The sequence below is a fragment of the Chryseobacterium sp. RLHN22 genome, from assembly GCF_051011795.1.
Lineage (GTDB): Bacteria > Bacteroidota > Bacteroidia > Flavobacteriales > Weeksellaceae > Chryseobacterium > Chryseobacterium zhengzhouense.
Map to the genome: position 1 here is coordinate 1 of NZ_JBPCHW010000021.1, position 57,671 is coordinate 57,671.

Genomic DNA, 57,671 nt, shown 5'->3' on the forward strand with positions numbered 1-57,671 from the left:
ATGCTTGGTTGGATAGTTTCAAAGCGCTGTTAATAAGGTTTGAAAAATTGAATATCACTTGGATAAATCTACATTATTTAGCTTTCTCTATCTTGTTTCTAAGAAAAATAAAAGTTTAAACAGGTTTTATGATATAAATATTCAAAGAATCTATTTTTTAGATGAAGCGCACCGTTCATATAATCCGAAAGGAAATTATCTTGCAAACCTTATTAATTCTGATAAAAATGCAATCAAAATTGCGCTTACCGGAACACCATTATTGAAGGAAGTTGCAAAAGATTATGATTCAAAACTACTTTTTGGAAATTATATCCATAAGTATTACTACAATATGTCTATTGCTGATGGATATACGCTCCGATTGATAAGGGAGCAAATAGAGGGTAATTTTAAAATGCAAATGCAGAACGTCATTGATGAGATTAAAGTTTTGCGTGGTGATATTTCTGCAAAAGACATTTACAAAAATACAAAATTTGCAGAGCCATTATTAGATTATATCTGCAGTGATTTAATAAAATTCCGTAAAGATCAGCAAGATACTACTCTGGGAGGGATGGTAGTTTGTGATTCTGCAGACCAGGCAAAAGAATTATTTCGTTTATTTCAGGAGAAATATGGCGAACAGGAAACAGATGCAAGCGTATTGATGGTTGCAGAACCAAGAGCAAAATACGGCTTGAAAGAAGAACCAAAATTGACTGCTTCTTTAATTTTACACGATGAAAATGACAAGCAGGTTAGAAAGGAACTTATAAAGGCGTATAAAAAAGGACACGTCGATATTTTGTTTGTTTATAATATGCTGTTAACAGGCTTTGATGCTAAACGATTGAAAAAATTATATTTAGCGCGGGTCATCCAAGATCATAATTTATTACAGACACTTACCAGAGTTAATCGTCCTTACAAAAAGTACCGATACGGATATGTTGTAGATTTTGCTGACATTTCAAAGGCGTTTGATCGTACCAATAAACTCTATTTTGATGAATTACAGGAACAGCTGGGTGATGAAATGGAAATGTACTCTCATCTATTTAAATCTGAAGAAGAGATTAAACAAGAGCTTGAAGAAATAAAAGATACACTATTTCATTATGACACACTTAATAAAGAAGTGTTTTCTCAACAAATTGCGGAATTAAATGATAAGCAAGAACTTCTTAGACTTGTAAAGGCTTTACGAACTGCAAAAGAGTTAAAAAACTTAATTGCTATAAATGGTTATGAAGCTTTAAAAGGCATAACAGATTTTGAACTTCTCAATCGTCTATTAATTGAAACGCAAAATCGACTTGACAATCTAAACCTTGTAGAAAGCATCGGAAACGAAGAAGCTAACCGGAATCTTCTAAATGAAGCTTTAGAGGATATAATTTTTCAATTTGTTAAAGTCGATGAAAGTGAATTGGTACTTGCTGATGAATTTAAAAACATTTTACGAAAAGCCAGAGAGTCTTTACAAACTAATTTTGATCAGCTTGATCCTGAATTTGTAAGTCTTAGAGCTGAATTAGAAAGAATTTTCAAGAAAAAAAATCTTAGTGAGGTGACTCAGGAAGATATGGTAGAAAATATGCATCTTCTTCAGAAAATCTATGACCAAGCCAAAGAATTGAACAGAAAAAATGCCTTGCTAAAAGCTAAATATGACAGTGACGATAAGTACGCCAGAATTCACAAACGTTTGTCAGAAAAAGGAACTTTAAACACAAAAGAATCACAACTTCACCGGGCATTGATGCAGGTAAAATTACAAGTTGATGAAACAATTACCAATCAGGAGGAAATGGTGAAAAATGAAGCGTACTTTAAAAGATATCTTCTAAAACTTGTTGTTGATGAATTTAAAAAGAAAGAAAATATAAATATTGACTTTTCAACGACAGAAAAAATAAATCAATTAATTTCACAGGAATATTTACAACAATATCAATATAGATAATGACTCAAGATATAAACTTTATTACTAAAACAAAATCTTTAATCGATAATCTTAAAAGTGTATGTGCCAATTACGGACTCGGAAATGACGGAAATGAATTCAAGATTATTACGCAAATATTTCTATATAAATTTCTAAATGATAAATTCCGCTTTGCGGTAAAAGAAGAGCAACCTCAACTTACAGATGCTGAGAATTTTTCTAAAGCACTTCGTGAGATGAGTGATGACGAATATCAGTTTCTACTGGCAAGCTTGGATCCTAATATTCCAAGATTGCATCCTGATCATTTGATTTCGCATTTGTTCGCAATTCAAAATGACAGTGATTTTGGAAAAACATTTGATGATACTTTAAGGCAAATATCGATTGAAAACGCTGATGTGTTTTCGGTAAAATCATTTAGTGGTGCAAAAGATACCTTATTTGATGAATTAACACAATTTATCTCTGATGCTTCTCAACGTGATGCTTTTGCAAAAGCATTGATTAATAAATTGTTTGAGTTTTCTTTTGAAGAAATGTTTGTTCAGAAATATGATTTCTTTGCAACTATTTTTGAATATTTAATTAAAGATTACAACACAGATAGCGGTGGTAAGTATGCTGAATATTATACACCACACGCTGTTGCCCGTATTATGGCAAAAATTCTTGTACCGGATGAAGTAAAAGGTGTAAAATGTTATGATCCAAGTGCAGGATCGGGAACTTTGTTGATGAGTTTAGCTCATCAAATTGGTGAAAAGAATTGCACGATCTATTCAGAAGACATTTCACAGAAATCGAGCAATATGTTACGTCTAAATTTGGTTTTGAACAGCCTTACGCATTCAATTCCAAATATTATTAAAACTAACACCATTGCACAGCCTTTTTATTTAGATACAAAGTTTGACTATATCGTTTCTAATCCACCTTTTAAGTTAGACTTTTCTGATTTTAGAGATGATCTTGAGAAAGATGCTTTTAAACAAAGATTCTTTGCCGGAATTCCAAATGTTCCGAAAAGCAAAAAAGAATCGATGGCGATTTATCTTTTGTTTATTCAGCATATTATGCACAGTTTAAGTGAAAAAGGTCAGGCAGCTATTGTTGTTCCAACAGGTTTCATTACTGCTCAAAGTGGCATTGAAAAGAAAATTCGTGAAAGGTTAATTAGTAATGGTTGGCTTCGGGGTGTAGTAAGTATGCCAAGCAACATATTTGCAAGTACAGGAACCAATGTCTCAGTATTATTTTTTGATAAAAGAGCAGATAGCGAGCATATTATTTTAATGGATGCTTCTAAGCTGGGACAAACAGTGAAAGAAGGCAAAAATCAACGTACTGTTTTAACGCCAGATGAAGAAGCAAAAATTGTGGAAACCTTTAATCAAAAGCAGGCTGTTGAAGACCTGTCTGTTGTAGTAACGAAAGAACAAATTGCTGAAAAGAATTATTCTTTTTCTGCAGGGCAATATTTTGAAGTTAAAATAGAATATGTTGATATTACGCCAGAAGAATTTGCAGAAAAGATGCAAAATTTTGAAACAAATTTGCAAAGTCTTTTTGCAGAAGGAAATGCTTTAGATGTAAAAATTCAGGAACAGCTTAAAAGCTTGAAGTATGGATAGGAAGTTAGCAGATTTGATAGATTCAATATCAATTACACACAAATTTGATAAAGAAGAACTTATTTTTCTCAATACATCTGATATTTTAGAAGGAAAGATTCTGAGTAAAAATTATTTTAAGGTTTCTGATTTAAAGGGGCAAGCAAAAAAAACAATAAAGTTTGATGATATTTTATTTAGCGAAATAAGACCAAAGAATAAAAGATATGCCTATGTAAATATACATCTAACCAATGATTATGTTGTATCAACTAAACTAATGGTGTTAAGAAATAAAACTACAGATGTATTGACTAAATATATTTACTATTTCTTAACATACGATGGCACTTTGGACTATTTACAGATGCGAGCTGAAAATAGGATTGGTTCCTTTCCTCAAATTACATTTGATATATTAAAACCAATATCATTAAACATTCCTAGCTTAAAACAGCAACAGGAAATAGTTTCAGTGATTTCTAATATTGATTATAAAATTGACTTGAACAATCAAATAAATGATAATTTAGAGCGTATGGCAAAAACGCTGTACGACTATTGGTTTGTGCAGTTTGATTTTCCAGATGAAAACGGAAAGCCTTATAAATCAAGTGGTGGCAAGATGATTTGGAATGAAGTTTTGAAAAGAGAGATTCCTGTGGGTTGGGAAGCAAAGACGCTCGTGGAAATTGCAAATATTACTATGGGACAATCTCCAAGTGGAGAATCATTTAACGAATCACAAGAAGGTATGATTTTTTTTCAAGGATCTACAGATTTTGGTTGGAGATATCCTGAAAATAGGATTTTTACAAACGCACCTACAAGATATGCCTTTGAAGACGACATATTACTAAGTGTTAGGGCTCCAATCGGAGCAATTAATATAGCTTTATCTAACTGTTGCATAGGAAGGGGGTTAGCAGCTATCAATAGTAAGGAGGGATTTAACTCATTTCTAATCTATCAAATGAATAATTTTAAAAAGAAATTCGATTATTTAAATTCTGTTGGAACTACATTTGGATCGCTAACAAAGGATGAATTACATAATCTGGAATTAGCTTGTCCACAAATAAATATATTGCAAAAATTTGAAGCTAAAGTTCAAATCTTAGATAAAAAGATTAAAAAAAACACACAACAAAACCAACAACTTAGCTCTCTCCGCGACTGGCTTTTACCTATGCTGATGAACGGACAGGTTAAAGTTGAATAAAATAGTAAGATAAATTATCATTTATTGTACGACTATGGCTATTTTTGTTTTTCATTCCTTTGCGACTTCAAAAATTTAAGAAAATTAAGTACAATGAAGGAATTAGTGAAGCAAGAAATAATTAATGCAATGCAAACAGTTTTAAACTTTCAACAGTTAATAATGCTTGAAAAGGTAATATATCAATCTTTTCATTCTGTTGCGGTTACCCCAAAAAAAATAATGAAGATGAGTTGGAAACTGATAATACAAGCGTTTTAAATTTATTCATTTCATCCAAAAAAGTGGAAGGTTGTTCTGAAAAGTCATTAAAATATTATTTTTCGACCATAGACACTCTGTTTCAAAAACTAAAAAAGAAAGTTACAGAAATCTCTACTAATGATTTAAGATTCTATCTGTCAGAATATCAGGAAGCAAAAAAATCGAGTAAAGTCACTATAGATAATATTCGCAGAATATTTTCAAGTTTTTTTTCTTGGTTAGAAGATGAAGATTATATTTTAAAAAGTCCTGTAAGAAGGATTCATAAAGTTAAAACCGCTAGAACTATAAAGGAGGTGCTTAGTGATGAAGACATAGAAATACTTAGAGACAACTGCAAGCAAATAAGAGATTTAACACTCATCGAAATGTTAAGCTCAACTGGTATTAGAGTTGGTGAACTTGTAAAAATAAATATTAAGGACATTGATTTCCACGAGCGTTCTTGTATTGTTACAGGTAAAGGAAACAAACAGCGTGAAGTCTATTTTGATGCAAGAACAAAAATTCATCTCAAAGAATATCTTCAAACAAGAAAAGATGATAATGAAGCTTTATTCGTCTCTTTATCAAAGCCTAATCAGCGACTTTCTATTGGTGGAATTGAAAGTGTATTGCGGAAACTGGGACAAAAAACCAAAATAAATAAAGTGCACCCCCATAAATTCAGAAGAACTCTAGCAACAATGGCAATCGATAAAGGAATGCCTATCGAACAGGTTCAGAAGTTATTAGGTCACGTTAAAATTGATACAACACTACATTATGCAATGGTAAATCAGGCTAATGTGAAAATTGCTCACCGAAAATTTATTAGTTAAAAATGAAGATATACGATTTAAGGCAGTTATTAATAATCAGAAATGGTAAAGATCACAAAAGCATTTTGAATGGTAATATTCCAATTTTTGGAAGTGGTGGTATAATGCGTTTTGGGAATCAATATCTCTATAATAAACCAAGTATTTTACTCCCAAGAAAGGGAAGTTTGCATAACATTCAATTTTCAAAAGTCCCATTTTGGACGGTAGATACATTGTATTATACAGAAATTAATGAACAATTTGCTGAACCTTATTTTCTTTATAACTATCTTAAAATATTAGATTTAGAGAATCTAAATACAGGAACAGGTGTTCAAGTATGACCTTTGATAGTTATTATAATTTAAAAATAACTCTTCCTGAAATAAAGATACAAAAGAAAATTGCCAATATCTTACAGGCTATTGACAATAAAATCGATTTAAACAATCAAATAAATGATAATTTACCAGTTTGCCTTCACTTTGATTATCTTTCTGCCGCCATATTTTTAGATGTAAATCCATAATTTCTGTATTTTGTGTAATCTTTAATGGTGATTAATTTTTATGTCAATGTCTTCTTTCAAGGTCTTTACTTCAACCACGTGGCTCTTTTTACTTCAATATTATTTATAACTTCTTACAGTAGGTTGTATTTCTTCAAAAAATAAAGGTTCTTTGATAAGTTCCGGCTCGCTATTTTCGCCTTTCCAAGCCCAGGCTGAAATGAATTGAAATTCAGAATCATTCCTTAAAGCTTCTCCGTCGGGCGTTTGGTACTCTTCACGAAAATGCGCTCCACAAGATTCGTTTCGGGTTAAAGCATCGTAACACATCAGTTCACCAATTTCAAAATAATCGGCAACGCGACCGGCTTTTTCTAACTCGGTATTCATTTGATTTCCTTGTCCGGAAACTTTGACGTCTTTATAAAATTCCTGTTTCAGTTTTCGGATTTCTTTGATGGCATATTTTAAACCTTCTTCATTTCGGGCTAAACCACAGTAATCGTAAAGGATCTTTCCAAATGTTTTATGAAAATAATCAACCGTTTTTGTTCCATTGATATTGATAAAACTTTCGATTTGCTGTTTCATACGATTTTCAGCTTTTTCAAATTCAATGTCATCCGTTGAAATTTTTCCGGTATGGATTTCATTGGATAAATAATTGGCGATAGTATAAGGTGCAATAAAATAGCCGTCAACAGATGCCTGAAGCAGGGAATTTGCACCCAAGCGGTTCGCTCCGTGGTCTGCGAAATTAGCTTCTCCTAAAGCAACTAATCCTGGAATGGTGGTCATCAATTCATAATCCACCCAAAGTCCGCCCATCGAAAAGTGCGCGGAAGGCGAAATCATCATTGGTTCTTTGTAGGCATCATATCCTGTGATTTTAAGATACATATCAAATAAATTTCCATACTTCTCTTGAATTTTTTCTTTTCCCTGTTCTTTAATGGCTTTAGAAAAATCAAGATAAACTGCATTTTTCAACGGGCCGATTCCGAAACCTGCATCAATTCTTTCTTTCGCAGCTCTCGAAGAAATGTCTCTTGGTGCTAAATTTCCAAAAGCAGGATATCGTCTTTCGAGATAATAATCTCTTTCATTTTCGGGAATATCGTTTGGTTTTCGGGTTTCATTTTCTTTTAGCGGAACCCATATTCTGCCGTCATTTCGCAAAGATTCCGACATCAACGTTAACTTCGACTGATAATCTCCGGACTGCGGAAGTGAAGTAGGGTGTACCTGAATCCAGCTTGGGGAAGCCATCAATGCTCCTTTTTTATGAGCCCGCCAAATCGCAGAACCGTTGCAACCCATCGCCAATGTCGATAAATAATATATTTTTCCATAACCGCCGGTTGCCAAAACAACTGCGTGTGCAGCGTGTCTTTCAATTTTTCCAGTGTCTAAATTTCTGACGATGATACCTCGTGCTTTTCCATCAATCATTACTAAATCCAGCATTTCGTGTCTTGAAAATAGCTGAACAGTTTTCTTTCCGACCTGCCGCATCAAAGCCTGATAAGCTCCTAAAAGCAATTGTTGTCCGGTTTGTCCTCTCGCATAAAAAGTCCGGCTTACCTGAACACCTCCGAAAGAACGGTTATTCAGATAACCACCATATTCTCGTCCGAACGGAACGCCTTGTGCAACGGCTTGGTCGATAAGATTTAATGAGCATTCAGCCATACGATAAACATTGGCTTCACGGGCTCTGAAATCTCCGCCTTTTAAAGTGTCAACGAACATTCTGTAAACACTGTCGCCGTCATTTTTATAATTTTTGGCAGCATTTACTCCGCCTTGTGCAGCTACAGAATGCGCTCTTCTCGGGCTGTCCTGAAAACAGAAGGATTTCACATTATAGCCCATTTCGCCCAAAGATGCAGCGATAGAACTTCCAGCTAAACCCGTTCCGACAACGATAATATCCAATTTTTTTCGGTTGGCAGGATTGACAAGCTTGGCAGCTTTTTTATAATTTTCCCATTTCTGTTCTAAAGAACCTTCCGGTATTTTTGAATCTAAAATCATAAGTTTTCAATTTAACGGTAAGTGAAGAATATATAAATCGGCATCAAGGCAAATCCAACACTGATGATGATTGAATAAGCGATTCCAACAGTTTTGAACCATTTTACAAACTTCGGATGAAATAATCCTAATGTTCTGACAGCGCTGTAAATTCCGTGTATTAAATGATAACATAAAGCAATCATTGATATGACATAAATAATGACATACCACCATTCTTTAAAAACAGTAATCACAAGAATATAAAGGTCTTTATTTCCATTTTCATCCAAAGGCGGTTTTCCGAATTTATAGACATACCAGAAATTCTGAAAATGAATCACTAAGAAAATCAACAATATTGTTCCAAGAATTCCCATATTTCTGGAATACCATTTACTGGCTCTTCCGCGTTGGTCGGATTGATAATTCGCTCCGGATTTTTTATTTTTTAAAGTAATAATTAATCCATCCAAAGCGTGAAGGATAATACTTGCATATAACACATAAGAAACAATTTTAATGAGAATATTTCCTGACAGAAAATGCGAATAAGCATTAAACTGAAGATGTGCCTGTTCTTGAGGTAAAAATAATTGAAAATTTCCCAAGAAATGAATCAATAGAAAAAAAACCAGGAAAAGCCCTGTAAGACACATCAGCATTTTTCTTAATAAGGTTGACAACATACTTGTTGATTTTTTTGAATTAATAATAGCCTAAGATTTTCATCCAGAGTCCACCAATTCCCATATAGATAATTAATAAAACGATTCCGATTTCCAAACCTCGAAGCCACCAAGCTTTCAAATCAACATATCCACTTCCAAAAAATACAGGAGCCGGACCGTGACCATAATGTGTTAACACACCGTAAATCGAACCTAAAAATCCAAGCATCATCGCCAACAACATTGGAGGAATTCCGACTGCAACACCAACTCCTAACAATGCTGCATACATTGCTGCAACGTGAGCTGTCGCACTCGCAAAAATATAATGACTGAAAAAGTATACAAGAATTATTACGGGAAAAGCAACGGTCCAAGTCATTCCACCGATTTTCACTTTAATTAAATCACTGAACCAGCCGATAAATCCCAATTCGTTCAGTGAACTCGCCATCATCACCAATACCGCAAACCAAACAATTGTATCCCAGGCTCCTTTCTCAGATTTTACATCTTCCCAAGTTAAAACTGAGGTTAAAAGAAGTAATGTTAAGCCAATGAAAGCCGTTGTTGTAGCATCAATCGAAAGAGCTCCGCCGAAAATCCAAAGTGCTAATAAAATGAAAAATGCCAATAACATCAGCCATTCGTTTTTGGAAATCGGTCCCATTTCTTTTAATTTTTCAGCCGCCATTTTCGGAGCATCACCGGTTTTCTTCAATTCAGGCGGATATAATTTGTATAAAACTAATGGTACAATAAAAAACGCTACCAATCCCGGAACAAAACCAGCGGCTGCCCAAGACATCCAAGTAATATTGATTCCCAAATTCGCTGCAAACTTCTGACACATTGGATTGCTCGCCGTTCCTGTCAGAAACATAGAAGACGAAATCAGATTCATATAATAACTGTTTAATGTTAAATAAGAACCTAATTTTCTATGTGTCTCAGGTTTCTCAGGAACTGAATCGAAACTAATCGCCATAGATTTCATAATCGGATAGATAATTCCACCACCTCTTGCGGTGTTACTCGGAATTGCGGGAGCTAAGCAAACATCAGCTAAACCTAAACCATAAGCCAAGCCCAATGAACTTCTTCCAAAAATTCGGATGAATAAAAAGGCAATTCGGTTTCCTAAACCTGTTTTAATGAATCCTCTTGCAATAAAAAATGAAATCCCTATTAACCAAATCACTTTATCTCCAAATCCGGAAAGTGCTTTTGTGATTGATTTTCCTGCATCTCCAGGAGCTACAACCTGCGTGAGTGCTGTGAATCCAATCGCCATCATACACATTGTTCCCATCGGAGCGGCTTTTAAAATGATTCCTAAAATAGTCGCCGCAAAAATGGCAAATAAATGCCACGCATTTTCTGCCACGCCTTCCGGAGCGGGAATAAACCATATGATAAGAGCAATGGCAAATGTGATTGCGACAGCTTTGATACTTATTTCTTTCATAATAGTTAGTTTTTAAGGATTAAAATCGACTTTGTACCTGAACAATGAATAGATTGTTGTTGTATTGTGTGGTGTTTGCAATGCTGTGTTTATATCGGTCAAATTGAACTCCCAACTGAATTCTTGCCCCGTAATTTTTCAAAAATTCTAAACCAAACATCGGAGTAATCGTTTGTCTGGGATTTGAATTTAATCTGAAATTGGTGTCCAGATATTCATAACGGCAGGATAATTCAAAAGCACTCAGGTTTCTGTGATTGACTTCATATCTTAAATTGGGGAGAAAATAGGCGCCACGAATCAAATATTCGTCGGGATTGTTAGGTCTAAGTTCTGGAGCAACAGCAAAATATAAAGGATGATTGGTTGCCTGTTTGGCTTCCAGCTGCATATCCAAACTCCATTTCGAATCGAATTGAATGAGTGAACTTAAATCAATTCCTACTGCGTATACTTTTTTGCTTAAAACTTCGCCAATACCACCATTTAAACCAAGATTTAAATTGTATTTTTTAATTAAACCAAAAACTAATCGTGATGAATATTGTTTTCCGTTATCATTATCATTAACCTGGTTCTTTCCGTTTCCATTAACAACAGAAACAGCATATTGAAAAGGAATTCCACCAAATTCCAGTTGTCCCGTTGCAGAAAGTCCGATCTGGAAACTTGTCCAGCCTAATTTTCCAAATTCTGTATATTGATTTGACCAGTCCAAAGACTTAATAATATCAATAGGATAGGTTTCCTCGATTCCAAACCACGGTCTGAATTGTCCTACAGTAAAGGCTAATTTCGGATTGAAAGTGTATTTCAAATAAGCATTTTCGAGAACTCTGGATTTTGGGTCATTTTTAAAATCGGCGAGGTTCGCAAGAACCACAACTTCAGTTCGTTTACTGATTTGTGCTCTTGCCTGAACTCTCATATATTTTAGCATAAAATTGTTGTCTGTTCCGCTGCCATCGGAATGATGAAGTCCGTTTACATCGACATCTTTGGTCATTCCCACAAGATAGCGGGCTTGGAAGAGTCCTTTGAATTGTAATTGAGGATATTTCACAGCTTCCTTTTGCTCATTAATTGTTTGAATGGAATCGGGAATTTGAGCTTGTAATGCGAAATTTAAAAATAATATATAAAAAGGCAATTGCCTTTTAATTGCTAAGTGAGTAATCATATTGGTGTTTCGTTTCTTGGTGTAGTAGTTTTTGAAAATAATATTATAAAAAATGTAATATTAATTCTATTATGTTAAAAGTATGAAATTAATAATGAATTATCGCTCTTTTAGAATTAAATTTTAATGAATACACTTGCAGGATTGTTATTCAGCTAATTGGTTTGTGGAATATTTCTATTTATAAATGAAAAAATATTTCCATTAATGCCCTATTGTACTTAGCTTTTAATTAATAGAGATAATCATAAGACAATGAGTATTAAATAGGGTTTTGTAAGGCTCTGAAAAGTAACTACGTGATATTATTGCTATAGTTCATTATCCAGCGCAGTATAAGCAAAGGATTTTTATATACCACATTGCCGTAAATTACAGCAAATTTTTCATTATGGCAGTTTCTATTTTGCTTCATGTCTATCATCACCAATTCTGTAAATTCTTAATCTACAGTCCTATTAAGGAAAATATTTATTAAATTCAATTTGTGGTATACTTTCAGTAGTGTGGACCTTTAATATCTTTCCTATTTTCGTATTTTCGTGTACCGAAACTAAAAAGACAATGAAGGCCTCAGTACCATCTCTTACCTTTGAACAATTGATCAATGTACTCTCTTTTACCAATATTGCTACTGCTGTACATGTCGGTGAAAATGCAAGGATTGAATTTGCAAATGAGGCTATGCTAAACATTTGGGGGCGTGGGTCGGAAGTGATAGGAAAAGGCTTAGGAGAAGCAATGCCTGAGCTGACTGGTCAGCCTTTTATTGAAATGTTTGCTAAGGTATGGCGTGAAGGTATCACTATTTCGGGAAATGATACAGCGGCTGAAATAATGGTAGACGGCGTAATCGGCACCTATTACTTTGATTTTGAATACCGTGCTATTAAGGATGCAGACGGACGAGTAGTGGCAATATTGCATACGGCAATAGATGTAACTGAGCGTTATCTCAATAGGCTCGAACTGGAACAAGCCAGTCAGAACAAGAGATTACTGATTCGTGAACAGTCACTGAATGAGCAACTTGCTGCAGCAAATGAGGAGTTGGCTGCAACTAATGAAGATCTCCATGCGAGCAGGGAAGAGCTTTCCCGTACGAATGCTCAGTTGGAGCGGATGGTAGAAGATCGTGTGAAGGCATTAGTGGAAAGTGAAGAGCGATTCAGGTCTATGGCTGATAATACGGATGTACTCATAGGTGTACGTGATGAGACTGGTCAGTTGATTTATTTTAATAAAGCGTGGTCACAACTAAGCGGACGAACCGGAGATCAGCTTATCAGCTTGGGATGGCATGATTTAATTCATCCTTTAGATAAACAAAGTTTTTTAGAAATTCATCAGGAGGCATTTCATCTAAAAATTTCATATACAGCTGAAATGCGGTTGCTGGGAGCTGATGGGTCTTACCATTGGTTGCTAAAAAAAGGAACGCCCCGATTTCTTAATGACGGGAGTTTTGCCGGCTTTATCAGCTCCTGCATCGATATTACACAGCTAAAACTGAGTGAGCAGAAACTGCAGGATATAAATGAAGAACTGGCTGCTTCCAATGAGGAGTTTGCCGCTCTCAATGAAGAATTGGCAGCTACGAATGAAGAACTTGCAGAATCCAATGAAGAATTGCTGCGTAGCGAAGCAAGATTCAGAAATTTGATAAAGCAGGCACCTGTGGCGATATGTGTGATCCGGGCTGGAGATTTGGTTGTAACTGATGTGAATGAAGGTTATCTGGAGTTGATCGGAAAACCGAGAAATCAGGTCGAAAAACGTGTTATTTGGGAGGCGGTAGCTGAAGCTACAGAAATATATTCACCGATTATGCAGCAGGTAATTACAACCGGAATTGCCTTTCATGGAAGAGAACATGAGCTTATCTTGAACCGGAATGACGTTGATGAAACTGTATTTATTGATTTTGTTTACGAACCTGTAATAGACTCAAGAGGCAAGGTCACTTCAATTATGGTGGTCGGAAACGATGTAACAGACAAAGTACTGGCCCGAAGAAAGATCGAAGACGTGGAGGAACGTAACCGTCTTGCTATCGAAGCCGCAGATATCGGCACCTATGAGCTGAGTTATGAAAATCAGTCAGTAATTGGTTCGGATCGTTTTGATGAAATCTTTGGTGTGACTTCCCCTGTATTGAGAGCCCAGGTTTTGGCTGCCTATCACCCATTAGACGTGCATCTTAGTGACCATGCTCACAGCATAGCCCGAAAAACGGGAAAGCTTTTTTATGAAACCCGGATTATTGCAGGCAATGGCAATGTGAAATGGATCCGTCTGCATGGGAATGTGCATTATGATCCTGAAGGAAATGTAAAAAAATTGCTTGGAACGGTTATGGATATTACAGCTTTAAAGCAAATTCAGCAGCAAAAGGATGATTTCATTTCAATTGCCAGCCATGAACTAAAAACACCACTTACCAGCTTAAAAGTTTCTTTACAGCTTTTAGAAAGAATGAAATTAAGTCCGACCGCACTTCTTCCCAAGTTGATCGATCAATCTAATAAAAGTATGGAAAAGATTTCTGAACTGGTTGAAGAATTGTTAAATGTCACCAGAATTAATGAAGGTAAGGTTATACTAAACAAGAAGAAGTTTGATTTAGCACATATGGTGGATGAATGCTGTGGAAATATCATCCATTTAGAAAATCATGAGCTTATTGTTGGAGGCGAAAGAAAATTAGATGTTATTGCAGATGAGAACCGTATACAGCAGATCGTAATTAATTTCATTAATAACGCTATTAAATATGCACCTCTGAGCAGAAAAATATTTGTGAATGTTGAATATTCCGACAATTCTGCCAAGGTCTCAGTAACAGATAATGGTCCCGGTATTCCTGAGGATAAATTGCCGTATCTTTTTGATCGGTATTACAGGGTAGATTCAAAAGGTGTACAGGCTTCTGGATTAGGATTGGGATTATATATCAGTGCAGATATCATAGAACGTCATGGCGGAAAGATCGGTGTTGAAAGTATAGAAGGCCAGGGAAGCACTTTCTGGTTCACCATACCAGATGATGATCAAGCAAATACTGAGTCATTATAAGAAATGTAACCATAAATAATCATTAAATAATTAAAAATTATCATACTATAAACAAATAATTAATATCTGTTATATATTTTGATATAATAATTTTAATTTGATGATGAACTGTGTAACACCACGTAATCCCAAGGATTCATGGTTAGAATAAATGTTTCAGAAATTTTTTGCTTTTCTCCTGTAAATAAATTAGTGTATAAACCACTATCAAAAGAGGTATCAAATTGTACGACTAAAATATCTCTGCTTAAATTAATAAAGCTGATAACTTTGTCGCCATTTTTCTCCCGAACAAAAGAAATGACCTGATCCATACGGTCATTTATAACTCTTACTATTTCTCCGCCATGATTTCCGTTCCAAAGTGCCTGATTTTGATGTTTTAAATAAAAAAGAGTAGAGTAGAGTGTTTCAATTTCATGATTTTTCCATTCAATCGGGTCTTTTTCGAAAAATTCAAGAGATCGATTAAGCCCGGCTTCCTGTCCGTTATAGATCAAAGGAATTCCATCCATCAGTACTGTAAAAACAATAGCAGCTTTCAATGCATCCCCAAAGTTACTGTATTGATTTCCTTCCCAGGAATTTTTATCATGATTATCGATAAAATTCATCCTCATTCCTTCTTTTGGAAATATGGATACATGTTCTGCAATATAGGCCTCAGTGAGCGATTTGATACTTGTCTCTGTCGTTGCGATTTTATGTAGAATATTCCATAAATTCCAATTGTAGGTAGCGTCGAATGCTTTGCGATGAAGCTCTTTATCTTCTGCTTCTGCAAGCATAAAAACCGGTTTTATAGCATCAAGTTCCGCCCTTGCATTTTCCCAGAAATCAAGAGGAATAAAGCTCGCAATATCACATCGGTAACCATCGATATTATACTCTGTAATCCAAAATTTCAGAGCGTCGGTCATATATTTTCGTAAATCAGAATTTTTATAATCAAATTCAATAATATCGTCATAATCCCTCCATCTTGTAGATTGAAAAGTGCCTTTTCTTGATTTCATATACCAGTCAGGATGTTTTTCGACCAAATCATTATCCCAGCTTGTATGGTTGGCAACCCAGTCGAGAATGACGTACATTCCGTGATCGTGGATTGCATTAACCAAATTTCTGAAATCTTCCGCATTGCCAAATTCAGGATTAATACCATAATAATCTTTCACAGAATAATAACTTCCCAAAGTTCCCTTACGATGAGCTTCTCCGATGGGATGAATCGGCATTAGCCAGATAATATCAATTCCAAGCTTTTTTAACCGGGGCAGCTGTTTTTCAATCGCTTTAAAATTTCCTTCCTCAGAAAACTGCCGTACATTGAGTTCGTACAGCGTTGCATTTTTCACCCATTCAGGAGTTGAAATTTGTACATATTTCTTTGGGATATAGCGGTTGAGATTTTGCTGTTCCATAAATTTAATATAAAATAAAACTTCAGGGATTTCAATTATATTTTCTGTAAGAAATAACCATACCATTTAATGATTAATATGTTAAACTAAATGATTTAAAACATATTTAAGAATTACAAATTAGTTAAACCACATGAAAAAGCGTTTTTATTCAAATAAAAAATCACTTTATTAAAATTAAGGTTTAGTTTTTGTAATGAATGTTGACAGCACATGCTAGTATTAACACCAAAAACAAAATATATGATTCCTAAGAAAATACACTACTGCTGGTTTGGCGGTCATCCTAAACATGAATTGGCAGAACACTGCATTGCATCCTGGAAAAAAATTCATCCTGATTATGAAATTGTAGAATGGAATGAAACTAATGCACCTTTAGAAGATAACAATTATGTAAAAGAAGCTTTCGAACAGAAAAAATGGGCTTTTGTATCGGATTATGTGCGTTCCAAAGTAATGCTTGATCATGGCGGTATTTATATGGATACCGATATGGAACTTAAGCTTCCACTGGATGAATTTCTGAACGAAAAAGCAGTTTGTGGTTTTGAAGTTAAAGGTGTCCCATATTCAGCATTCTGGATGGCAGAGCCGGGACATCAGCTCTCAAAAGATTTTGTAGCTTATTATAATAAGCAGAATGGGTTTGAAGAACGCATCAATACTGATATTTTTTCTGAAATGCTCGAAAAAGAATACGGTGCAGACCGGTACAGTGATACCATCCAAAAGCTGAAACATGATGTCACACTTTATCCTTCTGTGTACTTTTCACAGGATTTACCCAAGAATTATGTAAGTCATCACTTTAACGGATCATGGTTTGGTGGCGATGAAGAAAATAAGCATAAAAAGATGGTTAATGTTTACGGTCTTCTTGAGCGATTAATCAATTCCCCTGATGCTGCAAGGGCTGTTCATAGCGTAATTAATGAACATAAAATTATTGATGCAAACAAGGTTCTGGATCTGATACCAAGAGAAAAAATAAAAGAATACCTCAATCAATTTTAAACTAAACCCTCTAAACCAATAATTGTTTAGAGGGTTTTATTTATATTTTATTGAGTCAGTTTTAAATTTACGGGGTCACTATCTTTATTTATAAAGGTCTTTTTCTATAAAATTATTGAATTTTGCTAAGAATTTTTTCGCAGCATTTTCTTTGTTCTTGATTAATTCCTGCTTTGTCATTGGGTTTCCTGTGTTTGAATTAAACAATATTGTTTCTGACATTTCAGAAGAGCTGTGCATTAGTTTAATATTTTTTGCTGGGTCTTTTATATATTCGTTCCAGAGCTGATTGAATTTTTCCTTTGTTACAAAAATCTCTTTCACTTTTGAGTCTATAAGTGAAGGGGTATAGTCGAGTTTCTGACTTCCCACTAAATTAAAAATATGAGCTTTACCTTCATCTTCGATATTTAATATTAATCCTGGCAAACCACAAAACTTATAAGGTCCGTCTTGGATTTGAACATCATTAGTGAACCACGCAACCCAGTTTCTGCCTCCGAATTGAGTTGTTGCTTTTTGGGCTTTGAAGCCTTCTATACTTTTTGTTTCCGGAAGAATAGTCCAATTCATTTTCTTCAATTCTTTCACTGCAACGTTACTGGCATTAAGTAAGGTATGGTAAACTGTTTCCAAATCCGGATATGTTTTTGAAATTCTGAAATTAACTTTTGGTTGTTTAATTTTTCTAAAATCAATGTTAATAGAATTTGAAACCTTTCCTTTTTCTACCTCAGCGTTGAAAAGAGAATCGCGTGTGATCAGCAAAGCACTGTAAAAATAGGAACCTTCTTTTGTGATATCAAGATTCATGATTTCCTTATCAACATTTTCTTTATTTAATGAATCCAGCTTAAATGAATATTCATAGATAAACCTTTGATTTTGAGAAAACATTATTCCTGATATTAACAGGAAAATAGCAATGATGGCTTTCATTTTATTAAAAGTAATTGTTATAAGTTATATAATGATTGCTGAGACTATTCAAATATAAGTAATGTTTTCAAATAGTTATGTAAGAGGCCAGAAATCAGAGCTTTTGTGTAGGGAATAGGAAGCTGTGTTTATATATAACTTCATTATTTTTTGTAATTAAGTGATATTGATTTTCAGGCATTTAAAATTTGTTGATTAAAAAATAAATCATATTTCTCTATCTTTAAGTGTTTGCAGAAAATGAGAAGGAGACATATTGGTGATTTTTTTAAAAGCGACCGTAAACTTACTTTGGGAAGAAAATCCAGCTTCTTCTGCAAGACTGGAAATCTTATATTTCTGGTATTTTGATTCTGTTTTGATTTTTTCAATGATATAATTTATTCTTAGCTCATTTATATAATTGTTAAAATCTTTATGTTTAAAATTATTGATAATGTAAGACAAATATTTTGTATTGGTATCGCAATAAGCTGCTAAATAAGGCAATGAAACTGTATTTTTGGTAAATAATACTGAATTCTCGAATTTTTCGAGCTTAGCCAGCAGTTTTTGCTCAGTTGCTTCGGTCATTATAGATTGCTGTTCAGTTTCTCCTTCGCTATCTTTTTCACTTTTGGTAAGATTATTTTCTGCTTTTTTACTGTTTTGCAGTTCGCTGTAATTCTTTTTTACTTCACGAAGGTCATTATTTAAGCTATTTAAAACAAGTTTGTGATTCCTGTAATAAATGCCGATTATCACTAAAATGATAACGACCAGAACTATAAAAAATATTATAATTGAATTTTTTCCAAGTGATTTCTTTTCTTCAAGCTTATTTTTATTTTTAAGATCTACATATTCTGTATTAATGAAAGAAGTGGTGCTATCAGATATTTTCTGGCTGGTAGAATCATGCTTCTTAGTTACTTCAGTAAGTTTTTTAATATTTTGGGTAGCCATATAATACTGCTGTGAAGTAGTGTAGATCTCATTCTTAAGATTGATATAGTTGGACTGATCAGAAATAGACTCTGCTTTATCCAGATATTTTTTTGCCAGATCAAGATTTTTTGTTTCAATATATACTTGGGCAGTTTCGTTAAAAATTAATCCTTTTAAAAAATTGTCCGGCATATCTTCAAGAGCAGTTTCAGCATCTTTATAACTATTAAGAGCCTTTGTGAAATTTCTTAATTTTAAATAGCATAAACCTTCCAGCTGTTTATTATTAGCAGTGATGAAAATCTCCTTATTCCCTGCTGAATTGAAATAATTCTGAGATTTTTGAATATAAGATAACGCCTTCTTGTAGTTTTTAAACTGAATCTCATAATATGCTTTTTCCTGCATAATGAAACCCATCATATTGTCGGCGTAGAGCTTGCTATCAAGGTTCTTAATGATGCTTTCGGATTTGTCGATATAGTTCTTCGATTGGATATATAAACCTAAATTCCTGTACTGAGAAGATAAAAATCCGTATATCTTTGATTGCCAAAGAAAGTCATCAGAATCTACCGCAATTTTTTCTGCTTTCTGAGCATAAGCAACAGCTTTTTTGATGTTGCCCGATTGCTGATGTAAGGTTGCAGACAGCATTAAACTTTTTGTTTGGAATTTTGGTGTCTTGGAAGTCTGAAATAAAGAATCGGCAATAAATAGTGCCTTACTAAAATCATTCTGAGAGGTCTCAAGATAAGTTTTGTTGTAAATTTTATTATAATTTTCAAGATTTTGCCCTTGCAGTTTACAGCATATTATAAGTACAATGGTGAAAGATGACAGCTTCAGTAAATTTTTTCTTAACATTTGCTATAATTTACATTTCTTTTAAGATTAAAACGGAATGATGATTTAGTTTAATAATCAAAATATGGACATTTAAAACACAAAAATACAATTTAAAACGTAGAAAGTTTTAGTATAACAATTTTTAATAGCAGTTAGTTGAAAATAATCAAAAGTCATAAAAAAGCCCTCTCTCGTAAAAGAAGGCTTAAAAACACAAATGATGAAAAAAAATAGCTCTAAAGCTATATGCCTTTTCTAAATTAAGATTTTTTGTTTTATTAAGATGAGCAAAAATACTTGATGCCTTTCTTTTGTACAAGAAAAACAGTTGTCATATTCCTGAAAATGTATAATCGTATTTTGTTATAAACGGTTGATAGATAATGTTTAATACTTTTTTTATAAGAAGTCATTATATCTAATATAAAAAATTATATTAACTCAGATTACACGATTAATGAGTGAATTTAAGTTTCTTTTTTCCTGAAAACGGGTTATATATATTTTGGGTTATACAATTGATAAACTTACTTTTGCCCGGTCAATTTTATAACACAAACTCTCTATATGCAAGGTCATTAGTTTATTAATATTAAACTGTTGACCTTTTTAAATTAATACCTGATTATGAAAATAAAGAATAAAAATAACGTGAAAATTATTCGCTTCATTCTTATGATATGTTTTGTCTTTTTGCTAATAATGGCAGTCATATCTTCATTGCAAATCTTAAAAGTAATAATGGCTTTTTTGGGATTTATTGCTTTTTTTACTGCTATATTTCTTCCTAATTATGAATTTGATTGTTCGGATGAATACCTTCTTTTTGGGAAATATGGTATATTCAAAACTAACTATATCCATCCATTAATAGAAATACCCGTTTCATCTATCACCGGTTATGAGGTGAAAAAAAAATTGATGCTTTATTTGGTGAAAATTACTGTTGAGGATGATTTTTCACCCAACAAAAAAATAGTTAAAATACCTCTACAATTCTTTAGCGAATACCAGATTATTAAAATCATTAAAACATTGGAAGACGTTAAAAATAAGAATATTCATGCTAAAGTGAAATTCTAAAACCTTGTTTTTTTATGGACAGACTAATTATCTTAACAAGAAATTCCCTCTCAAGAAAAGGGAATTAACTGGTAAGTAAAAGAAACCTATTTCTTTATTATCTTTTCTGTAACGACAGTCTTATCTGTCTTTATTTTCACATAATAAACTCCTGCGTTTAAAGAAGATATATTCACTGAAGATTTGTGGAGGCTCAAATTGCCATTCTGTACTGACCTGCCGTCTGCAGAATAAATCTCATACGAAAGAAGCGATTCTTTACTGCTGATATTTAAAATATCTTTTACGGGATTCGGGTAAAATGTAACACCGGCTTCAGCTGAAGATTCTTCTACGGAAAGCTGACTGCAAACAGATTTAGCAAGCTTGGAAATAAAAAATTGAGACTTGCCACTGTTTCCCGCTGCGGTCATTGTATTTACACCATCTGAAGCATCGGTAAAGAGCTGGCTGTGAAATAGTCCGCCCACAACATAGTTTCCGTCATGATCTACTGCGATAGCCGAAAGTTCATCCTGAAAACCAAAATTGCTCTGGATTTCATGGGTTCCTATTACTGCTCCAGTATCTTTATTCAAACGTACCAGAAGCGGATCGGCGAGATCATTTTGTGGTCTTATCATTTGAAAGGTTCCCCATTTATCACCAATGGCGCCTTTTACAAATGCCAATTCATTGCCGTTCAGTACTACAGGCCCTCTCATAAATCGGTAACCCATCGGCGCAGTAGCTGTTAATTCGTCATGAATCTTTGCCCACTGTACCACACCGGACGAATTCATTTTCAAAACAAAAGGATTTATCCCACTGTTGAACGGTAGCGGGAAAGTATAGTCTCCAAATGAAGCAACAGCAGTGGTACTCACTCCTCTGTAATAATATCCTGAAAGATATACATTAGAATTATTATCTTTAATCAATCCAAAGATTTTGTCATCCTGAGCTGTTGTATTGGGAGTAGTAAATTCTTTTCTCCATATTTCATTGCCATTGCTGCCGTTAATTGCCAGCATAAAGCCGTCATTATTAATCGGGTTTGAGTTGTACGCTAATGGAAACGGATTTCCAAATGATGAACTTCTCGAACCTGCAATATAATATCTGTTAAGATTTTCATCATAAAGCATCTGAATTTTTCCACCACCAACTGCTGATGCAAAAGTTCCGGTCACAGGAAGCAGAATAGGATTTGCTGCAGGAGTCATAGTTCCGTTATTATTGTTAAATTTCACCAGAAAATACTGAAATGTGCTTGTGAAACTTGCCGGAACTGTTATTAATCCATCCAAATGAGTTCCTGCCGAAAAACCTAATATGGCATGAATGTTTTTTGAAGAATCCATACACCACAAACCATTATCTGCTGATCTGAGTGCATAGCTTACATTTCCCTGAAGTGGTTTTTGCCATGCTAAAGAACCGTTAGATGTATTATATTTTAATAGAAATGCGGTATTAATGCCCGGATCAGGATCCGGACTGTTATAAGCTACATTTACAACCGGAAGTGAGGTATTTGTATCGAAGTGTGTGGGAGTATAAGTTGATGGAGCGTTAATATTTGCCTGATTTACTACATTCACCATGATGTAAAGCCCACCGTTATTATCGGTTTCTAATTTCCAGGCATTCTCGCCATCTCCGTAGCCGCCGATCGTCTGGCTCCACCGGATATTTCCCTGACAGTCTGTAGAAAACAATAAAAGATCTTTTGAATTATAATTTGTTACCGGCTGTCCATCCAATTGCGGGGAGCTTGGAAATATACTTGTAAGATAGTAGTAATTATTTTGATTGTCTACAGCAATACTGCGGATCATTTCATCGGCTGTTTCATTGAAGCCTGTTCCCAGCGTTCCGGTGTTTCCTCCGCCTTGTCTCGCCCATTGCCACTGATAATTTTGAGAAAAAATTGAAATAGGAATTGACAAGAATAATAGTTTAAAATAGATTTGGTGTTTCATATTAAAGATTTGGCTGTGAATTTATAAAAATATTACGAAGTTTGCAGTGTTTATCATTTATTTTTGGTAAAAACTAAAGGCTGTACCATGTACAGCCTTTAGAATAATTAATTATTTTTTGAGCAATTTTGCCTGTAATGGTTTGTCGGAAGTCACAACGCTTACGATGTAAACTCCTTGAAGCCATTGCGATACATTTATACTTACTTTTCCTGAACTTGCTTTAAGTTCCTGTTGGAATTTAAGTGTTCCCGAAGCATCGTGTACAGTAATCATTCTGGCTGCATTTTTAGAATTTCCAGTATCAAAAATTACCTCTGCCATATCCTTTGAAGGATTTGGTGTTACCTGAATTCCTGAGACAGTTTTTTCTTCTGATGAAGCTGCTACTCTTGATGATAAAGAATAATCTATAGGTTCTTTTACTTCACATCCATATCCTTTAACAATCATATCATCAATTCCACCAGGGAAAGTTGCATTAGGATAGAATAATATTGGGTTGGTCCACATATTATATGTTCCGCCTGCAGGGATTGTAATGATTGAAGGACTGTAAGTTCCGTATCCGTTTGCACTGGTTATTGTTAAAACAACCGGTGTCGAAGCATAATTATAGATTTCTCCGTATAAAGCATAATTTGGATTGCCATTACCACGAACTACTTCTACTTTTACACCAATTTTACATGGCTCAAGTTTACATAACTGTGGATCAGGGTTTACATTCATGTCACCACTCTTCACGGTACAAATACCCTGGGTAATTTCCAAATTATATGTTCCGGCCTGATTAATATATAAAGGATTAATAAAGCCAAAGCTTCCTCCTTGTATATTCGAACCATTCAACTGCCAGTTATGTCCGTCGTAAATTCCTCTTGGACCGATAAGATATGAAGTTCCATCAGGACAAACATCATAACATCCTGTAGGGAAGATCCACATCAAGCTTTCAATACTTTGAGGCACTGTAATATCATTTTCTACAATACATCCTGATGGAGCAGTGTAGGTCACACGATAAATTCCTCCATGAGTAACAGCAATAGTCTGCCCGGTCATTCCGTTACTCCAGTTGTATTGTCCGTTTGAAGGGCCTGTTGCTGTAATTTCAACTTTATAAGGCTGACATTGTACGATATTATAACTCAAACCTACCTGTGAAGGCGGATTGCTCACCGTAACTGTAAAGTCTTTGTAATTCTCACAACCCGGATCACCTACTGGTCTTACCATAAGTCTGAACGTATGAGTTCCTGCAGTAAGATTACCTGTATTGATTGTGATAGGATATGGTGAATTAGTCCAGCTTACCGCTACATTGCCGTTTTTCAGCCATTGATATTCTAATGTATTATCTGTTACAATACCGAATAATGTTGTAGACTGATTAGCACAGATACTGGTTTTGCCTGAAATATTCACATATGGTTTTGGTCTTACAGTTACAGATACAGCCTGTGTAGCCATTATGTAACTCATGCATCCGGTTGAACCTTTCAGAATTGGCCAGTAATTACCGGAAACAGTTGGGTTAAACGAACTCGTGTTCGGTGCACCTGCAACAGGTTGGTTGCCATTCATCCAAATATAACTTGTTGGGGTAACTGAAGCAAAATTCGGTATATAAGTAATACTTGGGTTAGAAGAACTTCCTTCACACGAATTCGTGTTGAATGCCTGAAGTATACCTGCGAAATTATCTTCCACCACCTGTACGATATGTGGTAAGCCTGTGTAAACACAACTTTGAGGAGTGGTTACCTGAAGATAAATTGAATTTGGCCCACTGTTATTAAACGTAATTTCAGTTGTAGGTCCTGAAGCTACATAGGCGGTATTATCAAAAAACCACTTATACGTATTATTGGAATTGAAATTCGGAATGGTTAATGTAACCACTTCTCCTTTACATACCGAAGCAGGTAACCCTGTGAAGTTCAGATTAGGAGTTGGTGCAATTGTGTATGTTTCCGTAATGGTACAAGGCGGATTATTTGCAGATGTCAACGTTAGCGTAAAGGTGTGTACTCCTGGCGATAAATTACTGAAACTTGCCGTCTGACCTGTCTGCGTGAAAGGTCCTCCATTACCCCACGTAAAAGTAATGTCATTCTGATTAATATCAAAAATTGTTGAGCTGTTGTGTAAAGTAACATCAAAAGTACCATTATTACTGCAAGTCTGGGTAATATTAAATTTAGGCTGATAACGTTTGATCATTTCAATCGTCTTGCTAAACCAGCAATTACCGACTCTTATACGGACTGTTACAAGGTGTACACCGGCTATATTTGTTGTAAACTGTGCGTTATTGGTACCTTGTCCGCCGGTTAACGTTAGAACAGAATTCGATAACCATTGTACCTGATCGGGAACTACGCTGTAAGAAGCCTGTGCCGATAAAGTGTTACATCCTGTCCAATTAGCGGTGACATTAATTGTAGGTTCCGGAATTCCGCAAGTGTTATCATTACATTCTTGAGTAACATTTATCGTTTGGGATCTTACCCAGCATCCATTTGCATCTTTTACTCTTACAAAGTATGTTCCGTAAGGATTTGTACCTTGAATTAGGAAAGAGTTTAAGCTTCCTGTCTGTAAGATTACATTATTTTTTCTCCACTCAAATACTGTTGATGGGGTAATACCTGTTGACATGTTCGCATAAAGCGTATAAGGTGTGTAATTTGTAGGATCACAAATTTCAACATTAGCAGCAGGGGTAATAGTGATCACTGTTTCCGGATAAACAACAAAACTGGCACTTGCAGTAGGTTTATAGCTGCAGCTATGAGCTCCATTGATGGTTACAGTTACAGTTTGGCTAATATTTGCTCCTGTATTGTTCTGGATATATCCTTGATTAGAGAAGCTGTAATTACCTGAAGGATTGAATCCTGCTGTATGTGAAGAACCGTTTGAGAATGTGAAAACCACATCTGTAGCACTGGTAATCCCACCCTGGTTGATTGAGAAGCTTAACCCTGATTCACCTAAACAGATGTTCTGGATATTTGTAAAGTTGATCACAGGGAGCTGATACAGCTCAACAGGATAATTGAAGAAATATTCAACGCCACACTTGATTACTTTTAATCTGAGATTTGTCGAATTAACTCCGCTTGAAATCTCATTAAAATTAACTGTTATTTGATTTGTTCCCTGTCCTGAAACAACACTTCCGAAATTAAGGCTTGCGAATGACCATTCGATTTGATCAGGAACAACACCATTAAAATCAACTTTAAACACCATCGATGAACTCGGGCAGTAAGGTCCCGGAGCTGCAGCAACGATATTGGCAGTCAGATTGATTTTTTTAAGCAAAAGTGTTAAAGGATCTGATAAACATCCTACCGGGTCAAGTGACTTATTTCTTACCGATACAGCAAAAGATGTTGCACCAGGATTAAATATAACTGTTACAGATTGTCCTGAATTGCTGCCCTGGATTGTTCCGTTTGTAACTTCCCATACAGGTATTGTTCCCGGAGTAATCGTTGCTATGCTGTAAGTATAAGGTACTCCTGTACAAACTCTTCTTTCGCCGATGATATTTCCAGTTGGAGCAGGTGGAGTCTGAACAACTCTTATAATTCTTGGATCTCCCGTACATCCGCCAGGTTTTGTAGCTGTTATAAGATACGTTCCCGGAGTTGAAAACAAGAAATTTGGAAGAGTAGGAGATGGTGTTGCAGAGGTATAAATAACCGCATTATCCTTTGTTACCTGCCATATTACATTTGTACCAGGATTTGCATTGAATGTTTGCGTTGTATTTGAACAGATTTCGTCTGAACCTCCCGTTATTGTTACCGGAGCATCTACATTAATGGTTATTTCTGCATATCCTTTACAGCCTAATAAAGTATTTATATAAGTACATGATAAAATATAAGTTCCTGTTTGATTAGCAGTGAAAAATACTTCATTTCTATGCTCATTGTAGTTAAGTTGAGCAGAACCTGGTCCGGAAACACTCCATTGGAAACTTGTTGCAGGCCATTGTGGTAAAGAATATTTTTCCTGCTTTCCTGCACATATAGCTTCTTTTCCTTTAATTCTTGCTTTATTTAAGATCACAGGTACCTTTACTGTAACCCATTCCGGACATGTACATTTAGATAAGTACATCACATATCCGAATCCTTCTGAAGGATCTACCTGATCCCATTTTACTTCTATCGAATTACCGTTATTAGCAACTATTGTTCCTCCTTTTACTTCCCAGTCTCCGCCACAGTTATCGCTTGCTGTATAGGTTTCAACACTTCCTTCGCAAACTACAGATGCACACGATATTGTTACAGGGTCAGCTTTAAGTACTTCAACATCTATCGTAATACTGTGGGTACAGTTACACTGGTTGGTAACTGTGAGTGTTACCGGGTAGGTGCCTTCTGTTGTATACGTATGTGATGGCTCAAAAGCATTTGAAAAAGTACCGTCACCAAAATCCCAATGGTAATATAGGATATCGCTGCCTCCGTTTTGGTCTGATATGTTATCAAAATAAATGGGAGTATTTCTGCATACTTTGGGCTTAATGCCTCCTGCAGCCTGGAAATTTGCTGTTGGACGATTAATTTTTTCAACACAGATTGTGCGGCTTTCTGTAGTACCGTTTGAATATGTTATGGTAATCTGTATAGATCCGTTGCCAGCAACACCCCATTTAATAATAGCCTGAGTATTTCCGGCTCCGCTCAGTGATTGTAGCACGCCTCCGCCAATATTCCATTGTACATTGGTAATGTTTGTTCCTTCAATTGTATAGGTGATTTCTTTATCTTCACATACGCGAATGCATTCTGATCTTTCAATACCCTGAAACAGTTGCCCGTTGTCTAATTTGGGATCATACTCAGATAAATTCTGGGCGCACCCGACTTGAAAATCCCATTTAATTATTGTGCCGGAACCTTGCGAAAATAAGAGTAATGGCAAGAATAAGAGCCATACGTAGAAAATTTTCCGTAGCACAGCGAATGATGATTGATTAGTTTTTGTCATATTATTTTTTTTTGATTAGTAATGATTTTAATACTTCATCAATCTTTTATAATCTGAGAACAGAATTATAAATAATACAATTACGAAATTTTGTCATAAGAGAATATTTAGGTTAATAGTTATTTATTATTCTAAATCTAGTGATCTTTAATGTATCTGTTATTCGGTTTTTTTGTTATGATAGTCTGTTTCTTACTCATATTAATTTTTTTTTAAAAATAAATCAATATAATTTGAATTTTACTACACTTTTGTTTAGTTTTACATCCATCACCATTGAAATAAAAATTAACATGAAAAACAATTATCAGTTAGCAACTGACAGGCCTGTGGCTGCAGTTGTTGAACGTAAACACCTCGACTCAGATACTGTTTCAAGAACTATTCAGGCTGTAACCCAACTGACCAGCGGGAATGTTTTTATAATTAATAACAAGACTTTAGATATTCCTAAAACTTCCCTGGAAGAATATTGTGAAAATAAGCATGGTTTGGACTGCAATAATCAATCGGTTAATAACAACACCCTTTATAATACTTGTTGTCTTTTTTCAGACTTTCTTTCGCAAATTCCGGTAAACAGAAGATTAGAATATTCTATCAGCTATGATTTCGAAATCAATGACCAATCAGGAAAGAAAGTACTTTACAATCACAAAATAACACCATTATCACTAAGTCAAAATGGTAGAATAGAAATGTCGCTGTGTATTGCTTCAGTATCTATGGCTAAATCTCCGGGAAATCTCATAATATCATCAAAGCTTTCAGATATAATCTGGAAATATTGCAAGGAGAGTGAAAAATGGCATCCTGAATTTAAAATTAAACTTACAGCCAGAGAAACAGATATTGTTAGATCTTATCTTCAGGGGTATACAATAGATGAAATTGCTTCAAAATTATTTATAACAGGTGCTACAGTAAAATGGCATAGGAGAAAGCTTTTTGAAAAACTAAATGTAAAGAATATTACCGAAGCTATTTCCTGTTTAGTTATAAATAATCTTCTTTAGAAAATAAAAAAAATACCACATTCGGTATATTACATCGAGATTGGTAAAAGAATTGTATAGAGAGATATAATAAACAGTTAAAATTAGCAGCTATGAATATATCTTTCTACGATTTTAAAAATTTGCCGGCTCAGACCCAAAAAGATCTTGTTATAAGTGAAGGCCGTATACTGAACGAGAGAATGCTCAATTCTCTGAAATATGTTCTGTATGAAATGACCTGTTTTAATGTCGAAGTAATATACAATGAAAATAACGGGAAAGTGGAAGGGCTGAATGTTTTTCAGAAAGTAATTTACGCAACATGATTTTAGTACACAGCTGTTATAAAAATATAAAAGAGAGTTTATTCAGCTCTCTTTTTTGTTGATGAAAAGTGATTGATATTACATACAAAAAAACAGCTGCTATAAGTGCAGCTGTTTTTTATAACTTTAGTTGAGTGGTTTTCGTCCCGAAATAATGTTGATGAGTACAACAATTATTGCAATAACAAGTAGTACGTGAATTAAACTTCCGGTGTCCATTCCTGGGATCACTCCTAACATTCCTAGTAGCCAAACGACAATGCAGATAACTGCAACAAGCCATAATATACTTCTCATAATATTAAAATTTTTTGATTGGTATTTATATGTATACATTTTCTGTGCCTTTATTGAATATTTGAGTTGATTTACTGCGTAATTTTCTTTGGCCAATTTGATTATCAGTATCTTGTTTGAAGCAATGTGGTATTTTTTATATTAATTTCTTTGAGGACACAAATATGGGCAATGATGTTATTGTTTTTTTAGTTAAAATTTTCTCAATAAATTAACCCGTGATGCTTATTAATATTAAAAAAGGTTAAAAGTAACGCTATCCGCAGAAAGTGGTACGAAATTTCAATAATCATGCTTACTCATGGTAATTGAGTTTTCATGGTTATTAGTTTTTATCCCCGTTGATCCGGGGATTTTTTATTTTATCTTACAATACAGTCATAAAAAATGTCCTCAACGCAATTGGCTGAAGACATCTGTATGGAAATTGATTTTAATGAAAATCAATCTTTTCTATTAAGCTTTATAAACTGTAATGACGAAATTATTTTTTTGTTTTGTGAATTTGTAAAACCTAATAAAAATAATTTAACCACCATTTTTTTCTTCCGTTGGGAGTTTATTTTTAGTGTTAAATGTGAAACACCTAATCCTTTTCGAAAATCATAGTCTTTTATACTCGATTGTGGTAGTTCAATAAAAGGCGGAATAAATCTTTTTAATGTAAATGGGTGATGTTTTCTGAAAGTTATACAGTTTCCCGAATTCTCAAAAACAATACACTGAAGCCGAAGCAGGAAGAAAATAAGAAGAATGCATAAAACAGAAAGTGCAATATCAACTGTCATATTTTTTGAAATAATAACTATAAGTACAGACGCTATAATAGAAATTATTAAAAGGTAAGCTATTCTTCTTGTCAGTCTGTAATTTGAAATCTTCATACTATCGATTGTTAAATAATTGATTTGGTTATATTTAGTTTTGGAAATTTCTTCTTTTTTTTGTTGTGTTTTGTGTAAAGTGTTAATATTAAAGTTTATTTTATTAGTATATTTTACTCTATTAAGAGGTTTTTGTTTTACAAATTTAAGATTGTTTAGGCTGTTTTGCAATGTATATGGTAATATATTTATAGTATATACTGTAATAATTCATAAATTTTAACGTATGGATTGTCTTTAAATTATTGTAAAACAGTTAAATGTGAATTTTAAAGGCGAAAAATTATTAAATATTTTTTTATAAATAAATATGATTGTAATATTCTTAAAATATGGCACTATTATTGCGATCGCAGAACGAAATTTATTAACACTGATTTAATAATATCCTCGTTTTTATATTTATTAAAATATTTTCAGGTAAAATAATTAAACATGTTATTAATAATTACAATTATGATAAAAATACTTTAAAAATAACTGTTTATTTAATTATTGTAAGTATTTTTGAAACAGCCTAAATTATTATAAATTATTGATTTTATATTGACATGATTTTAATCGTTGACGATAACCAGAATAATCTTTTTTCTCTCAAAAAACTTTTAGAATCTAAAGATTTTCAGGTAGACACGGCAGAGTCAGGACAGCAAGCATTAGGAAAAGCTTTAAAAAATGATTACGCACTGATTATTTTAGATGTTCAGATGCCGGAGATGGATGGGTTCGAAGTTGCCGAAACTCTTGCAGGATATAGCAAAACAAAAGAAATCCCAATAATATTTCTGTCTGCAGTAAATACAGAAAAAAAATTCATTACCAAAGGATATGCCTCCGGAGGAAAAGATTACGTTACCAAGCCTGTAGATCCTGAAATTCTTTTGTTGAAAGTAAAAACCTTTTACAATCTTCAGGAGCAGAATTTGGCTATGAAGAAAACCCAACAAAGCCTTGAACTTGAAGTCAAAGGAAGAAGAGAGTCTCAGGTAACCATGAAATCTCAGATTGATCACTTTCATCTTATGCTCGAGTCTCTGCCTCAAATTGCATTTACCTTAAATCAGGATGGGATTGTAGATTTCGTTAACGGGAAGTGGTATGAATATTCTGTTTCAGATACAAGTTTTCCGGAAACGCATCCTGATGATTTCAATATCGTAGAAGAGTTTTCCCGTTGTAAAAAGAAAGGTAAAGCTTTAGAGATGGAAATCAGGATAAAAAACAGGAAATCCGGTGATTTCAGATATCATCTTCTTCGTGTAACTCCGGTTCGTGAAGACAATGTTGTAAAAAACTGGGTGGGAACTTTTACTGATATTGATGACCAGAAAAGAGTAGAAAAAGAAAAAGACGAATTCCTCAGTATCGCAAGTCATGAGCTCAAAACTCCTCTAACAAGCATTAAAGCATACGTTCAGCTTTTAGACCGCAAACTGAAGCTTGATAAAGATAGTTCTGAAGCCGGTTTTATGGTAAAAGTACACGATCAGATCGAAAAGTTGAATACCCTGATCACAGATTTACTTGATGTTTCCAAAATAGAAAACGGAAAGCTCAAGATCAATAAAAAACCTGCAAATCTAGAAAATACAATTAAAAATGCAATTGATACCATTCTCCAGACTCACGGTGAAAATGCAGTAAAAATTGATCGCCACGGTTTTATTCCTGATATTCTGATTCCTTTTGATGAAATCCGTATCGAACAGGTTTTAATCAATTTTTTAACAAATGCGATTAAATATTCACCACAAAATAATCAGGTTATTGTGACCACTTTTGTAGATCAGGAAGAACAGGAAGTAAAAGTGAATGTTACCGATTTCGGAATTGGTATTCCGGATTATAAGCAGGAATCTGTTTTTCATAAATTTTATCGTGTAGAAGAATCTTCCTTGCAGTTTCAAGGGATGGGAATTGGTCTTTATATCTGCTCAGAGATTATCAAACAGCATCACGGCAGCATTGGTGTTTCGAGTATTGTAGATGAAGGCTCTACTTTTTATTTCACTTTACCATTAAATTAATTTTATGCCTAAAAAAATATTAAGAAATCTGCAGTTTGGTGTAGGCCTGTCATTAGTAATACTTGTTGCCAGTTCCATTGCTTCTTACATGAGTATTCAGAATCAGATGAATCATCGTGAGAGTGTAGGTAAAAGCAGACGTGCAGTAACCGCTGTAAAAGATGTTTTGGTTGCTATTCTCGATGCTGAAACGGGTAACAGAGGCTATCAGCTCACAGGAAGAGAAAGTTTTCTTGAGCCGTACAATCGAAGCTTAAATGAATATTCAAAAGCAATAGGTCAGGCAAAAAATCTTGATGTTTCAGATCCGGATCAACAAAAATTACTGAACGCTCTGGAGGAAAATGTTGAAAAAAGCATTGCTAATCTGAGGTTTTATGTTGATAACCGCCGCAAAGGTATTGTAATGTCTCAACAGCAGATTCTCGAAAGTAAGGCGTATATGGATAAATGCCGTGAGGTGGTCAACAAGTTTGTGAAAAATGAAGAAAACCAGCTCGAAATTAAAAGTAAAGACCTGAATAAATCCTCAAATACAACGGTTATATTTATTGTATTTTCAGCACTTTCGGCAATTATTGTCACTGCATTTTTCTATTTAAAGCTCAGAAATGATCTGGTTCGAAGAGAAAAGCTTGAGAAAGCTTTAAGAGCAAAAGACATTGAAATATCCAGACGTGTAAGTGCCATTCAGAAAATTGCAAACCGTGTAGCTAATGGTGATTATACGCAAACGCTGACAGATGATGCACAGGATGATTTGGGTGATCTTGTAGACTCTCTGAATCATATGAAGGAATCTTTAAGAAAATCTTTTGATCAGATCAACAGAAGCGACTGGAAACAAAAAGGTCTTGCTATTTTAAACGAATCTTTAGTGGGAAATAAAAGTGTGAAAGAAGTTTCACAAGCGTCTTTAAATCAGCTGATTGAATACGGCGGATGCATCAATGGCTCTTTGTATCTCATTAATGATGGTAGCCTTAAACTTACATCGGCTTTTGGATTAGAAAATTCCATGAAAAAAGCTTTCGAAGTTGGTGAAGGAATGATTGGGCAGACTTTTTTGAGTAAGAAAGAAAAAATTTACAACGATCTTAATGATAAGGATTTTGTGGTAAGTTTTGCAAGCAGCCAGCTTAAAGTTAATGGACTGTTATTAATTCCAATATTTTACGGAGGTCATGGTATTGGAGTTTTAGAACTGGCATCAACACAAAATTTTGATCAGGATAAAATTGATTTCTTTGTAGAATCTGCACGAAATATCGGTATTGCACTCAATGCTGCAAAAGGTCGTGAAAAAGAGCAGCATCTTTTGGAAGAAACCCAGGCCCAGTCTGAAGAGTTGCAGGTTCAGCATTCGGAACTTGAAAATCTCAATACGGAATTGGAAGCTCAAACCCAGAAACTTCAGGCTTCTGAAGAAGAGTTAAAAGTTCAGCAGGAGGAGCTGATGCAGGCAAACGCAGAATTGGAGGAACGCTCAAGGCTGCTTGAAGAGAAAAATCACCTTATTGCCGAACGTAATAATGAGATTCAGAAAAAAGTTGAAGAACTGGCATTAAGTACGAAATATAAGTCTGAATTCCTGGCGAACATGTCTCATGAACTGAGAACACCTTTGAATTCAATTCTTCTTTTATCAAGATTAATGGCAGAAAACCCTGAAGAAAACCTTAATGAAGATCAGATAGAATCTGCAAAAGTAATTCAGAGCTCAGGAAGCAGTCTGCTTACTTTGATTGATGAGATTTTGGATCTTGCAAAAATAGAATCAGGCAAAATGACTCTGGAATATCAGGAAGTTGAGATTGATGAAGTTGTAAAGGATCTTAAAAACCTATTCAACCCAATATTTCAGGAAAAAAAGCTTCAATTTAAAATTGAAATTGCCGATGAAGTAAAGAAAACAATTGAAACCGACCGTTTAAGAGTTGATCAGGTGTTGAGGAATTTACTTTCAAATGCACTGAAATTTACTACACAGGGAAGTATAACATTAAATATCACGAAGGACTTAAAAAGAACTGACTTTATTGTATTTTCAGTAAAAGATACCGGAATTGGTATTGCAGAAGACAAGCAGAAGATTATTTTCGAGGCTTTCCAGCAAGCCGATGGCTCCACAAGAAGAAAATTCGGAGGTACAGGTTTAGGATTGTCGATAAGCCGTGAAATCGCAAGACTTTTAGGCGGAGAATTAATTCTGACAAGCAAAGTGAACGAAGGCAGTGAATTCAGTCTGATTATTCCTGTGAAAGAAACTCCCCACATAGAGCCTATTGAAACCGACCAGGATATTGTGGAGATCATTCGTGAGGATGTTTCTGAGATTAAAAACATTCTTGATGACGGTGAAACCGAATATTATGATACCATCAACACATTGGAAATCCCCGAAAATGTTGATGATGATAAAGATAAGATCAACGACGGAGATAAAGTTATTCTAATTATAGAAGACGATACAAACTTTGCAAAAGCTTTGCTGAAATATGCAAGGATGCAAAATTATAAAGGTGTTGTAGTTGTAAGAGGCGATCATGGTCTTTCTGCTGCTTTGCAATATAAGCCACAAGCAATTTTGCTGGATGTTCAGCTTCCTGTAAAAGATGGTTGGCAAGTGATGGATGATCTCAAATCAAACCCTGAAACCAAACATATTCCGGTTCATATGATGTCTGTGCTGCATGTGAAAAAAGAAAGCCTGATGAAAGGTGCTATTGATTTCATTAATAAACCTGTAGCTCTTGATCAGATGACCGATGTTTTCAGAAAGATAGAAGAAGCTTTAAAGAAAGGGCCGCAAAAGGTTTTAATTGTTGAGGAAAATGCTAAACATGCAAGTGCTTTGTCTTATTTCTTGGGCAACTTTAATATCTCTTTGTCTGTAGAAAATAATGTTTTAGACAGTGTAAAAGCTTTAACCACAGATCATGTAGATTGTGTAATTTTAGACATCGGAGCATCCAAAGGAAATGAGTATCAGATTGTGGAGTCTATCAAAAGTTATGAAGGATTAGAAAACCTGCCGATTATTATTTTTACAGAAAGAAACCTTTCTACATCCGAAGAGCTTAAAATTAAGCAATATGCAGATTCTATTGTTGTAAAAACGGCACACTCTTACCAGAGAATTTTAGACGAGGTTGGCTTATTCTTGCATTTGGTGGAAGAAAAAAACAGTTCGCCTGAAAATGTAAAAAATAAAACTTTAGGATCATTAACAGAGGTTCTCAGCGGTAAGAAAATTCTGATTACTGATGATGATGCACGTAATATTTTCTCTTTAACCAAGGCGCTTGAAAAATATAAGGTTGAAGCAGTAGTGGCAATGGACGGGAAACATGCCTTGCAGCAGATAAAAGAAAATCCTGATGTAGACGTAATTTTGATGGATATGATGATGCCTGAAATGGATGGCTATGAAACCATTAAAGAGATCCGTAAAATGCCAAAATTTGCGAGGCTTCCGATTATTGCTATCACAGCGAAAGCGATGATCGGAGATCGCCAGAAATGTATTGATGCAGGTGCTTCCGATTATATCTCAAAGCCTGTGGACATCGATCAGTTGTTGTCGTTGTTAAGAGTTTGGTTATACGAAAGTTAAACAGTAGAATTCTGATGAATAAGAAAATCTTAATTGTGGATGATGATCCACGGAATATATTTGCGCTGAAACTGACCTTAAAATCGCGCGGTTATCAGATCGAAAGCTGTACAATGGCTCAGGAAGCCATTGAAATTTTGAAACAAGACAATTTTATCGACATTGTATTGATGGATATGATGATGCCCGAAATGGACGGATATGAAGCGATAAAAATTATTAAACAAGATCCGGCAATTAATAAAATTCCTGTCATTGCCGTAACAGCACAGGCAATGCCTGAAGATAGACAGAAATGTATAGATGCCGGAGCACAGGATTATATATCAAAACCCATTGATGTGGATCAGCTGATTAATGCTATTGAAAAATCTCTCTAAATGCTGGAACCAAGTATTGTAAAAGACGAAGAAGTAGAATATCTTATCAAAGATGTTTACGAAATGTACGGCTACGATTTTTCGGAGTACAGCCGTGCCTCATTTAAGCGAAGAGTAAACCGTATTTGTCTTATTGACAGGTTTACAAGCTTTGCCGAGCTTCGTTATACATTGATGAATGACCCTGAATATCTGAAGCGATTTATAGAAGAAATCACTGTGAACGTGACAGAAATGTTCCGAGATCCACAGTTTTTTAAAACTTTAAGAGAAAAGATATTACCACAGCTAGGAACATATCCTTTAATCAGAATTTGGGTTGCGGGCTGTTCTACCGGTGAAGAAGCTTATTCTATGGCGATTTTGCTTAAAGAAGCCAATCTTTATCATAAATCCTTGATATACGGAACAGATTTGAATCCGTCGGTCTTAGAAACAGCAAGAGCAGGAGTTTTTCCGCTTCAGCAAATGAAGCTTTATTCTGAAAATTACATACAATCGGGCGGGAAAAAAGATTTTTCAGACTATTACACCGCAAATTATGATAGTGTCAAGTTTGATAAAAGTCTGCAGGAAAAGCTTATTTTATCTACTCATAATCTGGTTTCAGACAGCTCTTTCAACAGTTTTCAGCTGATTATCTGCCGCAATGTTCTTATCTATTTCGATCGTGGGCTTCAGGAAAGAGTTTTTCGTCTTTTTGATAACAGTCTGGAAAATTTAGGATTTTTAGCCTTAGGAGCCAAAGAAACGCTGAGATTTTCTAAATTAGATAAAAATTTTCACCAGGTAGATGACCAGAGAATCTGGAAAAAATTAGATCATAACTAATATTTAATGATGCAAACTCAAGACACAAATACAGAAATGGTAGTGATCGGAGGATCTGCAGGAAGTCTGCAGGTTATTCTGGAGATGATTAAAAATTTAAACGAGAACTTACAGTTTCCGATAGTATTGGTCTTGCACAGAAAAGCGCATTCAGCTAATATTTTGCAGACTTTGCTTCAGCAGTTTATTGCAGCAGAAGTAATAGAAATTGATGATAAAAGCGAAATAGAAAATGGTAAATTATACATTGTTCCTGCTGATTATCATTTACTTTTTGAAAATAAAAAAATAATGTCTCTCGACAGCTCAGAGAAGATGAATTATTCAAGACCGTCGATTGATGTCACATTCAGGTCTGCAGCAGAAGTCTTCGGTAAAAAGTTGGTAGGGATTTTGCTCTCTGGAGCCAATGCTGATGGTGTGGAAGGCTTGTATTACATCAAAAAAAATGAAGGCAGGGTCTGGATTCAGGATCCGGAAACTGCGGAAGTGAATTTTATGCCTAGACAGGCCGTTGAAGAAATAAACTATGACAGGATTGTCAGACCTGAAAATTTGGCTGACAGTATCAATCAATTATGAAATTAAACCTAAATTAAAGTTAAATAAACGATTATGAGCAAGAAGAAAATTTTGATTTTCGATGATGATAAAGCGATTCTCGAAGTAATAACCATTATTTTTGAGGAAAACGGGTATCTGGTCGAGATTTCAGAAACGTCTCACGATATTATCGAAAAAGTTTCGGGCTTTAAACCGGATGTTATCCTTATGGATAACTGGATTCCCAAAATTGGTGGAGTAGAGGCAACGCAGCTTTTGAAAAACCATGGAGATTTTAAAAATATTCCGGTGATCTACGTGACAGCAAATAATGATATCGTAGCTCTCGCTAAAGAAGCTCAGGCAGACGACTACGTAGCAAAGCCGTTTAATCTTGAGGATCTTGAAGATAAAGTAGCAAAATATCTTCAATAAGAATTTCGAATACTATTTTATTTACAATCCCTTTCACAGCGAAAGGGATTATTTTTTATACAATATTTCTTAGTTGTTCAGAATCAGATCTGTTTACAATATCCTGCTGAACTTCATTATTAATGTCACTTATTAATGCATGAAGAAAGTCTTTAATTTCAGAATCTTTTAAAATTCTATCAGAAAATGTGGGAGCAATAATCATTTTTTTTGATACAATATTTTCTGTGAAGGTAAACTCGTCCTTTAAATCCAGATCAATATTAAATTGTTGTTTGATGCTTAAAGCTAAATAGTATTCAATTAAATCTTTACTTTGTTCAAAACTTTCCATCTTAAGGTGTTTTTTTATTTGTTCTAAATACTATCAATTTTATGCCATAAATAGAATTTTTAAAAAAAATATTTGTTTTTTGTGACTACTAAACAAAAAACGGACAATGCATTACTCACTATCCGTTTCAATTATAAAAAAAACTACTGTTTACTTTTCACCACCATTGTTTTTTTCAACATCGGTTTTGGTATTTTCTTTCACTTTCTGGTTTCCAAATCTTTTTACAAAGGTAAGTGCAAACCCATGCCAGTCAGATCTTGTTGAGCTTCTTCTTCTGCTGGTTTCACTGAATCTTGTAGAATCAAAATTAGGTCTTCCAAAAATATTCATTAGCTGTAAACTGAATTCCATCTGTGTTTTAGGAAAAATTTTTGTAGCCGAAAGGTTGTGGAAGATATTCGTTCTGTTGGCTACGGAATTTCCGTTGTTTTGGTTAGAAACTTCTACCCAAGCACTCAGATTGATGTTTTTATTGAAAAGATTGGTGTATGATAAGTTGGTAGAGCCAGACCAGAAACTGATGTAATCTGATGCATATTTAAGATTATTTTGTTGGTTGAAGTCGCTGTTATCAATATAATTCCATCCGAAACTCAGATTTACATTCAGTTTATTTTTCAGAAAGGTCTGATTGGTATTGGCAAAGAGATTATACTTATGTACTTTTCCTATAAAATTGGTAGGTTGGGTAATGATTTTATCTCCTTCCGTTACGTCTGTAGACCAGTAATCCTGATTGGTGTACATATATCTTGCAGAAAGAAAATATTTCTTCTTGAACCCGAATTTCATATATAAACGGTCGCTCGGGTTGGGAAGAAGATCCATGCTTCCTCTGGTGTAAAAACCGTCACTTGTCGGCTGCAGGAAAGGATTAAATTCAGCATACCAAGGTCTCCATATGTTTTTATTGTAGGTTAAACTTAAATCATATTTATCGGAGAAAGAATATTTAACCAAAATACTAGGTAAAAGCTTTCCGTAAGAATCTCTTCTTGAATCTCCTGCGACATCCTGTCTTAGCTTATAGTCGATATATTCATAACGAAGACCCACTCTTGTTTCTAATTTTTCGAAAAAGGTTTTAGAATAATTGGCGTATGCAGAACCGATCATATCTTCATAATGAAATACATCTTTTGTATTCAGATTATTGGCGAGTGAACCGTACATTTCATTAGGAATAACATTGTTATTGAAATCTATTTTCCCACCAATTTCAAAATTCCCCCCGGATTTTCCGAATGGCTGTGTGTAATCAACCTTAATGTAATAATTGCGCATTTCGGTGTCGGAAAGTACGCCAAGTGCCTGAGCATCCGTGCCGGCAATTGTTGTAGTATTTCTCAGAAAATAGTTGTTCTCTGATTCTCCGTTGTAGTTTGTTCCTACATTTAAATCGAAAATTCTGTTTTTTTCTTTGTCGTAATACTTATAAAAAATATTTGTTCCTAAAGTTCTGTTTATAGAAGAAGAACTTTGTGTCTGGTTTCTCAGAAAATCAAATTCTCCATTTTTAGTCTGAGAAGATTCAGAATCCGAAAAATTGTTAGATTTTCCACGGTAAAGTTCAAGAATTACACCGATTGTATTTTTATCATTAATCTCATACTCTGAAGTAGATGAGATGGATGGGTTTTTACCTTTCCAGACATTGTTTGTAGAGCCTTCCGTTATAATATTATCTTGGTAGATGTTGTATAAAAAAGAGTTGCTTTGTATCCAGGTATTATCGCTGTAGCTTCCTACAAAGGTCTGGGTAAATTTTTTCTTATGGTAATTAAGATTAAGATTTGTGTATTGTGAGTTCTGAGTATTTTGCCTGTTATTAAGCGTAACGCTTCCTTTCATCCCTTCATCATCGCGTTTTTTAAGAACAATATTGATGACAGGTCCTGTTGCTTCATATCTTGAAGATGGGCTTGTGATAACTTCAATTTTCATCAGATTATCTGCAGGAATTGTCTGCAGATATTGTTTCAGTTCTTTACCTGTAAAAATAGATTTTCTGTCGTTAATATATACAGTTACAGATTCTCCTTCAGCTTTTAGTGCATCGTTATTATCAATACTTACCAAAGGCGTCATTCGTAAAACATCCCATGTTGTATTTCCTGCTACAATGGAACTGTTGGCTACATTAAATACCGTTCTGTCGACTTTAGCTTCTACAGTTGGTTTTTTGTAGGTCATGGTCACAGCTTCAATCTTCTCTTCTTTAGCTTCTACAGTATCTTTTTTCAATTGTGCAAAAGCCAGAGTTCCTACAAGTAAAGCAATTGGTGTTAATAGTTTTTTCATTAAAAGTTTATAATTGTATTCATAAGACACCATTACGGGAATATTTGTTACATTGTTTTTGTGTTAAATTCTGTTAATAATATTTTTAATTGGCTTAAAGATCTTAAAATCAGTAATAAAAAAAACTGCTCTGATTTCTCAAAGCAGCCTATAAAGTTTATATTTTCTATTGTTGCTGAATGACAACACTCTTTTTTCTCACCGTGTGCGCAGAGAAATATCCCAATGCACCATTACTGATATTACTTGGCGGATTAGTAGGAGTAATGCCACCTCCGGGACCACCATCCGAAAGCTGGAGCAGTGCTGAGTAAAAAGTATAAACATTCTGATCAATACACTGCATTTCAACATGAATAGTATCTCCTACAACTACTTTTATATCATCAGGATTATCTCCGTCATCATTAGGCAATAACAGAGGTCTTTGATTTATCATTCCGTTATTAATGTTATCAGAAAACTCAGAGAAAAACTTTTTAGGATTGTTATTTACTGTATAGATAAATAGATAACGGTTTCCTAAGGCTTGTGGATCTGTATAAATGGGTAAAAGTGTATAACTTGTTTCACCTCCAACCATAAAAGAATCCTGGTCAAGACCATCAAAAGTTACCGCTTCAGGCATTGTACTTGTTGAAGTGTATTCTTTTCCTTCTGCCTGAATTTTTAACGTGTATGTTCTTCCGGATTGTCCAACAAAAGTTGAGGTTTGGTATCTTCCGTTTCCAATGTATTGTAAAGTTTCGGTTTGTCCGGTATTGTCGCTTAAAACAACCTGTGCATTTTCTATTGCTGGATATTGATTCGCCTGAGTAAATGCAACAGATTTTGTAATTCTCACAAAGTATGGTCCGGCTTCATCTGTAATATTTCCTTCAATCACAATATTCCCGCTTTGATCTTCCAGATCGAGATCGATTTCTTTTTCGCAAGATGTGACCAGAAATAATGAAAGTATAATTAAAAATATATTTTTCATAGCTAAATTAAAATTTGAAGTTATACGTAATGTTCGGAACCCAGCGGAATAACGAAGTCTGCATTGCTCTCGTCGTTCCCGGCTTGTCTGGATTGTCTTCAAAATTAATGGTGTACGCATTTTGTCTGCCATATACATTGTAAATTCCGAATGACCAGGAGCCTTTCCAACGTTTAGTAGAAACCGGTTCATAGGTTGCACTCAGATCCATTCGGTGATAAGCAGGCATTCTGTCTGCGTTTCTGTTGCTGTACTGGAAAACTGTTTGTCCGTTCAGTTCATATTTCCCGGTTGGGAAAGTTACTGCATTTCCTGTGCTGTAAAGGAATAATCCGGAAAAAGACCACTTTGGATTTAACTGATAAGTTGCGACAACAGAAAGATCGTGCGTTTTATCCTGTCTCGCATTATACCATTGATTGTCGTTGATTCCTTCGATTTTCCTCTCGGTTTTAGATAAAGTATAAGAAATCCAGCCGCTGAGCTTTCCGCTTTTCTTTTTGGCAATTAATTCCAAACCGTAAGCTCTTCCTTTTCCGAACAACAATTCGCTTTCTACGTCTGCTGCCGTATCAAAACTGATTTGCGCACCGTTTTTATAATCAATCTGATTCTGCATCGATTTGTAATAAATCTCAGCATTCAATTCATAATTATTGTTGTTGAAATTTCGGCTGTAACCTGCACTGATTTGGTCTGCAATTTCAGGTTTTACCGTGTAGCTGCTTCCAATCCACTGATCGGTCGGATTTCCGCTTCCGCTGTTGCTCAAAAGGTGTAAATTCTGTGTATTTCGGGAATAACCACCTTTCACACTGCTTACTTCGTTAATTCTGTAATTCGCAGTAATTCTCGGTTCAAGATTTACGTAGGTTTTACCAAATTTTCCTTTTTCTAAATATTCTGAATCTGTTAAAATTCCGTTTTCGTAAGTATTAAAAGTATCGCCACCCAAAACACTGAACATTGAAAGTCTTGCCCCGTAATTGATGGTCAGCTTTTCTGTTGCTTTGAAATCATCATTAATATAAATTGCATTTTCCCAAGAATATCTCGGGTTTCTCGGAAAGCTGCTTACACTCGTTCCGGAAGCACTGCTTGGAGTAATCGTATGATAAATCGACTGAAAACCAAATTTTACATTATGCTTATTTCCAGCAAACCAAGAGAAATCCTGCTTCAAATTCCAGTCTTCAATCTCCGAATCCAGTCCGAAAGTATTGTTGTTGCTGCTTAAACTTACATTATAATTGTAGTTGCTGTAGATAAATGAAGTATTTGAAAATAATTTACTGTTGATAATACTGTTCCAGCGCAAAGTTGCCGTGGTATTTCCCCAATCTGTCGAGAAAGTATCACCCAAACCTAAAACATCTCTTCCAAAATATCCCGACAAATACAAACGATTGTTGTCATTAATCTGATAATTGGCTTTTAAGTTTAAATCATAAAAATACAGTTTGCTGTCTTTAAAATCATCGGTAGCTTTTAAAAATAAATCAGCGTACGTTCTTCTTCCGGAAACAATGAATGACGATTTTTCTTTCTGAATTGGCCCTTCCACGCTCAATCTGCTGCTGATTAAACCAATTCCTCCGTTGACGTTGTAATCTTTGTTATTTCCGTCTTTCATTTTGACATCCAGAACAGATGAAAGTCGGCCGCCGTATTGAGCAGGACTGTTTCCTTTGATGATACTCACATCTTTCAAAGCATCACTGTTGAAGGTACTGAAGAATCCAAGTAAATGCGATGCATTGTAAACTGCTGCTTCATCCAATAAAATCAAATTCTGATCGGTCGCACCACCTCTCACGGAAAAACCGCTGCTTCCTTCTCCGTTGCTTTTAATTCCCGGTAAAAGCTGAATGGTTTTCATCACGTCTTTTTCACCAAACAAAACAGGAAGTTTGTCAATCTGTTTAATGCTTAAGGTTTCCGTTCCCATTTGTGCCGATGAAAGATTTTTGTCTTTTTTCACTGCGGAAATGACGACTTCATCTATTTGTTTTACTCTTTCATCACTTCCTTCCTGATTGAGCTGTAAATTAAGCTTCACATCATCCTCAACATTCACAATCTGCTGAAAATCTTTAAACCCGGGATTTGAAACAATCAAAGTATAAGAGCCTTTCGGAAGTGAAAGTGAGTAAAATCCGTATTCGTTGGCGACAACAGAAATGGAAGGGTCTTCGGCAACTTTTACAGAAACACCGATGAGCAATTCACCGTTTTTCTGATCTTTTACTGTACCACTTACCGAATATTTCTGCTGTGCAAAAACGACTGCGCTGAAACAGACCGCAGCGATAGTTGTTGCGGCTTTTAAGGATGTTTTGTGTATCAATTTTTTTTAGTTTATTTTTTTGTAGTAATACAGATTCTTATTTCACATAAATAATTGAAATGATTTTAATCAAAAACATGAGAAATAAAAGCCTGTAATTGCCTAAACAACGGAGCTGTGGTAGATTTATTGTTTAGTGAATGTTAAATATTCTTTACGTTCCCATTTCAATATTGTCCCAGTCAGAATCTTTGTTCATCAGCCATTCCAAAGCTTTTCTTCTTTCATAGATAAGACCTTCATTGATTTTTGCTTCCACACCTTTTATTCTCTCATCTACACAGTACCAGTGAAAACGGTAATAAAGATCAAGCATATTGTAAATTTCATCATCTGTTTTCAGTTCAGATATTTTTTCAATTTTCTCATTGCTTTCTTCCTGCTCAAGATTGGGTAGCATCATTGCCATATTTTCACCACACCATTGCGTTTCATCAAGATCAGGAATCATTTTTACAGCCCACATCAAAGCCCAAAGACTTTCAAGGTACCATCTCAGAGAATTTAGTTCGTAATCGGTTAGTTCATCATTGTCTTTGATGAGAATTTCATTTTCCCAATTAGAAAGATGTGAAGTCAGATTGTGTTTTTCAATCCATTTTCTGATATAGCTTAGAGGAGCTTCAAATGAAATATTAATCATGGCATTCATTACATACATTCTTCCTTTTATTTCTTGTAAATTTCGTATATTAGGATCTTCCAAAATGGGAAGCCAGGAATTGAATCTGTAGTTTTTACTTTCTAAAATCTGATTGTTGGCTTCTCTTACTTTAATTTTTTGTTCCTCAGTCATTTTTTTGAGATTTGATTAAGATAAATATCTCTAAGTTGAGATTTACGGATCGTATTTTCAATTGCTAACATACAAAATTACTTTTATTAAAAGAGTTTGTCAGATGTTAATCATTTACTTAATATCTAAATAAAAAGGTTTAATCGAAAATATTAAATTACTGTTTAATTCTAAACATTTTGTATATTTGTTTCAAGCTTTAGGGGTATTCTGAAAAGAATTGAGAGAGTCCCTTTGAACCTGATACGGCTCACACCGACGTAGGGAAAAGCAAGAAAGCATCAGTCTTTGATGTTTTTCTTTCTTTATTCTGTTTTGTTTTCCTAAAGCTTATCAAAATAAATGTCAATGGAAAACAATCTTTGGGATTACATTCAATCCGTAAAAAATCAATCGCCGCTTGTTCATAATATCACCAATTTCGTGGTCATGAATAATACCGCCAACGCAATTTTGGCAGTCGGAGCTTCACCGATTATGGCTCACGCAAAATCTGAAATCAAAGAAATGGTAACCATTTCAAATGCTATCGTTATCAATATCGGAACTCTTGATGAATATTGGTCTGAAGCGATGATTATTGCAGCAGAAGAAGCTTATCTTACAAAAAAGACATGGATTTTAGATCCGGTCGGAGCTGGCGCAACTTCTTTCAGAGATGAAATTTTGGCTAAGCTTTTACGATTCAAACCAACCGTTATCAGAGGAAATGCATCTGAAATTATTGCTTTAGCCAAAGCCAATAAAACTGTCACAAAAGGAGTTGACAGTACAGCAGAAAGTAATGAAGCAATTAATGCTGCAAAATATCTTGCTGAAAATTATCAGTCTGTAGTTTGTATTTCGGGAGCAACGGATATTATTATCGATGAGAAAGAAACTTATTTTGTTGAAAACGGACATCCGTTAATGACGAAAGTCACAGGTTTGGGTTGTTCTGCTTCGGCTATTGTGGGAGCTTTTGCCGGGATTTCTGATAATAAAACAGAATCTACAATAGCCGCAATGTCACTTTTAGGAATTGCCGGAGAATTGTCAGAAAAGATTTCAAACGGTCCGGGAAGTCTTCAGATGAATATTTTGGATAAGCTTTACAATATTTCTGAGCAGGAGTTTTTTGAGAATATAAAAGTTTCTAAAAAATGAATATTGTAAAATCATTTCCTTATCAGTTATATCTCGTGATTTCCGAAGCGGACTGTAAAGGACGAAATTTTCTTGAAGTTGCCGAACAATCAATTTTAGGTGGAGTAGACATCATCCAATTACGTGAGAAAAAATCTACTGACCAAGATTTTCTTGACAAAGCTTTTCGTCTCAAAGAAATTACTGACAAGTATGGAATTCCTTTAATCATTAATGATAATGCTTTTGTAGCCAAAGAAATCGATTCTTTTGGAATTCACGTTGGAAATAATGATACGCAGCCAACTGTTTTAAGAGAAAATTCTTTTCAAAATAAAATGATTGGCTATTCCATTGAATATCTGGAACAACTTGGAAATCAGGAAACGATGGTTTCAGATTATTTGGGAATCAGTCCGGTTTTCAGAACAGATACAAAAACTGATACGGTTACAGAATGGGGATTGGAAGGTTTAATGAAAATCAGAAAACTTACGGAAAAACCGTTGGTTGCCATCGGAAATATTCATTTAAAAAATGCTAAAACTGTGATGAATGCAGGAGCCGATTGTATCGCCGTAGTTTCAGAAATCTGCAATGCCCAAAATCCTCAAAAGGCTGCTTTTAATTTAAAAAACGGAATTCTAAAATGAAAAAATACAAATATCCATCTGTTCTCACGATTGCCGGTTTTGACGGAAGCGGCGGAGCTGGAGTTCAGGCTGATATAAAAACAATTTCAGCTTTAGGCTGTTATGCAACATCGGTTTTGACTGCCTTACCGGTTCAGAATACTCAAGGTGTAAGAAATATTTTCTCAATTCCTGTTGAAGCAGTTTCGGAACAAATTGAATCGATTTTAGATGATATTTTTCCTGATGCGATTAAAATCGGAATGGTTCACACGCCAGAATTGGTTGAAACGATTGTAAAAACTTTAGCCAAATACAAAAAAGTACCGATTGTATTTGACCCAGTAATGGTTGCAACGAGCGGACATCGGTTAATTGAAGAAAAAACAATCGAAACTATTATCGAAAAACTGTTCCCAATTTCCGATATCATCACTCCGAATATGGATGAAGCAGCAATTTTAGCAAAGATGGATGTGAAAACTTTGGATGATATGAAAGTCGCAGGAGAAGGCATTAAAGAATTAGGCTGTAAAAATATTCTGTTAAAAGGCGGTCATCTGGAAACAGAAATGATTACTTCTCTTCTTTATGAAAGTCATGGACATTACAAAACTTTTGAATCTGTAAAGACGAAAACCAATAATACACACGGTTCAGGTTGTACACTTTCGTCTGCAATCGCTTCATTTATCGCACAGGGAAAGAGCATTGAAAGAGCTGTTGAATTAGCTCAAAATTATGTTTCCGAAGCCATTTATAACGGCTGTGATGTACAAACCGGAAAAGGAAATGGTCCTTTGAATCACTTTTTTAACCCTCAAAAACTTATCAAAAATGAATTGGTCTGAAAACGTATGGAAATCAATCGAAAATATTTACAAAGACATCATTGAAATGCCTTTTATTCAAGAATTATCGAATGGAAGTTTAGACAAAGAAAAATTCCAGTTTTATATTGCTCAGGATTCTTTGTATCTAGAACATTTTGGAAGAACTTTAGCTTTAATTGGCAGCAAGGCTCATCAGATTGAAGATGCTTTGGCGTATATGAGATTTGCCGAGAATGCAATTGTTGTGGAAAACGCTTTACACGAATCTTATTTTAAAGAATTTGAAATTTCAGACAAAGGAATTTTAGAACCTGTTTGCCATCATTACATTCACTTTTTGAGAAGTACTGCGGCCTTTGAACCTGTGGAAGTGGCGATGGCAGCAACGTTACCTTGTTTCTGGATTTATAAGGAAGTCGGAGATTATATTTTAAACCTTAAACAAACATCAGAAAACCTTTATCAAAGCTGGATTGATACGTATGGAGGAGAAGATTTTTCCATTGCCGTCAAAACCGCTATCGAAATCTGCAATAAAGCCGCTGAAAATACAACTCCGGAAATAAGAAACCGTATGAAGGAAGCTTTCATTATAGCTTCCAGAATCGAGTTTCAGTTTTGGCAGGCTGCTTATAACTTGAAAGTTTGGGATTAAAAAATTAAATTTTAATTAAAATTTTAAGGGTATTTAAACTTTGGCATAGTTTAATATTTTTTAACATTATCAAATAAGGAATTGCGATAATATCACCTTATATTTGTAAATCAGTTTCTTGTAAGACATAAATTGTTTACAAAATATGTTCGCTTCCAGATTATCGGTTTTTTTGTGTTTCCTTCTTACCTTTTCCATTTGCAATTGGAGATGGGCGCAATCGAGTCTGCAAACGGTCTGTTTTGCAAAGATGAAAGATGAGGACAATCTCAAAGTAAAAGGCAAAAAATATTTTAATCTTAAAGCTGTTCATTACGGTTCTAAAAACAGTTCTCAGTATTATACAAATACCGCAACTCCTTATTTTTCAGAAAAATATACTCACACATTTGTTGAGACGGTAAAAATTAACAGCCGTATTATCCCTAAAGCACTCTTCTGTGCGATAAAATCATACCTTCATCTTCTCCAGTTATTCTAAAACATCAAGACCTAAAATCCAAATTATTTTTCGTCAAGTTTTAGTAATAAAAATTCTATAATGAATACAAAAAGTTTCATACAGTGCCTTGTTGCATTCGTATGCGTAGTTTCTTGTGGTAAAAATGCCCAGAATAAAAATAAAGATAACAAAGAAGTACCCGTTTTTGAGGTTAAGCAAAAAGATACATTAGTCAGCAATCAGTTTGTAACGGATATTCAGGCTAAAAGAAATGTCGAAATCCGTTCAAGAATCGATGGAATTGTCGATCATATTTATGTGAATGAAGGTCAGTTTGTGAAAAGAGGTCAGGCTTTATTCAAAATCAATGATGCCGAATTACAGATGGAGCTTCTCAAAGCGAATGCGACCATCAAACAGACTCAGGCAGATATGCGTATTGCCGAAGTTGAATTAAAGCAGATTGAAAGTCTTCACGCTAAAAAATTCGTTGCCAATAACGAGCTGGAATTGGTTAAAGCTAAATTATCCTCAGCCAAAGCAAAACACGCTTTCGCAGATGCCGAGAAAAAAACGGTGTTGCAGAAAATCAGTTTTACAACGGTTACGGCACCTTTTGATGGCGTAATTGATATTATTCCTCACAAAGACGGAAGTCTGGTAACCAACGGAACTTTACTCACAACGTTGTCTCAGCTTGATGAGGTTTTTGCCTATTTTTCAATTCCTGAAAACCAATATTTCGAATTGTTAGCGAATGACAAATTAGGAAAACATCAGAAAATTGAACTGACTCTTCCCAACGGAATGGCGTATCAGTTCAACGGTGCTTTAAAATCCGCAGAAAGTGAAATCGACAGAGCAACAGGTTCCATCCGCTATAAAGTTTTATTTCCCAATCCTAATCGTTTAATCAAACACGGAACCTCCGGAAAATTAACCATTTCTGAAGTTCAAAATAATGCAGTTCTGATTCCTCAGAAAGCAACATTCTCGATTCAGGACAAAACCTACATTTTCAAGGTAGATAGAAACAATAAAGTGAAGATGACCAACATTGAGGTCGGAACGGCTTTAAAGGATTCTTACCTCGTGGAAAGGGGTCTCAAAAAAGGAGATTTGATTATTTATGAAGGCACTCAGTCGCTCAAAGACGGAGATGAAATCAAAATCAAGAACAGGCTTTAATTCTTAAATAATCAATTATGGTAGAGATGTTTATAAAACGAAAGGTTCTTTCGTTGGTGATTTCCATTGTCTTTGTTTTGGTAGGAATTATGGCGTTGACAAAGATGCCGATTACCCAATTCCCCGACATTGTTCCGCCTTCCGTAACGGTGACGGCAAAATATACAGGAGCTAATGCCGAAGTTTCTGCAGATGCAGTGGCTTTGCCTTTGGAACGGGCAATTAATGGTGTTCCGGGAATGACGTATATGTCGACAGTGACTTCCAATGACGGATTGACATTGATTCAGGTGTTTTTTGAAGTTGGTACAGATCCAGATTTAGCGGCCGTGAATGTCCAGAACAGAGTAACTACTATTCTCGATGAGTTGCCCGAAGAAGTAATCAGAGCGGGAGTTACCACGGAAAAGGAGGTGAACAGTATGTTGATGTATCTCAACATCACAAGTACAGACCCGAGTCAGGATGAACAGTTTATTTACAATTTTACAGACATCAATGTTCTTCAGGAACTGAAACGTCTGGATGGAGTAGGCCGTGCTGAAATTATGGGTCAGAAAGAATATTCGATGCGTGTCTGGCTCGATCCTCAGAAAATGGCGGTGTACAATATTTCAGCAGACGAAGTAGTGAATTCTCTTCAGAAACAGAATATTTCCGCCGCTCCGGGGAAAGTCGGTGAATCTTCCGGTAAAAAAGCAGGTCAGTTACAATATGTTGTTAAGTATAAAGGTAAATTTTTTGAACCTAAACAATACGAAGAAATTCCAATCAGAGCCGATGAAGAAGGAACAATTTTAAAGCTGAAAGATATTGCCAAAGTGGAATTTGGTGCAATGACTTATGGAATGGTTTCTAAAACCGATGGCAGACCTTCCGCATCGATTATGATGAAACAGCGACCGGGTTCAAACGCTTCGGAAGTTATTCAGAATGTGAAAGATAAAATGGCTGAGCTGAAAGTGAATTCTTTCCCTCCCGGAATGGATTACAATATGGCTTACGACGTTTCGAGATTCTTGGATGCTTCGATAAGTGCTGTTTTAAAAACTTTGGTTGAAGCGTTTATTCTTGTGGCGATTGTGGTTTTCCTTTTCCTTCAGGATTGGCGTTCTACACTGATTCCTGTTTTGGCGGTTCCCGTCGCATTGGTCGGAACATTTGCGTTTATGGATATGCTGGATTTCTCCGTGAATTTATTAACGCTTTTTGCCTTGGTTTTAGCCATCGGTATTGTCGTCGATAATGCAATTGTCGTCGTCGAGGCAGTTCACGTTAAAATGGAAGAAGGTTATGCACCTTATGAAGCGACAGTGATTGCAACAAAAGAAATTGCAGGAGCTGTTGTGGCGATTACGTTGGTAATGTCGGCAGTGTTTCTTCCTGTAGCATTTCTGGACGGTCCGGTCGGAGTTTTTTACCGACAGTTTTCATTAACGTTGGCAATAAGTATTGTGATTTCAGGAATCAATGCATTGACGTTGACTCCAGCTTTATGTGCTTTAATTTTAAAACCTCACAATCACGATAAAAAGAAAGGAATTATTGATAAATTCTTAAATAAGTTTAATATTTTCCTTGAAAAAGTAACCAACGGATATGTAAAAGTTTTATCAAAATTTGCCACCCGAACTATCGTCACATTTGGATTATTGACAGTATTCATTGTATTGACCTGGGGAACGACCAAATTTTTAGCTTCAGGATTTATCCCGATGGAAGATCAGGGAATGGCATATGTTAGCGTTACAACTCCACAAGGTGCAACGGTTGAAAGAACGGAAAAAGTTTTAGATGAAATTACAGCGATTGCCAAAAAAATCGATGGCGTAGAAAACGTAACGACTTTGGCAGGATACAGCGTTGTAACGGAAATTGCCGGTTCGTCCTACGGAATGGCGATGATTAACCTGAAAGACTGGAGCGAAAGAGATAAATCCATCGAAGATTTCATTAAGGAATTAACCGAAAAAACAAAAGGAATTTCCGATGCCGAAATTGAAGCTTTTGCACCACCGACCGTTCCCGGATTTGGTAATACAAGTGGTTTTGAACTTCGTCTTCTCGACAGAACGGGCGGAAGTATCGAAAATATGGATAAAGTCACGAAAGATTTTGTCAAAAAACTAAATGAAACGCCCGAACTGAAAAACAGTTTTACAAGTTTTGATGCCACTTTCCCGCAGTATATGATCAATATTGATTATGATATGGCGTCAAAAAAGGGAATTTCGGTGGATAATGCGATGTCGACGTTGCAGACGATGTTGGGTTCTTATTACGCAACCAATTTTATCCGATTCAGACAGATGTATAAAGTGATGGTTCAGGCAAGTCCGGAATATCGTGAAACGCCTGAAAGTATTCTGAATTTATATCTGAAAAACGACAAAGGTGAAATGGTTCCTTTTTCCACTTTCATCACGATTGAAAGGGTTTATGGACCGGAAGTTTTAACCCGTTACAATATGTATATGTCAGCGATGATTAACGGTGAAGCTTCTGAAGGCTACAGTTCCGGAGATGCGATTGCAGCCGTCGAAAAAATTGCCGAAGAAAACCTTCCTAAAGGTTTTGAAATCGAATGGTCGGGAATGACACGAGAAGAAATTTTGTCTGGAAATCAGACGATCTATATTTTCATTGTCTGTTTGGTTTTCGTCTATCTTTTATTAGCGGCTCAATATGAAAGTTTCCTTTTACCAATGCCGGTTTTACTGAGTTTACCCACCGGAATTTTTGGTTCTTACATCGCTTTGCTGGTTTGTGGATTAGACAATAATATTTACGCACAGGTTGCCTTGGTAATGTTGATTGGATTATTGGCTAAAAATGCCATCCTGATTGTAGAATTTGCCGTCGCCAGTCATAAAGAAGGAAATGATATTATTCCCGCAGCGATTGAAGGGGCAAAACAACGTCTCCGTCCGATTCTGATGACCTCATTTGCATTTATTGCAGGATTGATTCCGCTTTGTATAGCTTCCGGAGCAGGAGCCATCGGAAACCGTTCTATCGGAACCGCAGCCGCAGGTGGAATGTTCATCGGAACCGTTTTCGGACTGATTATTATTCCGGGATTATACATTTTTTTCGCAACCCTTGAAAACAGAAAGAAGAATGAAAAGAAATAAATTGAAACTCGTAGTCTGGAGCGCAGCAGCATTGACATTAACATCTTGTGCCGTCCCAAAAGTAACTGCGATAAAAGAAGTAAAAGAAACGCCTGAATTACAAACTTCAGAAGCCATTCCGAACAGCGGAGATTTTACCGGAATTGATTTGAGTACCTATTTCACAGATCAGAATCTTCTGAAACTTTTCGAACAGGTAAAACAGGCCAATCCGGATTTTAAAATTGCTCAGCAAAGAGTCGAAATGGCAAACAGTTTTCTGAAACGTTCAAAAACAGAACTGCTTCCGTCTCTGGATGTAGGAGCGATTGTTTCAGGTGACCGTTACGGAAAATATACGATGGAAGGAGTAGGGAATTATGATACCAATCTTTCTCAAAATATAACCGAGCAACAGAAAATCAACACAACGTTCACACCAAATTACTGGATGGGTGCAAGAAGCAGTTGGGAAATCGATGCGTGGGGAAAACTGAAAAATAAAAAACTTTCTGCTCAGAATAAATTTCTGGCTTCGGAAGAAGGTTTGAAATTGCTTCAAATCGATTTGTTTACCGATATCGCCAATCTGTATTATGATTTGATTGCTTTAGACAAACGTCTGAAAATTTATCAGGATAACTACAATTTGCAGAAACGAGCTTTTGAAATCATTAAAGCGCAACGTGAAGTCGGGAAAGTTACCGAGCTTGCCGTTCAGCAGTTTAAGGCTCAGAATAATAACTGGTTAGCAGAAATTGAACATATTAAAGTTGAAATCGTTACAGTAAAACAAGCCATCGCCACATTGACAGGAGTTTACGGCGGGGAAATCGACAGGAGTCCGACACTTTTGCCAACCAACTTTGAAATGTTAAATAAAAACATCAATGTTGATGCGGTTATTCACTCGCGACCGGATGTGGTTTCCAATTTCTATTCTTTACAAGCTTCACACGCCAATGCAAAAGCAGCGAGAGCGGCATTTTATCCAAAAATTGATTTGGGCGCAACCTTCGGATTGAATTCTTTTTCAGTCGAAACGATTTTCAAACCTGCTTCTTTGGCAGGTCAGCTTCTAGGCGGATTGATGGTTCCTGTTTTCAATAAAGGACAGTTGAAATATGAGTTTAATATTGCTAACAGCGAACAGGAAATTGCATTTTTAAATTATCAGAAAAGTGTAACAACGGCTTTTAATGAACTTCAGTCTATTTTAAAACAGACCAAAATATTTCACCGGGTTTTAGATTTAAAAGAAGAAGAAGTGAAATTTCTCGACAAAGGAATCGAGGTTTCCAATGATTTGTACATCACGGGTTATGCTAATTATTTTGAGTTGATTAATGCCCAAAAAAGCAAGCTTCAGGCTGAATTGGATTTGCTTAAATTTCAGCACGAGAATACAAGGAATAATGTGTTGCTGTTTAAAGCTTTGGGAGGGAGATTGAATTAGATTTACTAAAATCTTTTACTCCAAAAGCGGCTGTTTCAACTCTGAAACAGCCGCTTTTTAATTATTAATTAAGATCTTAATGGCAACAATCTATCGCATTAAATTAATAATCTGATTATATGTTTTCAAAGTCTAAATTTGTTATCTTAGTTTTTTATCTTTAGTTTTAAAATTATTAATGATGAAATAAAAATATGATGATTAATAATAACTATTCACCAATAATAAACATAGATTTTTCATACTTGAAAAGAATACTTTTATTTATTCTTTTCCTGATCTTTTCCACAAATATTTTTTCACAAAATTTCCCTCAACAGGCCAAACTCATCGAAGATTTTATTCCCAAAGGCTGGAAAGTGATTAATCATGTTCAGGGTGATCTGAACAAAGACGGGCTTGATGATCATGTGGTTATTATCGAAGATACAGACCCCAGGAACGTTAAAATAAATATAAATTTAGGTTCAGACAAATTAAATCTTAATCCCCGAATTATTTTGGTTTTCTTTAAAAATAAAAATCAGGGCTACACTCTTGCTGCTAAAAACAACAGTAATTTTATCCCCACTGAAAACAGTGAAGAAAGTCCTTGTCTCGAAGATCCTTTGCTTGAAACTGGTGGGATTTTTGTAGAAAAAGGTTTGCTGAAAATCTCTTTTAACTATTGGTTTAGCTGCGGCTCATGGTATGTTAATAATGTTGATTACATTTTTCGTTTTCAAAACAGCCGTTTTGAACTTATTGGTTTCGATCATTCAGAATTTCACCGTGCAACCGGCGAAAAATCTTCTACAAGCATCAATTTTTCGACGAAGAAAAAAAGTGAAACTACCGGCGAAAGTATGTCTGATGATCATCCGGATAAGAAAAAAACAGTATGGAGCAGCATTAAGCCTAAGAAAATTTATGATTTGCAGGATATGGTTGATGAAGATTATTTTGAAATTCTGGACATTAAAAGAAACTGATCATGAAGAAAATAGTAATTGCAATCCTAACTTTTCTGATTGTTGTAGTTTTTGCCAAAAAATTCAATATCAATCCCGATTTTGCAGTCGGACAGAAGCTGGATAGCCTCAATGGAGTTGTCGTTTATTACAACGGAGGCGTTAATCACGTTGAGGAAAGAAATCAAACTGAAGATGGTTATAATCTTGGGCTCAAATACCAATGTGTAGAATTTGTGAAGCGATATTATTATGAATATTTCCATCATAAAATGCCCGACAGCTACGGGAATGCGAAAGATTTTTTTGATAAGAAATTGAAAGACGGAGAGAAAAATGAGAAACGTGGATTGTTGCAGTTTCACAATAAAAGCAGCTCGAAACCTGCAGAGGGAGATTTAATTATCTTCAGTGCGAGTATTCTGAATCGTTTTGGTCATGTTGCCATCATTTCAAAAGTATCGAAGAATACTATTGAGATTATTCAGCAAAATCCCGGACCATTTAGTCCGTCAAGAGAAACATTTCCTTTAATTTTCAATAACGGGAAGTGGGAAATCAAGAATAGCAGAGTTCTTGGCTGGCTGAGAAAAGAACAGGAAGTTTTAATTAATGTCGAATCAAACGTTGGTGTATCTAAAAAGTCCTGAAATAAAAATTCAAACACTTTAGTGTATGGCGACTTTCGTAATATTTATGCCGATTTAATTTTTCTAAGTTCACAAAACTTTAACTTTTGAAAATAAATGACACTATAAAGAAATATAGCCGAGGCAAATTAAGTATTTTATTGACACAATTTTTTCAATAAGTATTTTTGTTTACATAGTGCTGAATTTCCTGACATCAAGTTCCAAGAATCAGCTTCTCTTTTTTATGTTTTTTTTGATGAATTGTTTTAATTCGATTTACTTATTAAATTTGCTTTACTAATGATTATTTTGCATTAATGGATATCCAACAGATCAAATATTTCCTGGTTTTAGCAAAGGAACTTCATTTCTGGAATACTTCGGCGAAAATGAATATTACACAATCTGCTTTGAGCCGACAAATCCAGTCTCTTGAAAATGAATTGGGAATTCAATTGTTTTACCGTGATAAACGAAATGTGAAACTTACGCCAGCCGGAAAATTTTTACAGGATAAATGGAGTGAAGAACTTACTCAGATTGATTCTTTCCATCAGTTGGCCCGACAAATCCATTTAGGCGAGTCCGGAACGATTAGGATTGCGCATCCCGATTCGATTTCCTCTTCGGTTCTTCCGGATTTTGTTAAAAAAATTTCTGCTGCATTTCCGAATCTCAATCTGGAACTGGTGCAATTGACGAATGAAGCACAGGAAGATTATCTTAAAAATTACAGAATAGATCTGGCCTTTTCGCGTGATATTAATACTTCTTCAGCCATTGATGAAAAGAAATTAAGCTATGAAAATTTGTGTTTTGTAGTTCCTGAAAATCATCAGTTCAAAACATTATCTGACATTTCTGAAGACACCTTAAAAGATCAGAAATTTCTTCTTACAACAGGCGACTATAACAGTTATAATGTATTGGTACAGAAAGTTATTGATACTTATCATATCAAGCTTGATTCTTACATCCGTTGCGAATTTGGTTCAACCATTATTTCTTTGATTAAAAACGGATTGGGTATTTCAATTCTGCCGCATTCTTATCATCTTCATCAAAATACAGGAATACGCTTTATACCAATCCCTTTTGTTACTGATTTGTATATTCAGTGGAGAAAAGACGATCCGAACCCGATTCTTAAAAATATTTTGGAATTAGTTTAAGCTATTTAATTTCAATTTTGAAAATTGTCATTTTGAGTGAAGCAAAGTGAAGTCAAAAAATCTCAAATTGAATTTGGATTGCTAATTTCATAATTTTTGTAAAATTTCCATTCAGAAATCAAAATTCGACGAAACCAATGAAAAGAAAATTAAAATTTAAACAACTTCTAAAGCTACTTAATTTTTCAAATTGAGTTTCATCATAATATCGGTTTGTTCTTCACTCCCAAGTCTGAAAATATGTTTGTCAAATTCCACAAAACCGTTTTTCTTGTAAAAACCAATTGCCCGCAGATTGTTTTCCCAAACACCCAGCCAAACGTAGTCTACATTTTTCTCTTTCGCAACTTCAATCGCTTTATTGTAAAGAATCTGTCCGACTTTTTTCCCGTGAAAAT

Annotated in this window: 45 protein-coding genes and 1 riboswitch (1 of these 46 running past the window's edge); of the genes, 28 read left to right on the top strand and 17 right to left on the bottom strand. The window is 35.0% G+C overall.

Features of this window, described 5'->3' with window-relative positions:
- The first annotated feature begins 58 nt into the window (after positions 1 to 58).
- The 6 genes from ACR1PN_RS17080 to ACR1PN_RS17105 all read left to right on the top strand — a co-directional run bounded on the left by ACR1PN_RS17080 (position 59) and on the right by ACR1PN_RS17105 (position 6,364).
- On the top strand, positions 59 to 1,951 hold the full coding sequence (locus ACR1PN_RS17080; RefSeq protein WP_433981005.1) for a type I restriction enzyme subunit R domain-containing protein: 1,893 nt from the start codon (positions 59 to 61) through the stop codon (positions 1,949 to 1,951).
- Positions 1,951 to 3,567 carry an HsdM family class I SAM-dependent methyltransferase gene (locus ACR1PN_RS17085; protein ID WP_433981006.1) on the top strand — a complete coding sequence of 539 codons (1,617 nt, stop codon included), beginning with the start codon at positions 1,951 to 1,953 and terminating at the stop codon, positions 3,565 to 3,567. The genes ACR1PN_RS17080 and ACR1PN_RS17085 overlap by 1 nt, the downstream gene beginning before the upstream one ends.
- Positions 3,560 to 4,768 carry a restriction endonuclease subunit S gene (locus tag ACR1PN_RS17090; protein ID WP_275161154.1) on the top strand — a complete coding sequence of 403 codons (1,209 nt, stop codon included), beginning with the start codon at positions 3,560 to 3,562 and terminating at the stop codon, positions 4,766 to 4,768. The genes ACR1PN_RS17085 and ACR1PN_RS17090 overlap by 8 nt, the downstream gene beginning before the upstream one ends.
- Positions 4,769 to 5,001: 233 nt before the next feature.
- Positions 5,002 to 5,853: a site-specific tyrosine recombinase/integron integrase gene (xerA, locus tag ACR1PN_RS17095; RefSeq protein WP_433981007.1), complete on the top strand. Its 852-nt coding sequence runs from the start codon at positions 5,002 to 5,004 to the stop codon at positions 5,851 to 5,853.
- 2 nt (positions 5,854 to 5,855) lie between these two features.
- Positions 5,856 to 6,179 carry a restriction endonuclease subunit S gene (locus ACR1PN_RS17100; RefSeq protein ID WP_433981008.1) on the top strand — a complete coding sequence of 108 codons (324 nt, stop codon included), beginning with the start codon at positions 5,856 to 5,858 and terminating at the stop codon, positions 6,177 to 6,179.
- Positions 6,176 to 6,364 (top strand): restriction endonuclease subunit S, encoded by a 189-nt coding sequence (locus ACR1PN_RS17105; RefSeq protein ID WP_433981009.1) that lies wholly within the window; start codon positions 6,176 to 6,178, stop codon positions 6,362 to 6,364. The genes ACR1PN_RS17100 and ACR1PN_RS17105 overlap by 4 nt, the downstream gene beginning before the upstream one ends.
- 99 nt (positions 6,365 to 6,463) lie before the next feature.
- Here the strand turns inward: ACR1PN_RS17105 and ACR1PN_RS17110 are convergent, their stop codons facing one another.
- Genes ACR1PN_RS17110 through ACR1PN_RS17125 form a run of 4 tightly spaced genes read right to left on the bottom strand, consistent with a single transcriptional unit; the run spans position 6,464 to position 11,678 of the window.
- Positions 6,464 to 8,380, bottom strand: coding sequence for a fumarate reductase/succinate dehydrogenase flavoprotein subunit (locus ACR1PN_RS17110; protein ID WP_433981010.1), 1,917 nt, complete (start codon positions 8,378 to 8,380; stop codon positions 6,464 to 6,466).
- Positions 8,381 to 8,391: 11 nt separating this feature from the next.
- Positions 8,392 to 9,048: a succinate dehydrogenase cytochrome b subunit gene (locus tag ACR1PN_RS17115; RefSeq protein ID WP_433981011.1), complete on the bottom strand. Its 657-nt coding sequence runs from the start codon at positions 9,046 to 9,048 to the stop codon at positions 8,392 to 8,394.
- Between the two features lie 19 nt (positions 9,049 to 9,067).
- Positions 9,068 to 10,498: an anion permease gene (locus ACR1PN_RS17120; protein WP_433981012.1), complete on the bottom strand. Its 1,431-nt coding sequence runs from the start codon at positions 10,496 to 10,498 to the stop codon at positions 9,068 to 9,070.
- 19 nt (positions 10,499 to 10,517) lie between these two features.
- Complete coding sequence (locus ACR1PN_RS17125; protein WP_433981013.1) at positions 10,518 to 11,678, bottom strand: porin; 1,161 nt, start codon at positions 11,676 to 11,678, stop codon at positions 10,518 to 10,520.
- A gap of 564 nt (positions 11,679 to 12,242) precedes the next feature.
- On the opposite strand from ACR1PN_RS17125, the gene ACR1PN_RS17130 reads away from it, so the two are divergent.
- Positions 12,243 to 14,753, top strand: coding sequence for a PAS domain S-box protein (locus ACR1PN_RS17130; RefSeq protein ID WP_433981014.1), 2,511 nt, complete (start codon positions 12,243 to 12,245; stop codon positions 14,751 to 14,753).
- A gap of 92 nt (positions 14,754 to 14,845) precedes the next feature.
- Here ACR1PN_RS17130 and ACR1PN_RS17135 read toward each other — a convergent pair whose 3' ends face one another.
- Positions 14,846 to 16,243: an alpha-amylase family glycosyl hydrolase gene (locus ACR1PN_RS17135; RefSeq protein WP_433981015.1), complete on the bottom strand. Its 1,398-nt coding sequence runs from the start codon at positions 16,241 to 16,243 to the stop codon at positions 14,846 to 14,848.
- 177 nt (positions 16,244 to 16,420) lie between these two features.
- Here ACR1PN_RS17135 and ACR1PN_RS17140 point away from each other — a divergent pair, with 177 nt between their 5' ends.
- Positions 16,421 to 17,194, top strand: coding sequence for a glycosyltransferase family 32 protein (locus ACR1PN_RS17140; RefSeq protein ID WP_378172207.1), 774 nt, complete (start codon positions 16,421 to 16,423; stop codon positions 17,192 to 17,194).
- 84 nt (positions 17,195 to 17,278) lie between these two features.
- Here ACR1PN_RS17140 and ACR1PN_RS17145 read toward each other — a convergent pair whose 3' ends face one another.
- Together ACR1PN_RS17145 and ACR1PN_RS17150 are read right to left on the bottom strand one after the other, a co-directional pair.
- Positions 17,279 to 18,133 (bottom strand): GLPGLI family protein, encoded by an 855-nt coding sequence (locus tag ACR1PN_RS17145; RefSeq protein ID WP_433981016.1) that lies wholly within the window; start codon positions 18,131 to 18,133, stop codon positions 17,279 to 17,281.
- Between the two features lie 207 nt (positions 18,134 to 18,340).
- Positions 18,341 to 19,927 (bottom strand): helix-turn-helix domain-containing protein, encoded by a 1,587-nt coding sequence (locus ACR1PN_RS17150; RefSeq protein ID WP_433981017.1) that lies wholly within the window; start codon positions 19,925 to 19,927, stop codon positions 18,341 to 18,343.
- 609 nt (positions 19,928 to 20,536) lie between these two features.
- On the opposite strand from ACR1PN_RS17150, the gene ACR1PN_RS17155 reads away from it, so the two are divergent.
- Positions 20,537 to 20,992 carry a hypothetical protein gene (locus ACR1PN_RS17155; RefSeq protein ID WP_433981018.1) on the top strand — a complete coding sequence of 152 codons (456 nt, stop codon included), beginning with the start codon at positions 20,537 to 20,539 and terminating at the stop codon, positions 20,990 to 20,992.
- 86 nt (positions 20,993 to 21,078) lie between these two features.
- Here the strand turns inward: ACR1PN_RS17155 and ACR1PN_RS17160 are convergent, their stop codons facing one another.
- Together ACR1PN_RS17160 and ACR1PN_RS17165 are read right to left on the bottom strand one after the other, a co-directional pair.
- On the bottom strand, positions 21,079 to 22,956 hold the full coding sequence (locus ACR1PN_RS17160; RefSeq protein WP_433981019.1) for a T9SS type A sorting domain-containing protein: 1,878 nt from the start codon (positions 22,954 to 22,956) through the stop codon (positions 21,079 to 21,081).
- 111 nt (positions 22,957 to 23,067) lie between these two features.
- The gene (locus ACR1PN_RS17165; protein WP_433981020.1) at positions 23,068 to 27,975 is read right to left on the bottom strand and encodes a PKD domain-containing protein; all 4,908 of its coding nucleotides are present in this window, start codon (positions 27,973 to 27,975) and stop codon (positions 23,068 to 23,070) included.
- Between the two features lie 293 nt (positions 27,976 to 28,268).
- Here ACR1PN_RS17165 and ACR1PN_RS17170 point away from each other — a divergent pair, with 293 nt between their 5' ends.
- Both ACR1PN_RS17170 and ACR1PN_RS17175 read left to right on the top strand, forming a co-directional pair.
- Positions 28,269 to 28,991, top strand: coding sequence for a response regulator transcription factor (locus tag ACR1PN_RS17170; RefSeq protein ID WP_433981021.1), 723 nt, complete (start codon positions 28,269 to 28,271; stop codon positions 28,989 to 28,991).
- Positions 28,992 to 29,083: 92 nt separating this feature from the next.
- A complete protein-coding gene (locus tag ACR1PN_RS17175; protein ID WP_433981022.1) occupies positions 29,084 to 29,299 on the top strand; it encodes a hypothetical protein in 216 nt (71 codons plus the stop codon).
- 126 nt (positions 29,300 to 29,425) lie between these two features.
- Here the strand turns inward: ACR1PN_RS17175 and ACR1PN_RS17180 are convergent, their stop codons facing one another.
- Both ACR1PN_RS17180 and ACR1PN_RS17185 read right to left on the bottom strand, forming a co-directional pair.
- Positions 29,426 to 29,596, bottom strand: coding sequence for a lmo0937 family membrane protein (locus ACR1PN_RS17180; RefSeq protein ID WP_191178651.1), 171 nt, complete (start codon positions 29,594 to 29,596; stop codon positions 29,426 to 29,428).
- Positions 29,597 to 30,039: 443 nt separating this feature from the next.
- Entirely contained in the window at positions 30,040 to 30,384 is a 345-nt protein-coding gene (locus ACR1PN_RS17185) for a hypothetical protein (RefSeq protein WP_433981023.1), read from the bottom strand.
- A 647-nt stretch (positions 30,385 to 31,031) separates the two neighbouring features.
- Here ACR1PN_RS17185 and ACR1PN_RS17190 point away from each other — a divergent pair.
- The 6 genes from ACR1PN_RS17190 to ACR1PN_RS17215 are packed head-to-tail and all read left to right on the top strand — an operon-like array spanning position 31,032 to position 38,312.
- A complete protein-coding gene (locus tag ACR1PN_RS17190; RefSeq protein WP_378172176.1) occupies positions 31,032 to 32,507 on the top strand; it encodes a hybrid sensor histidine kinase/response regulator in 1,476 nt (491 codons plus the stop codon).
- A gap of 4 nt (positions 32,508 to 32,511) precedes the next feature.
- Complete coding sequence (locus tag ACR1PN_RS17195) at positions 32,512 to 36,123, top strand: response regulator (protein ID WP_433981024.1); 3,612 nt, start codon at positions 32,512 to 32,514, stop codon at positions 36,121 to 36,123.
- 14 nt (positions 36,124 to 36,137) lie between these two features.
- Complete coding sequence (locus tag ACR1PN_RS17200) at positions 36,138 to 36,503, top strand: response regulator (RefSeq protein WP_433981025.1); 366 nt, start codon at positions 36,138 to 36,140, stop codon at positions 36,501 to 36,503.
- Positions 36,504 to 37,334: a CheR family methyltransferase gene (locus ACR1PN_RS17205; protein WP_378172166.1), complete on the top strand. Its 831-nt coding sequence runs from the start codon at positions 36,504 to 36,506 to the stop codon at positions 37,332 to 37,334.
- A gap of 6 nt (positions 37,335 to 37,340) precedes the next feature.
- Entirely contained in the window at positions 37,341 to 37,916 is a 576-nt protein-coding gene (locus ACR1PN_RS17210) for a chemotaxis protein CheB (RefSeq protein WP_433981026.1), read from the top strand.
- A gap of 33 nt (positions 37,917 to 37,949) precedes the next feature.
- Positions 37,950 to 38,312 carry a response regulator gene (locus tag ACR1PN_RS17215; protein ID WP_378172160.1) on the top strand — a complete coding sequence of 121 codons (363 nt, stop codon included), beginning with the start codon at positions 37,950 to 37,952 and terminating at the stop codon, positions 38,310 to 38,312.
- A 55-nt stretch (positions 38,313 to 38,367) separates the two neighbouring features.
- Here ACR1PN_RS17215 and ACR1PN_RS17220 read toward each other — a convergent pair whose 3' ends face one another.
- The 5 genes from ACR1PN_RS17220 to ACR1PN_RS17240 all read right to left on the bottom strand — a co-directional run bounded on the left by ACR1PN_RS17220 (position 38,368) and on the right by ACR1PN_RS17240 (position 45,075).
- Positions 38,368 to 38,646 (bottom strand): hypothetical protein, encoded by a 279-nt coding sequence (locus ACR1PN_RS17220; RefSeq protein WP_433981027.1) that lies wholly within the window; start codon positions 38,644 to 38,646, stop codon positions 38,368 to 38,370.
- Between the two features lie 150 nt (positions 38,647 to 38,796).
- Positions 38,797 to 40,950: an outer membrane beta-barrel protein gene (locus ACR1PN_RS17225; RefSeq protein ID WP_433981028.1), complete on the bottom strand. Its 2,154-nt coding sequence runs from the start codon at positions 40,948 to 40,950 to the stop codon at positions 38,797 to 38,799.
- A gap of 166 nt (positions 40,951 to 41,116) precedes the next feature.
- Complete coding sequence (locus ACR1PN_RS17230) at positions 41,117 to 41,932, bottom strand: DUF4249 domain-containing protein (protein ID WP_433981029.1); 816 nt, start codon at positions 41,930 to 41,932, stop codon at positions 41,117 to 41,119.
- Between the two features lie 7 nt (positions 41,933 to 41,939).
- Positions 41,940 to 44,279 carry a TonB-dependent receptor gene (locus tag ACR1PN_RS17235; RefSeq protein ID WP_433981030.1) on the bottom strand — a complete coding sequence of 780 codons (2,340 nt, stop codon included), beginning with the start codon at positions 44,277 to 44,279 and terminating at the stop codon, positions 41,940 to 41,942.
- A gap of 154 nt (positions 44,280 to 44,433) precedes the next feature.
- The gene (locus ACR1PN_RS17240; protein ID WP_433981031.1) at positions 44,434 to 45,075 is read right to left on the bottom strand and encodes a DUF4272 domain-containing protein; all 642 of its coding nucleotides are present in this window, start codon (positions 45,073 to 45,075) and stop codon (positions 44,434 to 44,436) included.
- Between the two features lie 191 nt (positions 45,076 to 45,266).
- Positions 45,267 to 45,359, top strand: a riboswitch (TPP riboswitch).
- A gap of 58 nt (positions 45,360 to 45,417) precedes the next feature.
- Between ACR1PN_RS17240 and thiM the strand changes: the two genes are divergently transcribed.
- From thiM to ACR1PN_RS17295, 11 genes are all read left to right on the top strand, one after another.
- Positions 45,418 to 46,221 (top strand): hydroxyethylthiazole kinase, encoded by an 804-nt coding sequence (gene thiM / locus ACR1PN_RS17245; protein ID WP_433981032.1) that lies wholly within the window; start codon positions 45,418 to 45,420, stop codon positions 46,219 to 46,221.
- Complete coding sequence (gene thiE, locus ACR1PN_RS17250; protein ID WP_433981033.1) at positions 46,218 to 46,853, top strand: thiamine phosphate synthase; 636 nt, start codon at positions 46,218 to 46,220, stop codon at positions 46,851 to 46,853. Before thiM ends, thiE begins: the two co-directional genes overlap by 4 nt.
- On the top strand, positions 46,850 to 47,683 hold the full coding sequence (thiD, locus tag ACR1PN_RS17255) for a bifunctional hydroxymethylpyrimidine kinase/phosphomethylpyrimidine kinase (RefSeq protein WP_433981034.1): 834 nt from the start codon (positions 46,850 to 46,852) through the stop codon (positions 47,681 to 47,683). The genes thiE and thiD overlap by 4 nt, the downstream gene beginning before the upstream one ends.
- The gene (gene tenA, locus ACR1PN_RS17260; protein ID WP_378172133.1) at positions 47,670 to 48,320 is read left to right on the top strand and encodes a thiaminase II; all 651 of its coding nucleotides are present in this window, start codon (positions 47,670 to 47,672) and stop codon (positions 48,318 to 48,320) included. The genes thiD and tenA overlap by 14 nt, the downstream gene beginning before the upstream one ends.
- Positions 48,321 to 48,465: 145 nt before the next feature.
- Positions 48,466 to 48,801: a hypothetical protein gene (locus ACR1PN_RS17265; protein ID WP_433981035.1), complete on the top strand. Its 336-nt coding sequence runs from the start codon at positions 48,466 to 48,468 to the stop codon at positions 48,799 to 48,801.
- Positions 48,802 to 48,861: 60 nt separating this feature from the next.
- Positions 48,862 to 49,950 carry an efflux RND transporter periplasmic adaptor subunit gene (locus ACR1PN_RS17270; protein ID WP_433981036.1) on the top strand — a complete coding sequence of 363 codons (1,089 nt, stop codon included), beginning with the start codon at positions 48,862 to 48,864 and terminating at the stop codon, positions 49,948 to 49,950.
- Positions 49,951 to 49,967: 17 nt separating this feature from the next.
- Complete coding sequence (locus ACR1PN_RS17275) at positions 49,968 to 53,084, top strand: efflux RND transporter permease subunit (RefSeq protein WP_433981037.1); 3,117 nt, start codon at positions 49,968 to 49,970, stop codon at positions 53,082 to 53,084.
- Complete coding sequence (locus tag ACR1PN_RS17280) at positions 53,071 to 54,519, top strand: TolC family protein (protein WP_433981038.1); 1,449 nt, start codon at positions 53,071 to 53,073, stop codon at positions 54,517 to 54,519. Before ACR1PN_RS17275 ends, ACR1PN_RS17280 begins: the two co-directional genes overlap by 14 nt.
- A 245-nt stretch (positions 54,520 to 54,764) precedes the next feature.
- Positions 54,765 to 55,490 (top strand): hypothetical protein, encoded by a 726-nt coding sequence (locus ACR1PN_RS17285; RefSeq protein WP_433981039.1) that lies wholly within the window; start codon positions 54,765 to 54,767, stop codon positions 55,488 to 55,490.
- 2 nt (positions 55,491 to 55,492) lie between these two features.
- Complete coding sequence (locus tag ACR1PN_RS17290; protein ID WP_433981040.1) at positions 55,493 to 56,119, top strand: CHAP domain-containing protein; 627 nt, start codon at positions 55,493 to 55,495, stop codon at positions 56,117 to 56,119.
- A 299-nt stretch (positions 56,120 to 56,418) separates the two neighbouring features.
- The gene (locus tag ACR1PN_RS17295; RefSeq protein ID WP_433981041.1) at positions 56,419 to 57,273 is read left to right on the top strand and encodes a LysR family transcriptional regulator; all 855 of its coding nucleotides are present in this window, start codon (positions 56,419 to 56,421) and stop codon (positions 57,271 to 57,273) included.
- Between the two features lie 177 nt (positions 57,274 to 57,450).
- Here ACR1PN_RS17295 and ACR1PN_RS17300 read toward each other — a convergent pair whose 3' ends face one another.
- Positions 57,451 to 57,671 carry the end of a GNAT family N-acetyltransferase gene (locus ACR1PN_RS17300; protein WP_433981042.1) on the bottom strand. 316 nt of this gene lie beyond the right edge of the window, so only the last 221 of its 537 coding nucleotides appear in the window; the start codon falls outside the window, past its right edge; its stop codon occupies positions 57,451 to 57,453.

Coding starts and splice junctions, on each gene's coding strand:
- ACR1PN_RS17085 (WP_433981006.1), top strand. CDS start 1,951: ATGACTCAAGATATAAACTTTATTACTAAAACAAAATCTTTAATCGAT.
- ACR1PN_RS17090 (WP_275161154.1), top strand. CDS start 3,560: ATGGATAGGAAGTTAGCAGATTTGATAGATTCAATATCAATTACACAC.
- ACR1PN_RS17100 (WP_433981008.1), top strand. CDS start 5,856: ATGAAGATATACGATTTAAGGCAGTTATTAATAATCAGAAATGGTAAA.
- ACR1PN_RS17105 (WP_433981009.1), top strand. CDS start 6,176: ATGACCTTTGATAGTTATTATAATTTAAAAATAACTCTTCCTGAAATA.
- ACR1PN_RS17110 (WP_433981010.1), bottom strand. CDS start 8,380: ATGATTTTAGATTCAAAAATACCGGAAGGTTCTTTAGAACAGAAATGG.
- ACR1PN_RS17115 (WP_433981011.1), bottom strand. CDS start 9,048: ATGTTGTCAACCTTATTAAGAAAAATGCTGATGTGTCTTACAGGGCTT.
- ACR1PN_RS17120 (WP_433981012.1), bottom strand. CDS start 10,498: ATGAAAGAAATAAGTATCAAAGCTGTCGCAATCACATTTGCCATTGCT.
- ACR1PN_RS17125 (WP_433981013.1), bottom strand. CDS start 11,678: ATGATTACTCACTTAGCAATTAAAAGGCAATTGCCTTTTTATATATTA.
- ACR1PN_RS17130 (WP_433981014.1), top strand. CDS start 12,243: ATGAAGGCCTCAGTACCATCTCTTACCTTTGAACAATTGATCAATGTA.
- ACR1PN_RS17135 (WP_433981015.1), bottom strand. CDS start 16,243: ATGGTATGGTTATTTCTTACAGAAAATATAATTGAAATCCCTGAAGTT.
- ACR1PN_RS17140 (WP_378172207.1), top strand. CDS start 16,421: ATGATTCCTAAGAAAATACACTACTGCTGGTTTGGCGGTCATCCTAAA.
- ACR1PN_RS17145 (WP_433981016.1), bottom strand. CDS start 18,133: ATGAAAGCCATCATTGCTATTTTCCTGTTAATATCAGGAATAATGTTT.
- ACR1PN_RS17150 (WP_433981017.1), bottom strand. CDS start 19,927: ATGTTAAGAAAAAATTTACTGAAGCTGTCATCTTTCACCATTGTACTT.
- ACR1PN_RS17155 (WP_433981018.1), top strand. CDS start 20,537: ATGAAAATAAAGAATAAAAATAACGTGAAAATTATTCGCTTCATTCTT.
- ACR1PN_RS17160 (WP_433981019.1), bottom strand. CDS start 22,956: ATGAAACACCAAATCTATTTTAAACTATTATTCTTGTCAATTCCTATT.
- ACR1PN_RS17165 (WP_433981020.1), bottom strand. CDS start 27,975: ATGACAAAAACTAATCAATCATCATTCGCTGTGCTACGGAAAATTTTC.
- ACR1PN_RS17170 (WP_433981021.1), top strand. CDS start 28,269: ATGAAAAACAATTATCAGTTAGCAACTGACAGGCCTGTGGCTGCAGTT.
- ACR1PN_RS17175 (WP_433981022.1), top strand. CDS start 29,084: ATGAATATATCTTTCTACGATTTTAAAAATTTGCCGGCTCAGACCCAA.
- ACR1PN_RS17180 (WP_191178651.1), bottom strand. CDS start 29,596: ATGAGAAGTATATTATGGCTTGTTGCAGTTATCTGCATTGTCGTTTGG.
- ACR1PN_RS17185 (WP_433981023.1), bottom strand. CDS start 30,384: ATGACAGTTGATATTGCACTTTCTGTTTTATGCATTCTTCTTATTTTC.
- ACR1PN_RS17190 (WP_378172176.1), top strand. CDS start 31,032: ATGATTTTAATCGTTGACGATAACCAGAATAATCTTTTTTCTCTCAAA.
- ACR1PN_RS17195 (WP_433981024.1), top strand. CDS start 32,512: ATGCCTAAAAAAATATTAAGAAATCTGCAGTTTGGTGTAGGCCTGTCA.
- ACR1PN_RS17200 (WP_433981025.1), top strand. CDS start 36,138: ATGAATAAGAAAATCTTAATTGTGGATGATGATCCACGGAATATATTT.
- ACR1PN_RS17205 (WP_378172166.1), top strand. CDS start 36,504: ATGCTGGAACCAAGTATTGTAAAAGACGAAGAAGTAGAATATCTTATC.
- ACR1PN_RS17210 (WP_433981026.1), top strand. CDS start 37,341: ATGATGCAAACTCAAGACACAAATACAGAAATGGTAGTGATCGGAGGA.
- ACR1PN_RS17215 (WP_378172160.1), top strand. CDS start 37,950: ATGAGCAAGAAGAAAATTTTGATTTTCGATGATGATAAAGCGATTCTC.
- ACR1PN_RS17220 (WP_433981027.1), bottom strand. CDS start 38,646: ATGGAAAGTTTTGAACAAAGTAAAGATTTAATTGAATACTATTTAGCT.
- ACR1PN_RS17225 (WP_433981028.1), bottom strand. CDS start 40,950: ATGAAAAAACTATTAACACCAATTGCTTTACTTGTAGGAACTCTGGCT.
- ACR1PN_RS17230 (WP_433981029.1), bottom strand. CDS start 41,932: ATGAAAAATATATTTTTAATTATACTTTCATTATTTCTGGTCACATCT.
- ACR1PN_RS17240 (WP_433981031.1), bottom strand. CDS start 45,075: ATGACTGAGGAACAAAAAATTAAAGTAAGAGAAGCCAACAATCAGATT.
- thiM (WP_433981032.1), top strand. CDS start 45,418: ATGTCAATGGAAAACAATCTTTGGGATTACATTCAATCCGTAAAAAAT.
- thiE (WP_433981033.1), top strand. CDS start 46,218: ATGAATATTGTAAAATCATTTCCTTATCAGTTATATCTCGTGATTTCC.
- thiD (WP_433981034.1), top strand. CDS start 46,850: ATGAAAAAATACAAATATCCATCTGTTCTCACGATTGCCGGTTTTGAC.
- tenA (WP_378172133.1), top strand. CDS start 47,670: ATGAATTGGTCTGAAAACGTATGGAAATCAATCGAAAATATTTACAAA.
- ACR1PN_RS17265 (WP_433981035.1), top strand. CDS start 48,466: ATGTTCGCTTCCAGATTATCGGTTTTTTTGTGTTTCCTTCTTACCTTT.
- ACR1PN_RS17270 (WP_433981036.1), top strand. CDS start 48,862: ATGAATACAAAAAGTTTCATACAGTGCCTTGTTGCATTCGTATGCGTA.
- ACR1PN_RS17275 (WP_433981037.1), top strand. CDS start 49,968: ATGGTAGAGATGTTTATAAAACGAAAGGTTCTTTCGTTGGTGATTTCC.
- ACR1PN_RS17280 (WP_433981038.1), top strand. CDS start 53,071: ATGAAAAGAAATAAATTGAAACTCGTAGTCTGGAGCGCAGCAGCATTG.
- ACR1PN_RS17290 (WP_433981040.1), top strand. CDS start 55,493: ATGAAGAAAATAGTAATTGCAATCCTAACTTTTCTGATTGTTGTAGTT.
- ACR1PN_RS17295 (WP_433981041.1), top strand. CDS start 56,419: ATGGATATCCAACAGATCAAATATTTCCTGGTTTTAGCAAAGGAACTT.